We start from the raw sequence: 55,981 nt of genomic DNA, 5'->3' as shown, positions 1-55,981 counted from the left end.
GGATCACGTGGGATGATAACTTGGTGGTTGAAAGCTTGAACCAGGATTTGGTCTTCGTGACCTTCCTGGAAGATGTTGCCGACGGAATCTTCGGTGAAAGTACCGGCAGTGATCAAACCTTGTTTGGTGCCTTCGAGGGACAGATACGCGGGTGTTGGCATGAGAGCTCTCCTTGCCTAAACATGACGAACCGGGATTGATCCGTTGCCAGGGATAGAGCCAGTTCCGTGCCAGCCTGCTTTAAATCGCTATTTATCATGGACTTACAAAGATAGTGAAGGGCTCTCGACTGATGCAAGGCGGGATTTGCCCACAATCTTGCGCAAGTTGTTGCTCAGCGCTGCGCAATAAGTTGCACAGTGCTTTTCAGCCTCTTAGCCGTGCTGCTCATACTCAACTATGCACAGAGTTATCCACAGGTTGCTGTGCAATATTTTGCGCAGTGGCTTAGCCAACCAATGCGCGTAAACGCCTGCTCAGCACCCGGCAAAATTAGCTTCAGGCCCAGGCTAATTCGCACAATCGTCTCAAGGAACATCTTTAACGCTACCGCCTTGGCCCGGCTTTGGGCAGAATCAGCCCATGTCTATTAGCAACCACGATTCAGCCCACACTTCGGTCAGCGTCAGCATCACTCTTGCGGTGCTGCACGCGGCCAGCCGTTTAGGCATCGAGCGCCAGTCATTACTCACGGCCTGCGGCCTTGAAACCGAGCAACTGAGCGACCCAGACGGCCGTTTACCCTTCGCCACGCAAGAACGTTTGTGGCAGCAAATCAGCCTGATTGACCATCCAGAACCCGGCTTGGCCATTGGCCAACACCTCACTCCGGGGCTATTTAGTGTGCTCGGTTACCTGCTGCAAAGCAGCCCAACTTTAGCCGATGCCCTGGCCGCCGGCTTGCGTTATCAACGCTTGATTGGCGAAGGTGGCGAGTTGCAACTGCATGAGCAAGGCGATGAATTGCAGCTGCTGTACCGGCCCCTCAACCCACAATTGCCAGCCACCCGTACACGGGTTTTAGCCCTGCTCGCCGCGTGGGTGCAAATGATTTATCCACTGCTCAATAACGTGCGTGTGCGCCGCGTGCAATTCGCTTATCCACAGCCGGCCGACCTTGCTGCATACCAAGCCTGTTTTGCCTGTGAATTGCAATTTGATGCCACGGATTACGGCATCGTCCTGCCCAAAGCCGTAGCCAGTACGCCCCTGCTGCAAGCTAACCTGCCGCTGCAAAGCATCTTGCGCCAGCATGCCGAGGCGTTGTTAGCGCGGCTGCCCAGTGAGAGTTTGAGCGCACGGGTGGTGAGTTTATTAGGCGAACAACTGGCCCGTGGCGAACCAGACCGTGCCGAGCTGGCGCGCCGCCTCAAACTCAGCGAGCGCACTCTGCAGCGACGCCTGGCCGATGAAGGCTGCAACTATCAGCAACTGCTTAACGACACGCGCCAGCAGTTGGCTCAACAGCACCTCAGCCAAAGCGATCTGCCGGCGGCGGAGATCGCTCTGCTGCTGGGTTATTCCGAGCCCAGTGTGTTCTTCCGCGCCTTTCGCCAATGGACCGGGCTGACCCCCGGCGAATACCGCGCGCAACAGCGCCAGGCGGGCTAAGCCTCGGCCTGATGGGCAATGCCCTGCGCATCGAGAAAGGCCAAGAACGCCTGCTTGGAGTTGTAGCGCGGCGTGTAGGCGAAGTCTTGCTTGAGACGCTGATTGCTCAGCACCGGGCGGTAGCGCAAAAAGTCCACCTGCTCCGGGCCGTAGGGGCTCAGGCCGAGGGGCTTGAGCACGGCCAAGACACTGCGGATCAACCACGCAGGCAGCGCCACATAGGGCTTAGCCAGCAGCTTGGCGACTTGACGCAGCGACAGCGCGCCATCGCCGGCCAGGTTATAGATCCCGCTGCTGTGCTCACGCAGGCCCTGAATGATGATGTCGAGCACATCCTCATCCCAGATAAACACGAAGCGGCTGTCACTGCCGCGCACACCCAGCACCGCACGGTCCTTAAACAGCGCGCTGATCTGGTTGTTCACCTGCGCGCCCAAGATGGTGCCCGGACGCAGGATCAACTGCTTGAGTTGCGGATGTTGTTTGCGGGCATGCGCCAGCAGTTGCTCGACCTCACACTTATGCTTGGCATAAGCAAAGTGGGGATGACCGCGCAGCGGCTGCTGCTCATCCAGCCACAGTGCATTCTGCGGATGGTAGCCATAGGCAGCGCCAGAGCTGGTGACGATCAGCTGTTGCACGCCATGGGCCAGCGCCGCCTCGATCACGGTTTGAGTGCCGCCGACATCAATCGCGTGCAGCTGCGCCGCGCTCATTCCGGGCGGTGGCGTGACCACCGAAGCCAAATGCACAATGGCCTGCGCCTGACTCTGCGCCACGCACTGGCGCACGGCGGCGGGATTACTGATGTCCAGCTGCATGGCCTGCACATTGGCCGGCAGGCTTTGCGGCGCAAGCATTTGGATATCGGCGGCAAACAACTGCCAATGCGGCTGTTGCAGCGCCAGCTTGTGTAGCAGCTGGCGGCCGATATACCCCGCCGCGCCGGTGATTAACACACGCATGCTTAGCTCCTCGAAGGTGGCGCATTTAGACAGCAAAGGCTAAGCAGCACAGGGGCCAGATGCAGTGACGAGGTGGGCCAATCGGCATGACAAATGGCGCCATGCCCAGGCCATACGCGTTATGCTGCGCAACCACGGTGTCAGCGCCCAACTGGCGCCGTCTGCGTTGACCACGCATGCCGTGCGTGGTGCTTAATGATCCGAGTCAGAGCCCTCCTGTTATGCCGCGGTTGAAGCTATTCGTCCTCAAGTTAATTGCCCTCATGCAACGTCACCCAGGGATGGTGGCGGCATTCGGTTTCGCCTCAGGCGTGGCCAGTTTTTTATTGGTGGAGCGCAAGGCCGAGTTGGCCAAAGTGCTGGCCTTGGTGCTGTTGATCAGTTGGTTATGGCTGACCCTGGAAAACACCCTGCGCGATCGTATCGCCAAGCGTTTTGGTTTTGTCTTGCCGCCGCCGGTGGTGCGCTACGCCACCCAGATGATTCACCAGGAGAGCCTGTTCTTCGTCCTGCCGTTTTTCTTTATCACCACCACCTGGAACAGCAGCCAGCTGCTGTTTAGCGGCTTGCTGGCCATTGCCGCGCTGATTTCCATCACCGATCCGCTGTACTACCGCTGGCTCGCACCCAAGCGCTGGCTCTACCTGACGTATCACAGCCTGACCCTATTCGCGGTGCTGCTGACCGCCTTGCCGGTTATCTTCAAGCTGACCACCAAACAGAGTTACGAACTGGCACTCGTGGTGGCCATGCTGCTGTCGCTGCCATCGATGTTTGCGGTGGTTAAGGTGCGGCGCTGGTGGCGCTGGTTGTTGCTGCTGACCCTGCCACTGGCCCTGGGCGCCAGCGGTTGGTGGCTGCGTGCCTGGGTGCCGCCAGCGACCTTGTGGCTGAATGAAGTGGCGATCAGCCAACAGTTCGATAACCGCTTGCGCATGCCCGGCTCCACCCTGGAGCACCTGACCCTGGCGGAGCTGCAAAGCCAAGGCCTGTATGCCTACACCGCGATCAGTGCACCACGGGGCTTGAATGAGCGGATTTACCACGTCTGGCGCTATGAAGGCCGCGAGATAGATCGCATCGCTTTGGACATTCACGGCGGGCGCAAGGAAGGCTATCGGGCCTGGACGCACAAGCAAAAATTCCCCCAAAACGCCGTGGGCGACTGGCAAGTGCAAGTGGTGACAGAAGCCGGGCAAATGATCGGCGTCCTGCGCTTCCAAGTGGAGTAACGCCGTCTGGGGTCAGCCGGCGGCGGCTAACCCCAGACCTTACTCAGGCGAAGAACCAGTAGCACACGCTAATGGCCGCCACCACGCCGGCGAGTTCGGCCAGCAGTGCACAGCCCACGGCATGCCGCACGCGCTGGATGCCGACGGCGCCGAAGTACACCGCCAGCACATAGAAGGTGGTTTCCGTGCTGCCCTGAATGGTCGCCGCCACCAGCGCCGGGAAGCTGTCGACCCCCTGATTCTGCATAGTCTCGATCAGCATGGCGCGTGCGGCGCTACCGGAGAACGGCTTCACCAAAGCCGTAGGCAAGGCATCGACAAAGCGCGTGTCCCAGCCGAGGAATTCGATCAGCCAACGGATGCCATCCAGACCAAACTCCAAGGCTCCGGAGGCGCGCAATACGCCGACGGCGCAGAGCATGGCGACCAGATACGGCAGCAGACTCTTGGCCACGTCGAAGCCCTCTTTGGCGCCCTCGACGAACTCTTCGTAGACCTTCACCTTGCGCAAATAGCCGAGCAGCAAAAACAGCATGATGATGCCGAACAGGGTCAGGTTGCCCAGCAGCGACGACAGCGCCGTCAAAGCCGTGGCCGACAGGCTGCCCAGCAAGGCCATAAAGCCGCCCAACAGCAACGCGCCAGGCAGTAAATAGGCCAGCACCACGGGGTCCCACACGCGCAAACGCTGCATGACCGCCACCGACAACAGGCCAACCAAGGTCGAGGCGCTGGTGGCCAGCAAGATCGGCAAAAACACCATGGTCGGATCAGGTGCGCCCTGCTGCGCCCGGTACATAAAGATGGTCACCGGCAACAGGGTCAGCGAGGAGGCGTTAAGCACCAGAAATAAGATCTGCGCGTTAGTCGCGGTGTGCGGCAGCGGGTTGAGTTCTTGCAGAGCGCGCATGGCCTTCAAACCAATCGGCGTGGCGGCGTTGTCCAAACCCAGACCATTGGCGGCAAAGTTCATGGTGATCAAACCCAGCGCCGGATGGCCGCGCGGCACCTCCGGCATCAGGCGGGCAAACAACGGGCCGAGCACGCGCGCCAGCAAGTTAACCAGACCGGCCTTGTCGGCGATGCGCAACATGCCCATCCACAGGGTCAGGGTGCCGAACAGCAGCACCATCACCTCAACCGACAGCTTGGCCATGGTGAATAGACTTTCCACCATGGCGGCAAACACCGCTGGATCATCACCCAGCAACCAGCGTGACAGGCCAGCAATAGCCGCCACCAAGAAAAATCCAAACCACAAGCCGTTAAGCATGCTGCCTCTCCGCCCAATCAATCGGCGGATGATAGCGCGGCCGAGCGCTGCAGGTCGCGCACTGGCCGTTTAATCGACGATTAAGCGACTCGACCGCCCGCGGCGCTGGTTAATACCAGTTCGGATCGCTCTTCAGTTGCTCCTCAAGGATCTGCTGGACCCGCTCATCCGGCTCGCCTAACCAACGCAACGTGGCGTGTTGGCTCGGCGCGCGGTCAGTGGGTAAACCATCCGGCAGCTGTACCCACAGCGCATAGGCGTGGCTCTTGTCCCAGGTAAAGGCGACGTAGAGGCGCTGATTAAAGCAGTTGTGCTGCTCGCAGATCTGCCCGACCAGGTACTTATCGCCCTTGTCGTCGATGGCCTGGGTCGGCGTCGAGGTGCCGTCCAGATTGATCACCCAGTCAGGCAGACGCGCCTCGTCCTTGAGCACGTCGCGCCAAGCGTCTTTGTACTCGGCGTTACTCATCAGCTCCGGGACACGTAATTGGCCATCCGTATTGGCAGCCAAGGCCGCTGCACTACCGCTCAGCAACAATGCGGCGAGCAGCGTCTTGAGATAAGTCATTGCAACTCCTTACCTAGATTAGGGCTAACGGGGGCGACGGCCCATGATGAACGACACCACAAACAGCACCAGAAAGATGATGAAGAGGATCTTGGCGATCCCGGTGGCGGCCCCGGCGATGCCGCCAAAGCCCAGTACCGCAGCGATGATGGCAATGATCAGAAAGGTAATAGCCCAACTCAGCATGGTGGATCTCCTTGTACTTAACGTACTTAGCGTGATGCGCCGCAGCGCGTAGGGACTGCCGTAATGCCAAAGCAACCGGCACCGGCAAGGGTCAGCGCAAGCTACCCAGGGCGCTCCTTGCGCCACTGCTGTAACCGCACCGCAAGTTGCGGCTCAAGCCGAGCCCTAGCCCTTAATTCTAGACCGCCTAGCAGGCCTAGAAAGTTCCTGAGCTCGCCACTCGTCGCGACTTTGTAGGATTGTTCGCAATGGCCGTGCCAGCTTATTAATCTAAATATTTACTTTAATTATCAATAGCTTACCCATAATCAAAAAGCCCAACCAACGTGCAGCTTGCATGATCAGCGCTGACAAGCCGTGCAACTTGCATGACCCCACACGGACTAACCTTGTGCATTCAAACAAGGAGACAGGTATGCCGAAAAAAGCCGAGGAGCCGACTCTTGGGCGCATCCTGCTGGTGGATGACGAGCCGGCAATTTTGCGCACGTTTCGCTATTGCCTGGAGGATCAGGGCTATCAAGTCAGCTGCGCCAACGGCCCGAACCAGGCCGAAGCCCTGTTGCAGCGGCAAGTCTATGGTCTGTGCTTTTTAGACCTGCGCTTAGGCGATGACGACGGCCTTGAACTGCTGGCCAAGATGCGCGTGCAAGCCCCGTGGATGCGCGTGGTGATCATCACCGCGCTGTCGGCCATCGATACCGCCGTGGATGCCATCCAGGCCGGTGCCGCCGACTATCTGCTCAAACCATGCAGCCCAGAACAACTGCGGCAAGTGGCGGCCAAGCAACTGCAAGCCCTGCAAGTTATCGACCGCCTTGAGCGCCTGGATCACACCGCGCGCCAAGCCAGCGATGGTCTGGATTCGCAAAGCCCACACCTGATGAGCGTGCTGGAAACCGCCCGGCAAGTGGCCGGCACCGACGCCAATATTCTGATCCTTGGCGAGTCCGGCACCGGTAAAGGTGAACTGGCCCAAGCGATCCACCGCTGGAGCAAACGCGCCGCGAAATCCTGCGTCACCATCAATTGCCCGTCGCTCAGCCCCGAGCTGATGGAAAGCGAGCTGTTCGGGCATAACCGCGGCGCCTTTACCGGCGCCAGCGAGAGCACGCTGGGCCGGGTTAATCAGGCCGATGGCGGCAGCTTGTTCCTCGATGAAATCGGCGATTTTCCCCTCGCTCTGCAACCCAAGTTGTTGCGTTTTATCCAGGACAAACACTACGAGCGGGTCGGCGATGCCGTAACCCGTCAGGCCGACGTGCGCATCCTCGCCGCGACCAACCTTGATCTGGATGACATGGTCCGCCAGGGCCGCTTCCGCGAGGATTTGCTCTATCGCCTCAACGTCATCACCCTGACCTTGCCGCCGCTGCGCGAACGCCGTGAAGACATCCTCGATCTGGCCGAACGCTTTCTCGCCCGCTTTGTGCTGGAGTACGAGCGCCCGGCGCGGCAGTTCAGCGACGAGGCCAAAAGCGCCCTGCTCAACTACCCATGGCCGGGCAACATTCGCGAGCTGCGTAACGTCATCGAGCGCGCCAGCATCATTTGCAGCGATGAGCAGATCGAGCTGAGCCACCTGGGCCTGCGCGCCAACCCAGTCGGGGCGGCGCCGCAAGTCGGTCAGCAGCTGAGCCTAGAGGCGCTGGAGAAAGCCCACATCAGTGCGGTCATGGCCAACAGCAGCAGCCTCGATCAGGCGGCGAAAACCCTCGGCATCAACACCTCGACGCTGTATCGCAAACGCAAACAGCTCAGCCTGTGAGGCGCGGGTGAGCGGGGCCCGTCAATGAAGCTGCGCAGCCGTTTGTTTCTCGGCAGCAGCGCCCTGCTCACCGTGGCCTTGGCCGGCCTGCTGCTGGGCATCATCGGCGTGGTGCAACTGACCAAGGCGCAAAACCAAAGCATCGCGCGCAATTTGCAGATCCTCGATGCGGCCATGGTCATGAGCCAATCCCTCAGCCAGCAAGTGATGTTATTGCTGGCTGAGGACCTCAATCGCCCGGCGCTCCAACGCGCCAGCGGGCAATTCGATCAAGCCCTGCATAGCCTGCAACAACTGGCCCGCACTGGCGCCGAGCACCAGGCCATCGGCGATGTGGAGGCCACTTACCAAGCCTTTTCCGGGCTCTTGAGTAAGCCCTACACGCTGCGCCGCGAACTGCTCAACAACGATGCCTTTGGCTTTTCCCTCGAAGCGCTGACCAGCCGTATCAACGCCATTCAAATGCGTTGCATCAATGCCGTGGAGCGTGAAGAGGCGCGCGGCCGCGAACGCGCCTGGATGGTCGCCAGCCTGCTCTGCCTCAGTGGTTTGGCCGTGTTGGTGATTGGCTTTAGCACCGCGCACAGTTTGGCCCGGCGCTTTGCCCAGCCGATTGAGACGCTGGCCAAAGCCGCCGATCAAATTGGCCAAGGCGACTTTGACGTTATCCTGCCGCGCAGCACCGTCACCGAGCTGACCGCCCTAAGCCAGCGCTTCGGCCTGATGGCCAGCGCCCTGCGTGATGTGAAAAACAGCGATGTGCAGGCCCTGCAAACGCAACAACAACGCTTGCAGGCGGTGCTCGACAGCATCAACGACGGATTGCTGATCGTCGACCGCGACGGCTGCATCGAACACTTCAACCCCCTCGCTCAGCGCCAACTAGGCTGGAGCGAGGCACAACTCGGGCAAAGCATCAGCCAGGCCCTGCCCCATCCCAAGGTCGTCGCGCAACTGCAGCAGGTGCTACAGGCGCAGCCGCTGGACCGCAGCCCAGATGATCTGACGGTGCAGATCGACGGTGAAAAACGCCTGCTGGCGTACAGTCTCTCTGGCGTCAGCGACAAGCAAGCGCAGGTGCTGTGTGCGGTGATGGTGCTGCGTGACGTTACCGAGCAGCGCGCCTTTGAGCGGGTGCGCAGCGAGTTTGTCTTGCGCGCCTCCCACGAGCTGCGTACCCCGGTGACGGGCATGCGCATGGCCTTTGCCCTGCTTCAGGAACGCCTGCACGTAGCGGCGCAATCGCGCGAGGCCGACTTGCTCAATACCGTTGATGAAGAGATGCAGCGCCTGCTGCGCCTGATCGATGACCTGCTCAATCTGTCGCGCTACCACAACGGCCTGCAAAGCTTGGAGCGCTTGCCCTGCGCCCTCGCCCCGTTGCTCCAGCAAGCGCAGCAACGCTTTGCCAATCAGGCCGCCGAGCTGGGCTTGAAGCTCAGTTGCAACCTGCAGGAACCGCTGCCTGAGCTGCTGCTCGACCACCTGCAAATCGAACGGGTGCTGGATAACCTGCTGGCCAATGCCTTACGCCACAGCAATCGTGGCGGCGAAGTGCGCTTGCACGCGCGCACCCTCGGCGACCGCGTGCTGATCAGCGTGCTGGATAGCGGCGAGGGCATTCCTTATCAGCAGCAAGAGCGGATCTTCGAGCCCTTTATTCAGGCCAGCCGCAAGAAAGGCGGCGCCGGGTTGGGCCTGGCTTTATGCAAGGAGATTGTGCAGCTGCATGGTGGCCAGATCGGGGTGCACTCTCAGGTCGGCCAGGGGGCGCAGTTTTATATCAGCCTGCCGCTGTAGTGGCTTATCACCACGACGAATGCTGATTGTCGCCTGGTGGTGGATTATCCACTCTGGATTTTTCTCACTGCGGAGTCGCCCATGCCAAGCATCAATCCCCGCCCAGAACAGCTGGCTGCATTCACTCAGCAACTGCCCGCCGAGGCGCCGCTGCTGATGCTCAACCTGCTGCGTTATCAAGACCAGGCGCAGTACCCGCAAGGCTCCGAGCACAGCGCCTGTAGCGGCCGCGAAGCTTACCGGCGCTACAGCCAAACCGCCTTGGCCAAGGTGCAGGGCGTCGGCGGTGAGGTGCAACTCATGGCTGCCGTGCAGCTCGCCTTGATTGCTCCCGCTGATGAGCAGTGGGACGAAGTGCTGCTGGTGCGCTACCCCAATAAAGCGGCGTTTCTCAGCATGCTGGCTGACCCGCAGTACCAGGCGGCCACCGTGCATCGCAGCGCAGCGCTGGCAGACTCTCGCCTGATTGCCAGCTTGCCGCACTAACTCAGCGCGGCATCTGCCCCAGCACGGCTAGCAGCGCGGCCGTTTGAGCATCCGGCTGGCCGTCGTAGCGAGCGGGCCGGTACTTCATCTGGAAGGCGGCGACAACGTTACGCGTGGCCTTGTCCAACTCGCCACTGCGCGGCACTTCATAGCCTTGGCGCGCCAGCTGTTCTTGGAACCACGCCACGCTGGGCAGGCTGGTAGCAAATAACTGCTGCTGGCGCGCCACCTTGCCGGCATCCGGCCACGGCATCAGGCCGGCATCGGCCAGCCGTTTCCAGGGGAACAGCGGGCCGGGGTCGGACTTGCGCTGCGGGGCGATATCGCTGTGAGCGATGATGCTGCCCGGCGGCAGATGATGGCGCTGCATGATGTCCTTGAGTAGCGGAATCAACGCATCGATCTGCGCCGGAGCGAAGGGCTGCCAGAAGCGGCCCCTGGGCGTGTCGTAGAAGCCTTGGTTAACCAGCTCAATGCCAATGCTATTGCCATTGAGCCAGGTGCGGCCCTGCCACTGGCTGACGCCGGCATGCCAGGCGCGGCGGTTCTCATCGACCAAACGATAGATAGTCGCCGGCGAGTCGCCGATCAGGTAATGGCTGCTCACATCGGTTTGCGTCAACAACTGCAAGGAGCGCGCGAAGTCTGCGGAGGTGTAGTGCAGCACGATGTACTGCACGCGGCTGTTCTGCCCTTTGGCGACATAGCTGTCATCAATGCGCAGGGCATTGCTACAGCCGGCCAGCAAGAGCAGCAGAGAAGTTAAAAAGACGGCTTTCATGGGGTGATATGCAACACGCTTTGCAGGTTATCCAGCAGCATGTCGACGCTGAGCATGATCAACAACATGCCCATCAGTCGCTCCACTGCGGTTAAACCACGAGGTCCGAGAAAACGTTGCAGGAACGATGCCTGCAACAAGATAAAGGCGGTCACTGCCCAGGCCAAAATCACTGCCAGGTACAGCTCCCAGAGCTGGCCCTCGTGAGTATTGCGCAGGGTCATCAGCACCGCCAGCGCCGAAGGTCCGGCCACCGCTGGCGTGGCCAACGGCACCAACATCGGCTCGCCATCCGGCACATCGCCCAATACCCCTTGCGGGCTGGGGAAGATCAAACGCATGGCGATCACGAACAAAATGATGCCGCCGGCAATCGCCGTGGCCTCGCGTGACAAGCCCAACGCGCTGAGCACTGTGTCGCCAAAGCTGAGGAACAGCAGCAGCAGAATTAAGGCAAACACCAACTCACGGGCGGCCACCCGTAAACGGCGCTCAGGCGGTACGTTTTTCAGTGCAGTGATAAAGATGGCGATGTTGCCGAATGGATCGGTGACCAGAAAGATCAGCACCGCCAGACTAAAGATTTCCATACCCACTCCTAATCAGGGGCGCAGAGTTTAGTGCTTCTGCCCCCCGCCGGGTGCACCGCTGGGCAAATAAGCCCCTACCTAGGCGCGCTGGCTATGAGCGCAGTGCTGGAACAAAGGGCGCGAGCGCGCCTCAGGCCAGCTCGATGCGATTACGCCCAGCGCGCTTGGCGCGGTACAGCGCCTGATCGGCACGCTCAAAAAATTTCTGCGCACTCTCGCTGAGACTGTAGCTACCGAGCCCGGCGGACAAGGTGATGACGATGCGCTCACCACGGAAGTGAAACGGGCACTGCGCAATCGCCTGCAATAAGTTCTGCAGCAACTGCTCACCACCGGCCAGGGGCGTGGAGGGAATCAGCAGAACAAACTCCTCACCGCCAAAACGGGCGATAAAGTCAGTGGCGCGCACCTGTTTTTGCAACTCAGTGGCGATGATCTTCAGTACCTTGTCACCGGCCAGGTGGCCGTAGCTGTCGTTGATCCGCTTGAAGTGGTCGATGTCCAGCACCGCCAGTAACAGCGGGTCGCCATAGCGTTTGCAGCGCGCGATCTCCAGCTCGATGCGCTCGTTCCAACCGGCGCGGTTGGCAAGGCCGGTCAGCGGATCAATCAGCGAGCGCTGGCGCTGCTCCTCCAAGTGCTCACGCACGGTCTGCGCCTCGCGCTCCATTTGCGCGACCTTTTCGGTCAACCCTTGCAGGCGCACAACCAGTTGTTCGTCGCGGCCGTCGTGTTGTTGCTGATGCTCGATCAGGCTGCCGAGCAGACCATCCAAACGCGTTTCCAGCGATTGCTTAAGGCTCGGCAGATCCACCGCATCCTGGACGCTGGCTTGTAAATCACTGACCTGATTACGCAGCTCTTGGTTAAAGCTGCGGGTACTGTGCAGCACCTCGCTATAGCCCTCATGGGCCTGGCTCAGGGTGCTGAGGAAAGGCTCGAGGCGGTGGTTAAGTTGCTGCAAATAATGGGCGAACTCATTACGGCCACTGTCGCTTACCGCCAGAACCAACACCGATAACTCATCCAGCACCGCGACCAACTCGTACCAGTTGAGCCCGCCCTGCACCCGTTGGCGCAGCACTTCGCCTTGCTCGGCATGGTGCTCGGGCAGATTCAGGTCATCCAGCAGGCTCAACAGGCTCTGACCGATATGCGGTGCCACCGTGCTATAGCCCGGCTCAGGCAACTCCGGCAGCGCATAGCTCGGATCAATCACCACCAGTTTCTCAATACCCTGCACCTGGGCGACAGGCTCCGCCTCGCTACTGAGGTTTTCCTCCACCGCCTCAGCCGTGTCGCCAGCAGCCTCAGAACTGCTCGGCACTGCTGCGCTCAGTTCAGACGCAGCGGCGTTGACCGAGGCCTCGGCTAGCGCCGGGGGTGGCGTGTCCAAGGCCGCAGCTGGTGTGGCCTCAACAGGCGGTGCTGGCGGTGCTGGCGGTGCTGGCGGTGCTGGCGGTGCTGGCGCAGTAAGCGGCGCGGCGGCCACGGGGTCAAGGCGGACTTCTCGCCCAGCGGCAAAAGAGTTGGGCGCAATCGCTGCCGTGTCTGTCGGCGCCGGCTCAGCCGCTGTGCTTAAGATCGTCTGTTTGCTGCCAAACAGGCGCTGCAACAGCCCCGGGCGCAGACTCACCTCGGTGCTGAGGCTGGCTAAGGTCTGCTGCTGTAAATGACTCAGCTCACTGAGCAAGGCTGGCATTTCCCGCGACTGCTTGGCCCGCTCATCGATGCGCTTGGCAAACTGCTTGAGGGCCTTACGCACTTCGTGTGGCGGCTCCAGAGCGAGCAGTTGATTGGCCAAACTGCTGACACCGGAGATGTTTTGCTCGATCCGCCCTTGGCGGCGCTTCTCCGAATCCAGCACGGCTTTTTCCAAACGCGGAATCAGCGCGGCCAAGCCGGCGTCAATGTCGTCGCGGCGCAAGATGTCGCGCAGCTCTTCCATGCATTGATCGACCATCTTGTCGCTGCCCTCGGCGGCCAGCGAACTGCGCACCAAGCCACGGCGCAACAGGTCCAGACGGGCCTGCCATAAGCGCTCCAGGTGTTCTTGCTGCTCAAGACTTGCGAGGTATTTGCTTTTCCAGCGCTGGACGTCGAGGGACATCGTCAATATCCAAGATTCAAGATCCGATTAGCATAGGCGTACCAGGAGTCTTGAGTGAAGTAGGCAGACGAATTTGTACAGCAACTGGCAAGTGGTCAGAAATCGCCGCCTGCACCACCTCGCAGCGTTCCAGGGCTAAATCTGCGCTGAGCAAAATGTGATCCAGGCATCGTTGCGGCTGCCAGCTGGGAAAGGTGGCAGCCACTTGCGGCGCCCACAAACCTAAGTCGCGCAGCGGTGAGTGCTGCAATAAATCGGTGGCATGGGTGTTCATATCGCCCATCAGGATGTGATGCCGATAACCCTGCAACACCTCACGGATATAGGCCAACTGCCGATTGCGCGCCCGCGCGCCCAACGCCAGATGCATCGACACCACGGCAATCGCCTCACTGCCCTCCCCCAACTGCAAGAGCATGGCGCCACGGCCCCTTGGCCCCGGCAGCGGATGGTCCTCCAGCAAAGTCGGGCGCAAACGACTGAGCAGACCATTGCTGTGCTGGGCCAGGCGCCCCAGATTGCGGTTGAGCTGCTGATACCAGTAGGGAAAGTCGCCGAGATGGGCGAGGTGCTCGACCTGATTGACGTAGCCCGAACGCAAGCTGCCGCCATCGACCTCCTGCAGGGCGACCAGGTCAAAGTCGCGCAGCAGCTCACCAATGCGTTGCAGGTTCGGCGCACGGCCGGCGTGGGGCAACACATGCTGCCAACTGCGGGTCAGGTAATGGCGATAGCGCTGGGTGCTGATGCCAACCTGAATATTGAAACTGAGAAGGCGTAAGGTGCCGTCATCAGGTCGCTGCAGATGCTGGGCAGCAGGATTGATCTGGCTCTGGTCCAGATCAATCTGCTTCGCGGGGCGGCGCCTAAGCATTTAGCCGCGCTGCCTGCGGTTTACTGCGCGGCACGCTCTTTAGCGATCAAGTGGTCAGCCACTTGCAGGGCTTCCTGCGGACCACCGGAGCTGCCGATATCGAAGCGGTACTTGCCGTTAACCACCAGGGTAGGTACGCCGGTGATCTGATAGGCCTGGGCCAGTTTCTTCGCCTTCTCAACTTGGCCCTTCACCGCGAAGGAGTTGTAAGTGCTAAGGAAGGCCGCTTTATCCACACCTTCACCGGCGAGGAAGTCAGCCATTTCCTCAGGGGATGCGAGTTTTTTGCCCTGAATGTGAATGGCGTCAAAAATCGCTTTGCGTACCTTGCCCTCGACGCCCATGGCTTCCAGGGTGATAAACATCTGACCGTGGATGTTCCACATGCCACCAAACATCGCCGGGATGTGTTTGAAGTTCACATCCTCCGGCAGCTTGGCGATCCAAGGATTGATGCTCTCTTCAAACTTGTAGCAATGCCCGCAGCCGTACCAGAACAGCTCAACCACTTCGATCTTGCCTGGCTGGGATACCGGCACGGGGTTACTCAGCTCAACATATTGCTTACCTGCCTCGATTGGCTCGGCTTGAGCGGTCAAAGCAAACAGGCTGGCAGTGACCATGGCGGCACTGAGGATCAGGTTACGCATGCAAGACTCCTTGGCGATATCGGCGCTAGATAGCGAGTCGTGGTTCGACTCAGCAGGCACAGTGAGGTTCCCTCATTGTAGCGATGCCCCGCACGAAAAAGGGCGGCCAAAGCCACCCTTTTTCATGTCAAAGCTTAACGCTCAGCGAGGATCAATGCAGACCCTGGATGTAGCTGGAAACGGCTTCGATGTCTTTGTTGCTCAGCTTAGCCGCGATGGAGCGCATGATCATGCTGTCGCCATCGTTGGTGCGGTTGCCTTCACGGAAGTCAGTCAGCTGTTTGCCGATGTACTGTGCGTGTTGGCCACCCAGTTTCGGGAAGCCAGCAGCGGCCAGACCAGCGCCGTTAGGCGAGTGGCAACCGATGCAAGCCGGCATGCCTTCTGGCAGTTTGCCGCCACGGAACAGCTCAGCGCCACGCGCTACCAGTTTCGGATCAGCTGCGCCGACGCTCATTTTCTGCTTGGAGAAGTAAGCGGCGATGTCTTGCAGGTCTTGCTCAGTGAGGTTGTCGAGCAGGCCGGTCATTTCCAGCACGGTACGGTTACCGTCCTTGATGTCCTTGAGCTGCTTGAGCAAGTAACGCTCACCTTGACCAGCTAGTTTAGGAAAGTTCGGTGCTGCGCTATTGCCATCTGGGTTATGGCAGGCGCCACATACTGCAACCTTACCCTGGCCGGCTTCAGCATTGCCTGCGGCATGTGCCAGGCCGGTGATGCCCAGGGTCAACAGCAGACTCACGATTACTTTGTTCATCAGCTAATCCAATTTACGGCTAAGAGAAATAGTTTATAAGCCGGGTTTACTCACTCATCAACTTGATGACAGCGTGGTAATCCTCGGCCGAGCAGTCCGTGCACAACCCACGCGGCGGCATCGCATTAAGACCATTGGTCACGCTCAGCACAAGGCCAGCACTACCTTTGGCCAAACGCGCCGCCCATGCAGCCTTGTCGCCACGCGCCGGGGCGTTTGGCATCTGCCCTTTATGGCATGCACCGCACGCACGTGCGAACACAGCTTCCGGGTCCTGCGCAGCCTCGGTGGACAACGAAAACACCAGTAAAGTGGCTGCACTCAGCGTTTTTATCATCAGATCGCCTCAAAACTGAGGTGAACGTACTGCTTCTACGGCAGATGGTCTGTCACTTTGCGCGCCCACTTCCTCAACTGCTTAAGGAGAAAGCGCACACAAAATCTGCGTCATTATATACTGGCGTCATTGAAACGGAAACGACGCTGCTCGCTGAGCTATAGACCTACTGGCAAGCTGCGCGCTTATGTCGCAAGGGCAATCGCCTGTAATCCACCCTACGCCCGCCCACGGATACCCCAATGCAACCCAAGAACCCGATCATCGGCCTGTGCCAACAGGCCAGCTTTCTTATTAGCGCGGCCAAAGTCGAGCAATGCCCGGATGACTTCGGCCATGAGGTCGCCTTTGCCGGCCGCTCCAACGCCGGTAAATCCAGCGCCCTGAACACCCTGACCCATGCCAGCTTGGCGCGCACCTCGAAGACGCCAGGGCGCACGCAACTGCTCAACTTCTTTAAGTTGGATGACGAGCGGCGCCTGGTCGACTTGCCCGGCTATGGCTACGCCAAGGTGCCAATTCCGCTTAAACTGCACTGGCAGAAGCACCTTGAGGCCTACCTCGGCAGCCGTGAAAGCCTGCGCGGGTTGATCCTGATGATGGACATTCGCCATCCCCTGACTGAGTTCGATGAGCTGATGCTCGACTGGTCCATTGCCAGCCAGATGCCCATGCACATCCTGCTGACCAAGGCCGACAAACTGGCCTTCGGCGCGGCCAAGAACGCCCTGCTCAAAGTGCAGCAAGACATCCGCAAGCGCTGGGGCGATCACGTTTCCATCCAGCTGTTCTCCGCACCTAAGCGCATGGGCATCGAAGAAGCCCAAGGCGTGCTGGCGCAGTGGTTGCGTCTGGGTGAGTTCGCTGAGGCTGGCGAACCAGTCGACGAGGAATAACCGCGCGGGCGGTTTTGCTGCAGGCAAAAAAAACCCCGGACCTCTTATGGGGAGGGAAGTCCGGGGTTTAAGAATCTGAACCGCTAGGGCGGGGTTCAGATGTCTGCCAACACTTAACACAACAAAGGAGCATCGAAAGGCTTTGCGGGCCATTCGTAAACTCTGACCGAGCGTAGGACGATAAAGTTCATTAGAACTTTGCAATCAATTGGCGATAAGCGCCCGCTCGTCCCCTGCTAAAGCTATGTAACGCTTGACCTTTCCAGCGTTAACGCCTCTAGCTCGGGGCTTTGCTGTGGATCAGTGGGCCTCATCCCAGTTGTCACCTACACCCACCTCAACCAACAACGGCACGTCCAATTCGGCGGCGTTGCCCATCAGCGGCTTGATCTGCTCGCTGACTTGCGCGACTAAGTCCTCGCGCACCTCTAGCACCAGTTCGTCGTGCACTTGCAGGATCACCCGGGCGTCGAGGCCCGAGCTCGCCAGCCAGTTATCCACAGCCACCATGGCGCGCTTGATGATGTCGGCCGCGGTGCCTTGCATGGGTGCGTTAATCGCGGTGCGCTCGGCACCTTTACGCAGCGCCGGGTTCTTCGCGTGGATATCCGGCAGATACAGGCGCCGGCCAAACAGGGTCTCGACATAGCCCTGCTGCGAAGCTTGCTCGCGGGTGCGCTCCATATAGGCCTGCACCCCCGGATAGCGGGCGAAGTAGACATCGATATAGGCCTGCGCCTGTTTACGATCACAGCCAATTTGCTTGGCCAGACCAAAGGCGCTCATGCCGTAAATCAGGCCGAAGTTGATCGCCTTGGCGCTGCGCCGCTGGTCGCTGCTGACCTGCGCCAGAGGCACCTCGAACACCTCGGCGGCCGTGGCTTTGTGCACGTCCTCACCCTGGCGGAAGGCCTTCAGCAAGCTTTCGTCCTTGGCCAGGTGGGCCATGATGCGCAGCTCGATTTGCGAATAGTCCGCCGCCAACAGCTTGTAGCCTTTAGGCGCGACGAACGCCTGGCGAATGCGCCGGCCTTCAGCGGTGCGGATTGGGATGTTCTGCAGGTTCGGATCAGTCGAGGACAACCGACCAGTGGCCGCCACCGCTTGGTGATAGCTGGTGTGGATGCGCCCGGTGCGCGGGTTGATCTGCTCCGGCAGGCGATCGGTGTAGGTGCTCTTGAGCTTGCTCAGGCTGCGGTACTGCATCAGCACCTTGGGCAACGGATAATCCTGCTCGGCCAGTTCGGCCAACACCGCCTCAGCGGTGGACGCCTGACCTTTAGCCGTCTTGCTCAGCACCGGCAGGCCGAGTTTTTCGTAGAGAATCACCCCCAACTGCTTGGGTGAAGCCAGGTTGAACTCCTCGCCGGCGATGGCGAAGGCTTCACGCTCCAGCGCCACCAGCTTCTCGCCCAACTCCTGACTTTGCAGGCCGAGCAAGTTGGCATCAACCAGCGCACCCTGCCGCTCGATGCGCGCGAGCACCGGCACCAGCGGCATGTCGATCTCTTGCAGCACCTTGGCCAGGCTCGGCACCGCGCTGAGTTTGGCCCACAGGTGTTGATGCAGGCGCAGGGTGATATCGGCGTCTTCGGCGGCATAGGGCGCGGCCTGTTGCAGCTCGATCTGATCGAAGGTCAGCTGCTTGGCGCCTTTGCCGGCGATGTCTTCGAAGCGAATGGTGCTGTGGTCCAGGTACTTCAGCGCCAGGCTGTCCATATCGTGGCGGGTGGCGGTGGAATCGAGCACATAGCTTTCCAGCATGGTGTCGAAATCCATGCCCTGCACATAGACAGGCGTACTGGCATTGGCCAGGATGTTCATGTCGTATTTGCCGTGCTGGCCAACCTTCGGCTTATTCGGGTCTTCCAGAATCGGCTTGAGCGCCGTGAGCACCGCATCGCGGTCCAACTGCGCAGGCACGCCCATATAAGAGTGGGCAACGGGGATATACACCGCCTCGCCAGCCTTGACCGCAAACGACAGGCCGACCAACTGCGCCTGCTGCGCATCGAGGCCAGTGGTTTCGGTATCAAAGGCAATCAGTTCGGCGTTTTGCAGGGTGCTGACCCAAGCATCGAACTCGGCTTGTTCGAGAATGCAGCGGTAGTTGCCCGCATCTGGCGAAGTGGCATCAGCGCTGCTTGCCGTGCTGGCCTCATGACTCGTCGCCGAGGCGGCCGGCGCGCTGCCGGGCGCACTATGTTCTGGCCCGGCGCTCGGCGCCAGGGCGAACATATCTTCATGCACCGACTTGGCCGGCACCGCTGCCTTGGCCACTGGCTGACTGCGCAGCAACTGGTCACGCCAGCTTTTAAATTCCAACTCGGCGTACAAGTCCAGCAAGGCTGGCACGTCCTTCTCAGTCGGATGCAGGGCCTCGATCTCAATATCCAGCGGCACGTCGATTTTGATCGTCGCCAAGGCATAGGACAAATAAGCCATCTCGCGGTGTTCGGTGAGTTTGGCCGGCAGGGTTTTCGCCCCGCGAATCGGTAACTCCGGCACTTTATCCAAGTTGGCGTAGAGCACATCAAGGCCGCCGCCGACACCCACCAGCAGGCCCAACGCGGTTTTTTCACCCACGCCCGGCACGCCCGGAATGTTGTCGACCTTGTCGCCCATCAACGCCAGATAATCGATGATCAGCTCAGGACCGACACCGAATTTGGCTTTTACGCCATCGATGTCGTAGACGCTTCCTGTCATGGTGTTGACCAGCGTAACGTGCGGGCACACCAACTGCGCCATGTCCTTGTCGCCGGTGGAGATCACCACGTCACGGCCCAGTGCCGCGCACTGCCGGGCCAGGGTGCCGATAACGTCATCGGCCTCCACGCCTTCAACGCACAGCAGCGGGTAGCCCAGGGCCTTGACGCTGGCGTGCAGCGGCTCGATCTGCACCCGTAGGTCATCGGGCATGGACGGCCGGTTGGCTTTGTATTCGGCAAACATCTCATCGCGGAAGGTCCCGCCCTTGGCGTCGAACACCACCGCAAAGGGGCTGTCGGGATACTGTTTGCGCAAGCTCGTGAGCATGTTCAGCACGCCCTTCACCGCACCCGTGGGCAAGCCCTTTGAGGTGGTCAGAGGTGGCAGGGCATGGAAGGCGCGGTATAGGTAGGAAGAACCGTCCACCAGGACTAACGGTGCTTGACTCATGAGCAAGATCAACCTTTTCAGCTGAGGCGCAGCTAGAATAGCCGCACCATTGCAATCAAAGGGATAAGGGTAACATGCGCACACTCATTAGCTTGTTGTTGGCCAGCGTTCTCACCGCTGCATCGCTTAACGCTGTCGCAGAAGACCCCGTTAATGCCGATCCAGATGTAACCATCCGCCAGGACGGCGATCGCACCATCCATGAGTACCGCGTTAATGGTTTTCTCTACGCCGTTAAGGTCACCCCGAAAAATGGTAAGCCTTACTTCTTAGTACGGGCCGATGGCAGTGACGGCCAATTTGTTCGTTCGGACAGTCCGGATATGTTGATTCCGGCCTGGGAAATTTTCAGCTGGTAAGAAGGCAATTGTTGAATGTCGGTGTTTACCCCGCTTGCGCGCCCTGAGCTCGAAGCATTTCTCGCGCCCTATGGGCTGGGTCGTTTGGTTGATTTTCAAGGCATTGCCGCAGGCAGTGAAAACACCAACTTTTTTATCAGCCTGGAACAGGGTGAGTATGTCCTCACCCTGATCGAGCGGGGCCCTAGCGCCGACCTGCCGTTCTTTATCCAACTGCTCGACGTGTTGCACGACGCGGGCCTGCCAGTGCCCTATGCCATCCCCACCGGCACTGGCGAAGCGCTGCGCAGCCTGGCCGGCAAACCCGCCCTGCTGCAGCCGCGCCTAGCGGGCAAACACATCAGCAGCGCCCATGCCGAGCACTGCCGGCAAGTCGGCGAGCTGCTCGCGCATATCCATCTGGCCACCCGCGAAGCGCCGTTACCGCGCAAAAGCGATCGCGGCCTGGAGTGGATGCTCGAACAAGGACCGCTGCAAGCTGAGCACTTGGCCGCCCCCAGCGCGGCCTTGCTGCGCGCCGTACTGGGTGAAGTGCGCGCACTGCACACGGCCATCCGCGCACTGCCGCAAGCCAATCTGCATGCCGATATGTTCCGCGACAACGTGCTGTTTGATGGCAACCATCTGGCTGGGGTCATCGACTTCTATAACGCCTGCAGCGGGCCAATGCTCTATGACTTGGCCATTGCCTTAAACGACTGGTGTTCCCACCCAGACGGCAGCCTCGATACAGCGCGCGCCCAAGCCCTGCTCGGCGCCTATGCGGCGCAGCGGCCCTTTAGTCCCAGCGAAGTGGAGCTGTGGCCGGCCATGCTGCGTATTGCCTGCCTGCGCTTCTGGCTGTCGCGCTTGATCGCTGCCGAGTCGTTCGCTGGACAAGAAGTGCTGATCCACGACCCGGCAGAGTTTGAGCGGCGCCTGGCGCAGCGCCAGCAGGTCGCGCTGCACCTGCCCGTAGCGCTGTAGGGCCACTCAGAGCGAGTTGAGGCAGCCCGTCAACTCGCTCGCCAAGGTGCTGAGCATGGCCTCGTAGCCTCGCTCATCCATCTTCGCCGCACTGCCCATGGCGTCCAACTCGGCCAGTTTGACTGGCAGGCCGGCGGTCAGCGTTTCGGCCAAGCGCGGACGCAGCGGCGGCTCACTGAAGACACAGGTCGGACCTACCGCTTGCAAGCGCTCGCGCATAGCAGCCACATGCTGCGCGCCTGGCTGCACTTCACCGAGCACACTGAAGACCCCGGCGTGCTTGATGTCGTAAGCGCTCTCGAAATAGTCGTAGGCTTCATGGAAGACAAAGTACGGCTTGCCGTGCAGCGCTTGCAGTTGGCTGTGCAGACGCTGATCCAAGGCATCCAGACGCGTTGCAAAAGCCTCGGCGTTGGCCTGATAGCGGGCAGCATTCGCCGGGTCGGCTTGGGCCAGATCCGCCGCCATACGCTGGGCGATCACCCGGGCATTGGCCGGCAGTAACCACAGGTGAGCATCCAGGCTGCCGGGACGATGGTTATGGTCATGCTCATCGGCCGCGTCAGCCGGCGCCGCGTCGTGATCGTGATCGTGATCGTGATCGTGATCGGCGGCAGCCTGGCCACTGCCCTCGCCAAAGTGGCGCAGACTCATGCCTGGCAGATCCTGCACTGCCACGCTGGCCTTATCCCGCCCAGCCAGGACTCGCGGCAAGAAAGCTTCCATATCGGCCCCCACCCAATACAGCAGGTCGGCCTCGCGCACCCGCCGCACATCGGACGGTCTCAGTGCGTAGTTATGCGGCGACGCGCCAGGCGGCAGCAATACATCTGGCGTGCCCACGCCTTGCTGCACCGCAGCGGCAATCAGTTGTAATGGCTTGATGCTGGTCAGCAGTTTGACTTCGGCCTGGGCGCTGAAAGTCGCTAACAATAGGCAAACGGCGGAAAAAAGGCGCAAGACGGCAATACTCGAGCAGAGATGACGGGGTAATATAATAACGTCTCTCACCATAGCCGTCGCCGCCCATGAATCAAGCTCCCCTGGCTTCACGCCCCCACGACCACTCCCACTGCGTTTCCCACGCCCTGGCCGAGGCCGAGGCGCTGTGCGGGCGCCAAGGCCTGCGCCTGACCGCCCTGCGCAAACGCGTACTGGAGCTGGTGTGGCAGAGCCATAAGCCACTGGGCGCCTATGACATCCTCGGTGTCCTGAGTGAAGAAGACGGCCGCCGTGCCGCGCCACCGACCGTTTATCGGGCGCTGGACTTCCTCCTTGAGAACGGCCTGGTGCACCGCATCTCGTCGCTCAATGCCTTTGTGGGTTGCAGCCATCCGGAGCACGCCCACCAAGGCCAGTTCCTCATTTGCCGCAACTGCAACGCGGCAATTGAGCTGGAGCAGTCGGCCATCAGCGATGCCATCACCCGTTCGGCCAGCCAAGTCGGTTTTGCCGTGGAAGGCCAGACCGTCGAAGTGGTCGGCCTCTGCGCAGGCTGCCGGAAAGCCTCATGAGCAACGCGCTGATCGAACTTGAGCAGGTGGCCGTCAAACTGTCCGGGCAGACCGTGCTGCATGACGTCAAATTGCAGGTCAAACCCGGCGAGATCGTCACCCTGATCGGCCCCAATGGCGCCGGTAAAACCACCTTGGTCCGCGTCGTGCTCGGTCTGCTCAAGCCCGACCAAGGCCAGGTGCAGCGCAAGGCCAAACTGCGCGTCGGCTATATGCCGCAAAAACTGCATGTGGACGCCACCCTGCCGCTCTCGGTGCTGCGCTTTTTGCGCCTGGTGCCGGGGGTCAGCCGCGCCGATGTGCAAGCGGCGTTGGCCGAAGTGGGCGCGGCGAAGGTTATCGACAGCCCGCTGCAAAGCGTTTCCGGCGGAGAGCTGCAGCGCGTCCTGCTGGCCCGGGCGCTGCTGCGTAAGCCCGAGCTGCTGGTGCTGGATGAGCCGGTGCAGGGCGTCGATGTCGCCGGGCAAGCCGAGCTGTATCGCCTGATCACCCAGCTGCGTGACCGCTATGGCTGCGGCGTGCTGATGGTGTCCCACGATCTGCACTTGGTGATGAGTACGACCGATCAGGTGGTCTGCCTCAACCGTCACGTGTGCTGCTCGGGCCATCCGGAGCAAGTCAGTTTCGACCCAGCCTTTGTCGAACTGTTCGGCCAGGACGCCAAGAGCCTCGCCATCTACACCCACCACCATGACCACGCCCATGATTTGCACGGCGCGGTGGTCAACGATCCGGCTAACGGGCTGATCATCAAAGGCCCGCTTAAGCCCCATGTACACGGAGATGGCTGCAACCATGCCTGATTTTCTCCTCAACGCCCTGCTCGCCGGCTTAGCCCTGGCATTGGTAGCAGGGCCGCTGGGCTCTTTTGTGGTGTGGCGGCGCATGGCCTATTTCGGCGATACCCTGTCCCATGCCGCGCTGCTGGGTGTGGCCTTGGGGCTGATGCTGGATGTCAGCCCGACCCTGGCGGTCACCGTCGGCTGCGTACTGCTCGCGGCGTTGTTAGTCACCCTGCAAAGCCGTCAGCCACTGGCCTCCGATACCCTGCTCGGGATTCTTGCCCACAGCACCTTGTCCCTGGGCTTGGTGACCTTGAGCTTTATGAAGGATGTGCGCATCGACCTGATGGGCTATCTGTTTGGCGATTTACTGGCCGTAAGCCCTACGGATCTGGCCTGGATCATCGCCGGCAGCGCCTTGGTCCTAGTGCTGCTGGCCGTATTGTGGCGGCCCCTGCTGGCCATCACCGTGCATGAGGAACTGGCCAAGGTCGAAGGCCTGCCGGTAGCGGCCATCCGCCTGAGTCTGATGCTGCTGATTGCCGTGGTGATTGCCGTGGCGATGAAGATCGTCGGTGTGCTGCTGATCACCTCCTTGCTGATCATCCCGGCTGCGGCAGCCCAACGCCACGCTCGTACCCCCGAGCAAATGGCCCTGGGCGCCACACTCATCGGGATTATCGCGGTGTGCCTGGGCCTGAGCCTGTCGTGGTTTAAGGACACCCCGGCCGGGCCGTCGATTGTGGTCAGCGCCGCCGTGTTGTTCCTGCTCAGCTTCGCCTTGCCCAAACGCAGCGCCTGAAGCATTGGTACGGGCTGCTGACGCGGTGTAAACTTGCGCGTTTTTTGCACAACTCAACGCGCAAGTAGCCAGTTCGCGGACTTAGGCTGCCGCGTTAACGCAACAATACTGCGGCTTACAGCCCACTCTGCAAGACCGTTAGCAGCCCTGCGCCACGCTGGCTTGTCCGGCAATGCCCTGCCAGGTCCAACAGCTGACTCAGGGGCAGACTTTGCTCAATTCGCCCGCAGCGCTGGGCAAATCCCTGAATATAGAGGGCCCAGCGTTAGACCAAGGGCTGACTAGGGCCAGAGTTGCAGCGCTAACAGTGTTATTTAGCTATAAATATAGCTCTAGAAAGATTTTTGAGGCCTAAGCAGCCACGGTTAGACTAGCCGCCGCTTATGCCTATCAGGCATTCATACAAACCCAAAAGGTTTAACGCGTGATCAATTTTCAACAGGTCACTAAGGCCTATCGCCTTAATGGCCAAGACATTCCCGCTCTACAGGCGACCGACCTGGACATCGCCCGTGGCGAAGTGTTTGGCATCATCGGTCACTCCGGCGCGGGCAAAAGCACCCTGCTGCGCCTGATCAACCGCCTCGAGCAGCCTTCCGCTGGGCGCATCGTCGTCGATGGCGAAGACGTCACGGCGCTGGACGCCAATGGCCTGCGGCGTTTCCGCCAGCAAGCCGGGATGATCTTCCAGCACTTCAATCTGCTGTCGTCCAAAACCGTGGCCGAAAACGTCGCCATGCCGCTCAAGCTCGCCGGGGAAATGCCTCGCGAGCAGATCGCCCGGCGCGTCAGCGAGTTGCTGCAAAGGGTGGGCCTCAGCGCCCACGCCGATAAATACCCGGCGCAACTTTCCGGCGGCCAGAAACAGCGCGTCGGCATTGCCCGGGCGCTGTCCACCGAACCCAAAATTCTGCTGTGCGACGAAGCCACCAGCGCGCTGGACCCGCAAACCACCGCCTCGGTGCTGCAATTGCTGGCCGAGATCAACCGCGAGCTGAACCTGACCATCGTGCTGATCACCCATGAGATGGATGTGATCCGCCGCGTCTGTGACCGCGTGGCGGTGATGGACGCCGGACGTATCGTCGAGCTGGGTCCCGTGACCCAAGTGTTCTTGCATCCGCAGCACACGACCACTAAGCGCTTTGTGCAAGAAGCCGAGCAGGTCGATGAGAACGCGCAGCACGATGACTTCGCCCATGTGTCCGGGCGCATCCTGCGCCTGACCTTCCAGGGTGAGGCCACCTACGCCCCGCTGCTGGGTACCGTGGCGCGTGAGACCGGGGTGGATTACAGCATCCTCGCCGGGCGTATCGACCACATCAAAGACACCCCTTACGGCCAACTGACGCTGGCCCTGACTGGCGGCGACTTGGACGCTGCCATGGCGCGCTTTGCCGCCGCTGACGTGCATCTGGAGGTGCTGCGCTGATGGATGCCCTGATGACTCGTTTATTGCCCAACGTCGATTGGGTGGAAATCGGCTATGCCAGCCTGGACACCCTGAGCATGCTCGGCGGCGCCATGCTGTTTACCGTTTTGCTGGGCCTGCCGCTGGGGGTGCTGCTGTTCCTCACCGGACCACGGCAGATGTTCGAGCAAAAAACGCTGTACCGCGTGCTGTCGCTGCTGGTGAATATCCTGCGCTCGGTGCCCTTTGTGATTTTGCTGATCGTGATGATCCCCTTCACCGTGATCGTCGCCGGCACCTCGCTGGGCGTGGCCGGCGCCATTCCGCCGCTGGTCGTTGGGGCTACGCCGTTCTTCGCCCGCTTGGTGGAAACCGCTCTGCGTGAGGTGGATCGCGGCATCATCGAGGCGACCCAGGCCATGGGCGCGACCACCCGCCAGATCGTCACCAACGCGCTGCTGCCGGAGGCATTGCCGGGGATTATCGCGGCCATCACCGTGACCGCTATTACCTTGGTGTCCTATACCGCCATGAGCGGCCTGATTGGCGGCGGCGGTCTGGGCGACTTGGCCGTACGTTACGGTTATCAGCGCTATCAGCCCGATGTAATGGCCGTGACGGTGATCTTGTTGCTGGTGCTGGTGCAGGTTCTGCAAAGCGTCGGCGACAAGCTGGTGGTGCATTTTTCGCGTAAATAAAGCCTTCGCTGGATCAAACAAGGCCTTGCTCATATACCCATGAGCAAGGCTGACAAAAAACCAAGGAGCTCAACATGAAAAAACTAATTGCTGCGTTTGCCGCCCTGGCCGCCTTCTCCGCCCATGCTGAAAGCCTGAGCGTCGCGGCCACCGCCGTACCCCACGCGGAAATCCTCGAGTTCGTTAAACCGGCTCTGGCTAAAGAAGGCGTAGAGCTGAACATCAAGGTCTTCACCGACTACGTGCAGCCTAACGTGCAGGTGGCTGAGAAGCGCATCGACACCAACTTCTTCCAGCACCAGCCATACCTGGATGAGTTCAACAAGAGCCGTGGCACTGACCTGACCAGCGTTGCAGGTGTGCACGTGGAGCCCTTCGGTGCTTACTCGAGCAAGTTCAAAACCCTGGCTGAACTGCCAGACGGCGCCAACGTGGTGATCCCTAACGACGCCACCAACGGCGGCCGTGCCTTGCTGCTGCTGCAAAAGGCCGGGCTGATCACCCTCAAGCCAGAAGCCGGCATCCTCGCCACGCCGAAAGACATCGCTGCAAACCCTAAGAACATCAAAATTCGTGAGCTGGAAGCAGCCACCCTGCCGCGCGTGCTGACCCAGGTTGACCTGGCCCTGATCAACACCAACTACGCTCTGGAAGCCAAGCTCAACCCAAGCAAAGACGCGCTGATCATCGAAGGTGACGACTCGCCTTACGTCAACATTCTGGTTGCCCGTGGCGACAACAAAAACAGCCCGGCCGTGCAGAAACTGGCCAAGGCTCTGCACAGCGACGAAGTAAAAGCCTTTATCAACGAGAAGTACCAAGGCGCCGTGGTGCCGGCGTTCTAAGCACCGCCGCAACCTAGCCCGCAATCAACAAACCCCGCCACGTCGCGGGGTTTGTTGTTGATGGGCCTTAGACCGCGGTGCAAGCGCCTGTGCGGCGATTGCACCCTACCCGCGTGTAACCTGGGGGCAGTCCAACGGCAAATAACGCCCCGTAGGGCGGAGGACGCTTCACCCCTCCACCATTAGCCCATGCAACTTGAGCGTGTAGCCTGGATTAACCAACGCAATTGGCGTAATCCGGGGGCAACCCAACGGCAAATAACGCCCCGTAGGGTGGAGGACGCTTCATCCCTCCACCGTTAGCCCATGCAACCTGAGCCTGTAGCCTGGATTAGCCAACGCAGTTGGCATAATCCCAGGGCAACCCAACGGCAAATAACGCCCCGTAGGGTGGAGGACGCTTCATCCCTCCACCGTTAGCCCATGCAACTTGAGCGTGTAGCCTGGATTAGCCAACGCAGTTGGCGTAATCCGGGGACAACCCAACAGCAAATAATCGCCCCGTAGGGTGGAGGACGCTTCACCCCTCCACCGTTAGCCCATGCAACCTGAGCGTGTCGCCTGATTAGGGCGTAATCCGCGCACCTCGCAACAGCCATGCGGCAAGGGCGCGAGAAACAGCCCGGCGCCAGCATCAAGACTCGGCTTTAAGCAGTCCCGGCAATTGCGCGGCCAGCTTGGCGTTGTTGATCGGCGCGCGGATAAAGCCCCGCTGTTTGCCATCCGGGCCGAGCAGCACCAGGTTGCCGCTGTGATCGACGGTGTAATTCTCTTTGCTGGTATCGGCCGGAATAAACGGAATGCTCACCGCATTGGCCAGCTTCTGGATGCTTGCCTCCTCGCCAGTCAGACCGATAAAGCCGGCATCGAAATAGCCCAGGTATTTCTTTAACTGCTCAGGGGTATCGCGCGCCGGGTCGACGCTGACGAGCAACACGCGCAGATTTTTCACCACCTCAGGCGGCAGCTCGCTTTGCAGTTGACGCAGCTGGGCCAAAGTCGCCGGGCAAATATCCGGGCAGAAGGTGTAGCCGAAAAACAGCAGGCTCCACTGCCCTTGCAGTTGGTCCAGCGCCACCGCCTGACCATCCTGATTAGTCAGGCTCAGAGCGGGCAGAGTACGGCTTTGCGGCAATAGCACGATGCCTGCATCGAGCAGCGCGGCAGGGTCAGCCTGGCCCTTATTACTCAGCACCTTGTTGACGGTCAGGCCCAGCACCAAGGCAACGATGGCGACGAGAATAAATACGGTGGTATGGGTTCGACTCATGGCAGCAACGGGTCCTAATAGCCGGAAGCGATCTGCCAGCACCACCGCGCGATCAACCCACGCGGTAGAGCGGCAGCTGAGAAGCTAGATGATCAAATAATGATCGAGCAGCAGCGCGATAAACAGCAACAGAAGATACCAGATGCTGTATTTGAAGGTGTTGATCGCCGCATGGGGCTGAGTGCCTCGGTACAGCACCCAACTCCAGTGCAAGAAACGCAGGCCCAGCACCACGGCAGCCGCCAGATACAACTCGCCACTCATATGGATGGCGTACGGCAGCAGGGTCACCGCGAACATGACCAAGGTGTAAAGGATGATATGCACCTTGGTGTAGTGCTCGCCGTGGGTCACCGGCAGCATGGGAATATCGGCCTTGGCATACTCGGCCTTGCGATGAATGGCCAAGGCCCAAAAGTGCGGCGGCGTCCAAGCGAAAATGATCAGCACCAACAGCAGCGGCGGCGCGCTGATCTGCCCAGTCACCGCGACCCAACCGAGCAGCGGCGGTGCCGCGCCAGCCAGGCCGCCAATGACGATGTTTTGCGGCGTGGCGCGCTTTAAAAAACCGGTGTAAATCACCGCATAGCCGAGCAGCGAAGCGAGGGTCAGCCAGGCCGCCAGTTGATTGGTAAAGCGCAGCAGCAAGGCCATGCCAGTCACTGCTAACAACAGGGCAAAAGCCAAGGCCGCCAAGGGCGACACACGTCCGGCGGTCACTGGGCGTTTGTGGGTGCGCGCCATCAGGGCATCGATGCGCCGGTCGACCACATGGTTAACCGTCGCCGCCGCCCCGGCACACAGACCTATGCCCAGGTTGCCGAAGATCAGCACCGGCCACGCCACACCGGCACGAGTGGCCAGGTACATGCCGACCAGCGAGGTGATCAGCATCATCAACACCACTCGAGGCTTGGTCAGTTCCAGATAATCGCGCCAGCTGGCCTGGTTAAGCTGAGTACGCGCAAGAGTCGCCATGGGTTTCTCCTTGTTATTGTGCTGGGCTCGCCAGCGAGCTATGCGCCTGCACCGCAGCTGGCAGCGCGCGCGGCGCCGTGTGCACGCGGTAGTTGACCAACAGCAGCGTCAGCAACAAGCCTGCGCCGCCTAAGTTGTGTGCGACCGCCACCAACAGCGGCAAGTGCAGCAGCACGTTACTGATGCCTAGGCTCACCTGTAGCGCCAGCGCCAGCACCAGCAATAACGCCAAACGGCCCTGACCACTGCGCTTAAGGCGCCAGGCCAGGAGCAGCAAAACCGAACTGAGCACACCGGCACCTAAGCGATGGCTGAAGTGAATCGCTGTGCGCGCTTCGCTATCGAGCTGGCCGCCGAGATAATTGGGGCCGATGTGTTGGCTCAGGTGAAAGCCATTGGCGAAGTCCATCGGCGGCCACCACTGGCCGTGGCAGGTGGGCATATCCACACAGGCCACCGCCGCATAGTTGGAACTGACCCAGCCGCCTAGGGTGATCTGCCCGATCACCAGCAGCAGCGCGAGCCCCGCCAGTTGGCGAAAACCCGCTGGCAATGGCGTGGCCAGCGGCGTTAGGTGGGCCAAGCGCAGGCTCAAGAGAAACAACAAAGCCAGGGTGGCGAAGCCGCCAAGCAGGTGCGCGGTCACCACCTGCGGCCACAGTTTGAGGGTCACCGTCCACATGCCAAAGGCGGCTTGCAACACCACCAACGCCAACAGCAACAGCGGCAGTTTGAGTGGTTGTCCCGGCTGTTTACGGCGCCGTAGCGCATGCACCGCCAGGGCCAGAATCAGCAGGCCCAGAGCCCCGGCAAAGTAGCGGTGGATCATCTCGAACCAGCCCTTGGCCACCTCGACCGGCGCATCCGGAAAACGGGCGGCGGCGAGGTTCTGACTGTGCTCACTCATCGGCACGCTGATAAAGCCATAGCAACCCGGCCAGTCCGGGCAACCGAGGCCGGCATGGCTGAGCCGCGTATAGGCGCCCAAGGCCACCACCAGGACGGCCAACAGGGTGGCGAGCAAGGCTAAGGTCAAACCGGGCTTGGTCATGCTCTCTCCTTTGCGCTTAGCCAATTTGCGAGACTTTGAGCAGCAGACGCAGGTCGTCGAGGATCGCCTTACCTTGGCTGTCGGCGCCGTAGCGCAGCACCAAGTTGCCCAGCGGATCGACTATCCACAGCTGCGCGCCATCGACCTTGCCGGCGGTTTTCTCGAAGCGTTCAAGCTCTAAGGCATAACGCGCCAGCTGGGGATATTCGCGCTTGAGTTGCTCGGCATATTGCTGCGGCAATGGCTGCGCGTTGGCCAGGGCGTGGCTGGCACGGTTGGCGTCGCGGTTCAGGCCGATATGCACTTGGCGGGCGATATACACCAACTTGTGGCAGGCGGCGTCGCAGTTTTGCGGCACGGTGACCAACAGCTGCCAGTGCGGCTCGCCGCCGGCCACTGCGTCCACGCCTAAATCGCTCAAGCGCTGGCCGGTACCGATCAGTTCGCCGTGGTAGTTACGCCCTTCTGGCACCCAGAAACGCCAGTGGTACATGGCGCTTGCGAGCAACATGGGGCCTATGACCACGGCCAGAATTAACAGCAGTTGCACACGGCCGCGCAGCTTTTGCGCAGGCGTCACGTTAGGCAGGGCGATGGCTGGTGGCATGGCGAGTCTCCCGCGCGTTATGTAGACCGAAATAGATAAACAATGCGAACAATGCAGCGGCCATGGCGAACCACTGCACGGCATAGCCTTGGTGTTTTTCCACGCCCATGGCGACCACTGGCCAGTCGGTGCGCAGCGCAGCCGGGCCGGGTTCTAGGCGGATTTCATGACTAAAGCCGCCGCGCCCCAGTTGCTGCCAGAGCGCCTTGGCCTGTACCTCGCTGACCAGGCGTGGCCAGCCTTGGGCGCTGTTGGCGGCCCCCAGATGCAGCCCCCCAGACAACGCCACATAGACCCAGGCACTGAGCTGTAGCGGCCCGCTCGGGGTAGTGAAGTGCGGCGGCACACGCCGATCCGGCCAGGCTTGCCAGCCACGATTGACCAGCAGCCACAGGCCGCTGGGTTGGTCGTAAAACGGCTGCAGTACTTCCACCCCGGCGCGGCCATCACGCATGCGGTTATCCAGCAACAGGCTGTGCTGTTCATCGAAATGACCTTGCAGCTGTACGCGCCGGTAAGCGGGGTCGGCCAGTTGCTCCAGTTGGCTCAGCGCGATGGGCGCGGCGAGTTGGCGGGATTGGTAAAGCGCCAGCAACTGACGTTTTTCTTCAGCCCGGGCCAGCTGCCAGAAGCCCAGGCCGATCAGGCACGGCAGCAACAGCAACACGATCACGCTGGGCAGCACGCCCGGGCGAAAGGCGCTCACTGCCACGCTCCTGCTGAATTGGCCCAGCTGACTATACTGCAGCGCATCTGCCATCCCCCGTCCCTTGTTCAGGAGTCACGCATGCTCAAAGCCGCGATTGTCCTGTTACTACTGGCTACCCTGATCAGCCTGTTCAGCGGTCTGCTGTTTCTGGTCAAAGATCAAGGCCGCAGCTCACGGCTGGTCAATGCCTTAACCCTGCGCGTCAGCTTGACCGCCATCACGCTTGGGCTGATCACTTGGGGCTTTTTCAGCGGCCAACTGGTCAGCCATGTCACCTGGTAGAGCTACCGCTGCTAAGCCGCTATCACGCGGCTTAGCGCAGTGCCTTACAGCACATAGACAAAGACAAACAAGCCGATCCACACCACATCGACAAAGTGCCAATACCAAGCCGCGGCTTCAAAACCGAAGTGCTGCTCGGGGCTGAAGTGACCACGGATGATGCGGATCAGCATGATGCTCAGCATCAACGCGCCGAGGGTCACGTGGGCGCCGTGAAAGCCGGTGAGCATAAAGAAGGTGGCGCCGTAGATCCCCGAACCTAAGGTCAGGCCCAACTCCTGGTAGGCGTGGATATATTCCTCGACCTGGAAGCCCAGAAAGGCGATGCCCAGAATCACCGTCAGGGCCAGCCACAGGGTCAGTGGCTTACGCTGATTTTTGCGCAGCGCATGGTGGGCGAAGGTCAGGGTAAAGCTGGAGCTAACCAGCAAGATGGTATTGAGCAGCGGCAAGCCCCACGGGCTGATCACGCCTTTGGGCGCCGGATAGAGCTTAGGATCGGGGCTATTCAGCAGCGGCCAACTGTATTCAAAACTCGGCCACAGCATATGCGCCACGCCCTTGTCGCCCTCGCCGCCGAGCCACGGCCCAGCCCAGGTGCGCACATAAAACAACACGCCGAAGAAGGCCGCGAAGAACATCACTTCGGAGAAAATAAACCAGCTCATGCCCCAGCGAAACGAGCGGTCCATCTGCGCACTGTAGAGGCCGCCACGGCTCTCTTTGATCACGTTGCCGAACCAGCCAAATAGCATATAGGCGAGAAATAATGCGCCGATAAAGAAGATCAGCGGACCGTGGGACTGCTCGTGGTTGGCCTTGAGGTCGTTAAACCAAGTGCCCACGCCAAACACCGTGATCAGCAGGCCGAAAGTGGCAATGATCGGCCACTTACTTTGTGCCGGGACGTAGTAGTTGGCGTGCTCGGCAGCATTTACGTCAGAGCTGTGTTGCTGACTCATTATTGTTCTCCTTATGGAGCCGTCCGGGTTGCAGCCGCCGGGGTGAGGCTCGCTTGTGCCACCGGCGGTTTGCGCGCGGTGATATCAAACAAGGTGTAGGCCAGGGTCAGATGGTGAACATCTGCCGGCAGGTCGCGATCAACAATAAAACGCACCGGCATCTCAATACGCTCGCCGGGTTGCAGCACCTGTTGGGTAAAGCAAAAGCATTCGGTTTTATGGAAGTAAGCCGCCGCCTCAGCCGGCGCCACGCTGGGTATGGCCTGGGCCGTCATGGGTTGGTCGGTGGGGTTGTGGGCCACGAACAACATCTGCGTGGTTTGCCCGGGATGCACCACGATTTCGTCAGCCTGGGGCGCGAACTGCCAGACCATCTCGACCGAGTTGGTGGCGAGAAACTGCACCCGCACCTGGCGTGACGTATCCACAGTTTGCTGCTGCGCCTGATAGGCCCCGGCAGTTTTACCGTTGATGCCAAAGGCCTGGCACATCACGTCATACAGGGGCACCAGGGCAAAACCGAAGGCGAACATCGCCACCACCACCAGTATCAGACGGATGATCAGGCGGCGAGTCGCCAAGGCAGCATTCATGGCTCTGACCTACTTCACTTCAGGTGGCGTGCTGAAGGTGTGGTAAGGCGCGGGCGACGGCACCGTCCACTCCAGACCTTCCGCGCCATCCCAGGGTTTGGCCGCGGCCGGTTTGCCGCCACGGATGCACTTGATGACGATAAACAGGAACAGCAGCTGGGTGGCGCCGAACATAAAGGCACCAATCGAGGAGACCATGTTGAAGTTGGCGAACATCAGGTTGTAGTCCGGAATCCGCCGCGGCATGCCAGCCAGCCCCACGAAATGCATGGGGAAGAACGCCAGGTTCATGCCGATAAAACTCATCCAGAAATGCAGCTTGCCGAGGGTCTCGTCATACATGTGGCCGGTCCATTTCGGCAGCCAGTAGTAGGCCGAGGCGAAGATGCCAAAGATCGCCCCAGGCACCAGCACATAGTGGAAGTGCGCCACCACAAAGTAAGTGTCGTGGTACTGGAAGTCGGCCGGGGCGATGGCCAGCATCAACCCGGAGAAACCGCCAATGGTGAACAGAATCACGAAGGCCACGGAGAACAGCATCGGTGTCTCGAAGGTCATCGAGCCGCGCCACATCGTGCTGGCCCAGTTGAACACCTTCACCCCGGTGGGCACCGCAATCAGCATGGTGGCGTACATAAAGAACAGTTCACCCGTCAGCGGAATACCGACCACAAACATGTGGTGGGCCCAGACGATAAACGACAGGAAGGCAATCGCCGCCGTGGCGTAAACCATCGAGGTATAACCGAACAACGGCTTGCGGGCGAAGGTCGGGATAATCGCACTGACCGCGCCGAACGCCGGCAGGATCATGATGTACACCTCGGGGTGGCCGAAGAACCAGAACACGTGCTGGAACAACACCGGATCACCACCGCCAGCGGCACTGAAGAAGCTGGTGCCGAAGTGGATATCCATCAGCATCATGGTGACGCAGCCAGCCAGTACCGGCATCACCGCGATCAGCAAGAAGGCGGTGATCAGCCAGGTCCAGACGAACAGCGGCATCTTCATCAACGTCATGCCAGGGGCTCGCAGATTGAGAATGGTGGCGACCACGTTGATCGCGCCCATGATCGAGCTGATGCCCATCAGGTGAATGGCGAAGATAAAGAAGGTCACCGACTGCGGCGCGAAGGTGGTGGACAGCGGCGCGTAGAAGGTCCACCCGAAATTGGGCCCGCCGCCTTCCATAAACAAGGTGCTGAGCAACAGGCCAAAGGCGGCTGGGAGCAGCCAGAAGCTGAAGTTGTTCATCCGTGGCAGGGCCATGTCCGGCGCGCCGATCATCAGCGGAATCATCCAGTTGGCCAGGCCAACGAAGGCCGGCATCACCGCACCGAAGACCATGATCAGGCCATGCATGGTCGTCATCTGGTTGAAGAACGCCGGCTCAACGATCTGCAAGCCGGGCTGGAACAACTCGGCGCGAATCACCATGGCCATGCAGCCACCGGTCAAGAACATGCAGAAGCTGAACCACAGGTAGAGCGAACCAATATCTTTGTGGTTAGTGGTTAATACCCAGCGCATCAGACCTTTGGCTGGGCCGTGGTGGTGGTCATGTTCGGCATGACCTTGGCCAATCACTGCACTCATGTCCTTACTCCTGAGCCTGTTTTAACGCGAGGATGTCTTTAGGCGTGACCATGTCGCCGGTGGCGTTGCCCCAAGCATTGCGCTCGTAGGTGATGATCGCGGCGAGATCGACTTCCGACAGTTGCTTGCCGAAGGCGGCCATGGCGGTGCCAGGCTTGCCGAAGAACACGATGTGCTTGTGATCCTCCACCGGCCCGGTGGCAATCTTCGAGCCTTTGAGCGCCGGGAACATCGGCGGCATGCCTTCACCGCCGGCTTGGTGGCAGGCCACACAGTTGCTGTTGTAGGCCTTTTCACCGCGCGCCATAAGCTCTTCCAGCGTCCACACTTTGCTGGTCAGCTCCTTCTCGGCAGCGGCTTTTTGCTTACGCTCGGCCAGCCATTTGGCGTAGTCCTCTTTGGACTTCACCTCGACCACCACCGGCATAAAACCGTGGTCCTTGCCGCACAGCTCGGTGCACTGGCCACGGTAGATGCCGGGTTGCTCGACCTTGGTCCAGGCCTCGTTGATAAAGCCGGGGATGGCATCCTTCTTCACCGCAAAAGCCGGCACCCACCAGGAGTGGATCACATCGGCGGCGGTGATCAGAAAGCGCACTTTGCTGCCCACAGGTATCACCAAGGGCTCGTCCACTTCCAACAGGTAGTGTTCGCCTTTAGTGGCCTGGTTGCTGATTTGCTCTTTCGGAGTGGCCAGGTTGCTGAAGAACTCCACATCTTGGCCCAGGTACTTGTAGTGCCACTTCCACTGATAACCGGTGATCTGGATATCCACTTCCGACTCGCTGGTGTCGTAGATATCGATCAGGGTTTTTGTCGCCGGAATCGCCATCACCACCAGAATCAGCAAGGGCACGATGGTCCATAGCAACTCGACCGTGGTGCTCTCGTGGAAGTGCGCTGGTTCTTGGCCAGTGGAACGGCGGTGGACCAGCATCGACCAGAACATCGCGCCAAACACGATGACGCCGATCACCACACAGATCCAGAAGATGGTCATGTGTAAATCAAAGACGGAGCGGCTGACCTCGGTGGCACCTGGCGCCATGTTGACGCCCCAGCTGGCATGCGCCGAGCTGAATACCAACCACAGCAGGAGGCCCATCCATACACGTGGATGTCGCATCATTGCGGGTTCCCCTTAATTGTTCTTGTTATCCCGCCGAACCTGACAGTGGCATTTATCACCTAATTACAGGCAATCAATGCAGGTGAAAACCGCGCTTGCCAGAGCTGATTCGGAGTTCTCAGGTACTGCCTTTCGCAATCGAGTATAGACATGGCCCGACAACTGGCAATTACGTGAGCAAAAATGGTGCGCTAGTTTAAAAAAACCCTACATCCCGCACGTAACGGGGGCTGGAGTGCTAGGACGAAAGTTTGATATAACGGTCAACTATAAGCTCATCAAGAATATGCAGAATTTGTCTTAGCATGGGGCTCAGACCTTTTCGCATCGCTGGCAGTAGGTCCTCGGCTATGAATCTCAATGCGCTGCAGGATGTGATTGCGCGGGCTCAAAGCTACGAAATCGCAACATCCCAGCTAGCGATGCAATTGCGCCCACGACTGGCCACTTTGCACCGTAGTATTCGTCTGCCTGCGCAAGATGCCGAAGGCACCTTGCTGGGGTTTATCCATGGCTATATCGGCCGTGTTCCAGAGATGTTGCAGGCCATCTATGAGGTGGCGCTGGAAGCGCAAATTGACGCGCAGATCAAACCGCTGCTGCATGTCGCTGAGCAGTTTTTTCTCGCGCCGCCACAGTTCATGGCCGACGTTCAAGGGCTTGAGGCGTTACTCGATGAGGCCTACTTCGCCCACCGGATTGTGGAAGAGATCAATGATCGCTATATCCGCTTTCTCGGCGTGCCGCTGCTGCCCCTCGACACCACCGTGGCCAACTTGGTGGCGCATCAGTTGATCGGCGAAGAATTCGCTAATCAATTGGATGATGCGGTGCTAAAGACCTTGGAGCACTTGCTCAACCCGGCGAGTTTTGCCCAGCCGACGGTCGCGGTGTACCGCCAACATCTGCTCAATGGCAAAACCCATGCGGCCTGGCAGCGCTGGCCGTGCCTGTCCAGTGAGCTGGGCGTGGAGCTCCAGCTCAAGAGAGACGACGCGCAGGACTAGTCCGCCAGGTAGCGCGAACGGGGCGTGGCACGCGGCAGCGGGCCGTCCTCATCGAGGGAGCGGAACTGCCCGAGCTCGGCGTCATAGGCCTTAATCGCGCTGCTCTCGATGTCATACACCCAGCCGTGAATAAACAACTGGCCGCTGGCGATTTTCGACGCAACCGAAGGGTGGGTGCGCAAGTGATCGAGCTGCGCCACCACGTTCTCTTCGGTGAGGATGCCAAGGGTGTTGTGGTCGGTGCAGCCACAGTTTTCTGCGACCACCGTGCGCGCGACTTCGGCATGCCGCAGCCAGGCTTTAACCGTAGGCATGCGCTCCAAATCGACCGGGTTGAGCACCGCTTTCATCGCACCGCAGTCAGAGTGACCGCAAATGATGATGTGCTGCACTTTGAGCGCCATCACCGCGTATTCGATGGCCGTGGATACGCCGCCGTTCATTTGGCCATAGGGCGGCACCACGTTGCCGACGTTGCGCGTAACGAACAGATCGCCCGGCGCACTTTGCGTGATTAGTTCAGGCACGATGCGCGAGTCGGCGCAGGTGATAAACATCGCCCGTGGGGTTTGCTGGTGGGCGAGCTTTTTAAACAGCTCTTCTTGCTGCGGGAAGACCTCGTGGCGAAACCGCTTAAAACCTTCAACGATATGCTGCAAGGCTTGTTCCGCGCTCTCCACTGCGGGGCTTGGGGGCTGCTGTTGCTTGTCCATGGGGAGCCTCTTGCCGTAAGAATCAAGGATGGGCGCTAGTTTAGCTGCCCAATACAGGACTGTGAGCAGCGCGTTGAAGTCACAGCCTAGGCGCTTTAAAGCGGCCAGTTACGGTGCGAGCGATCAATGGCGCTGCCCTGAGGCTTAGGCCTACCCGGCATGGACAGTACCGGGCAGCGGTAAACGGGGGCTTAGAGCGACGTCGCGAACAAAGCCACCGCCTCGGCCGTAGCGTCCTGGATTCGCTGCCATTCGCCAGCGCGCAGCCACTGCGTATTGAGCATCCAACTGCCGCCCACGCACATCACATTGGCCTGGCTGATATAGCTCTTGAGGTTGTCCGGGTTAACCCCGCCGGTGGGGCAAAAACGGATACCCGGGAAAGGACCGGCGAAGGCTTTCAGCGCCTTGACCCCGCCACACACCTCCGCCGGGAACAGCTTAAAGCGGCGATAACCCAAGGCATGCGCGAGCATGATTTCCGACGCGCTGCTCACCCCCGGCAGCAGCGGCAGTGGGCTGGCCACGGCGGCACGCAGCAGTTCATCCGTGCAGCCGGGGCTGACCACAAACTGCGCGCCGGCCGCCTCGGCTTGCGCCAGCGTCGCCGCATCCAGCACGGTGCCAGCGCCAACGCACAAATGCGGGCGCTCCTTGCGCAGCAATTCGATGGCCGCCAACCCCAAGTCCGAGCGCAAGGTCACTTCCAAGGTCGTCAGCCCACCGCCACTCAGGGCATCGGCCAGCGGCAGGATGTGCTCTGCACGCTCAATGGTGATCACCGGCAGAATCCGCGCGGCGGCACAGAGCTGGTCGATCAGCTGGACTTTCTCGGCCATGGACGGCACTGCGGCCGGGGTCTGCGTGGCGCTCGGGGTGGATTGATTCATAACGGTTCTCAACAATCGGTTTAGGCAAATAAACGTGGGCAGATCATGGATCTACAGCAGGCGCGCATGCAGGTTAAGCACGGCGTCCTGCCCGGGCGCGAGGGTCAGGCTGTTTGCTTCGCAGGCGGCGGCCTGGATGCTGACAAAGGCCAAACTCTCACTCCAACTAACAAAATTCAGCGGCTGGCTGCCGGGGTGCCAGAGCACCGTGTTGGCATTGCCGCAGGTGTCGACCAACAGTTGCCGGGGGCTGTGCGGATCATTAAGACGCAGCGCGGCGCCCACGCTATACAGCTGATGGCAGGCATCGGCGATGCGCACGGGCGTGGCCTGCTGGCAGTCTTCCCGGCTACGCAGGTGATACCCAGGGATACCTTCCAAGCCGCTGATGCTCAACGCGTTGATATCGCTGACGCGCCAATAGGCATGCAGAGCATGGCTGAGCACGCAGGGCTCGCTGTCGCTGTGGCGGGTCCGCAGTTGCAGATGCATGGCATCGCCTAACTGCGCTTCCAACTCCACCTGCCAGTCGTGCAATTGCAGGCGCCAGCACAGCTGCACGCCCTGCGCACTGCTGCTTTTGCTGAGCAACTGCCAATCATCCAGGCGCGCCCAGCCATGGTGGGGCCAGCCGGTTTCCGTGGGATGGCGGCCAAACCAAGGCCAGCACACCGGCACCCCGCCACGGATCGCCCCGACTTGCGGCCAGCGCGCCGCGCACCACAACAATGGCCGTTCACCGCGCGGCTGAAAATGCAGCAACTGCGCACCCTGCACGCTAAACACCGCCTGGCAGAGCGGGTGGTTGATCAGCAGCAGTTCGCGGCCCTGATGGCGGCGCCAACTGAACACATCCTGTTGCGCCCCCTTAAACAGGGCCTGCAGCGGCGACTCCCACGGCTGCGTTCGCGCCGTACGTGGCTTGGCTCGGCTTAACGACACCCTAGGTCAAGCTCTGCAGATTGCGGGTAAAAGCGCTGGCGCCCTGCTCCGCACCGCTGAAGGCTTCGCGCATAAAGGCGAACAGCTCACGCCCCGTGCCGACATTGGCCGGCAAGTCGCTCAATACCGGCTCCCGGGCCGCAAACTCGGCGGCATCGATCAGCACCGTCAGCTCGCCCTTGCTGCCATCGACGCGCACCACGTCGCCATCGCGCAGCCGCGCCAACGGGCCGCCATCGATCGCTTCCGGGCTTACGTGAATCGCTGCAGGAATCTTGCCCGAGGCACCGGACATGCGCCCATCAGTGACCAAGGCCACCTTAAAGCCGCGATCCTGCAACACGCCCAAGAATGGCGTCATCTTGTGCAGCTCAGGCATGCCGTTGCTGCGCGGACCTTGGAAGCGCATCACCGCCACCAAATCACGCTCCAGCTCACCGGCCTTGAAGGCATCGGCCAGGGCCTGCTGGTCATGGAAAATGCGCACCGGCGCTTGCACCACTTGATGCTCAGGCGCCACGGCGGACACCTTCATCACGCCACGGCCGAGGTTCCCCTCCATCACCCGCAATCCGCCCTCAGGCGAGAATGGCCGGGCCAGGGGACGCAGAATGTTTTCATCCAGACTGGCCGTCGGCACATCGCGCCACTGCAGCTTGCCGTCCACCAGGAACGGCTCTTGGGCATAACGCGACAGGCCACGACCCATCACGGTGTTGACGTCTTCGTGGAGCAAGCCGCCGGCCAGCAGCTCGCGTACCAGGAAGGCCACGCCACCGGCGGCGTGGAAGTGGTTAATGTCGGCGCTGCCATTGGGGTAGACCTTGGTCAGGGTCGGTACCACTTCGGACAGGTCGGCCATGTCCTGCCAGGTCAGCTGAATCCCCGCCGCCTGAGCAATCGCCGGCATATGCAGGGTGTGGTTGGTCGAGCCGCCAGTAGCATGCAGAGCGACGATGGAGTTAACCAGCACCCGCTCATCGACGATATGCGCCAGCGCAATAAACTGCCCGCTCTGCTGCGTGAGGCGCGTCACTTGCTGCGCGGCATAAGTGGTGAGCGCCTCACGCAGCGGCGTACCCGGGTTAACGAAGGAGGCGCCGGGCAGATGCAGGCCCATCACTTCCATGAGCATCTGGTTGGTGTTGGCGGTGCCGTAAAAGGTGCAGGTACCAGGGCTGTGGTAGGCCTTGATCTCCGACTCCAGCAGCTCCTCACGGGTGGCTTTGCCTTCGGCGTAGAGCTGGCGTACGGCGGCTTTTTCTTTATTCGACAGGCCCGAGGTCATCGGCCCGGCGGGGATAAAGATTGCCGGCAGATGACCAAAGCGCAGTGCCCCCATCAGCAGGCCCGGCACGATTTTGTCGCAGATGCCGAGGAACAGCGCCGCATCAAACATGTTGTGTGACAACGCCACCGCCGTGGCCATGGCGATCACTTCGCGGCTGGCCAGAGACAGCTCCATGCCCGGCTCGCCTTGGGTCACGCCATCGCACATGGCCGGCACGCCGCCCGCGACCTGGCCGACCGAGCCGATATCACGCAGCGCCTGGCGGATCTTCTCCGGATACTGTTCATAGGGCTGATGGGCCGAAAGCATGTCGTTATAGGCGGTGACGATGGCCACGTTGGCGCTGTCGAGCAGGCGCAGCCGCTGCTTATCGCCGCTGGAACAACCGGCCAAGCCATGGGCGAAGTTGGCGCATTGCAGTTGCCCGCGCTGCGGACCCTGGCTGGCCGCGTCAGCGACCATGGCCAAATACCGTTGACGGGTGGCGCGGCTGCGCTCGACCAGACGCTCTGTCACTTCAAGAACACGGGGATGCATGCAATCCACTCCTGGATAAGGGGTTAGGCAACAACAACGACCACAGCAGTCTCAACTGCTTTCGCGCACCATCAATTCAAAGCCCATGTCTTGTACTGGCTGGGTCACCGTCTCACCGGCGATCAGGCTCAGCACCAGTTCCGCCGCGCGCTGACCAATGGCTTGGCGAGGCGTGCGGATACTGCTCAGGCGCGGCACCATAAAGGCGGAGCTGGGCAAGTCGTTAAAGCCCAGCACGGCTACTTGTTCTGGCACCTTGATGCCCAGACGCAGCGCTTCGAGCAAGGCGCCTTGGGCTAAGTCATCGTTACCAAAGAAGATGCCATCCAACTGCGGATGACTGACCAACAACTGGGTAAACAGCTCACCGCCCAAACCGACCGACGACGGCCGTGGCGTTAACAGCTCCAGACTAGGCTCATACACCCCGGCCCGTTGCAGCTCACGACGAAAGCCCTCGGCGCGCAGCAAGGTACGCTGGTCCAGCTGCGCGCCGACAAAAGCCAGGCGCTTGCGCCCGCGCTCAAGCAGATGCCGCGCCGCCGTGGCGCCGGCATCCAGCTGGGAAAAACCAACGCAGTGCAGGCCCGCACCGGGGTCCAGATCCATCATGTACACGCACGGCACGCCGCTGGCCTCGATCATCCGCCGCGCGCTCTCGGTCCGCTCAAAGCCGGTGAGCAGCAAGCCCCGCGGCTGATAGGCCAGGTAGTTGCGCAGCAGGTTCTCTTCTTCATCGCGGGAGTAATGGAAGTTACCGATCAGCACTTCCAGGCCCTTGGGCCGCATGACGTTGTGGATGGCCTCGAGGGTCTCGACAAATAACTGGTTGGCCAGCGACGGCACCAACACCACCACCGCCTGACTCTGCGCCGAAGCCAAGGCCCGCGCCGCCGGGTTGACCACATAACCCAGCTCACGGGCGGCATCACGAACTTTTTGCGCCAGCTCTTCGGCCACCGTGCTGATCCCGCGCAGCGCCCGGGAGGCGGTAATCGGGCTGACTCCGGCGCGCTTGGCCACCTCATTAAGGGTCGGCCGCCCGGTGGTGCGAGCGTTCTTTTCGTGATGGGCGGTGGGCATGGCGGCTGCTTGTCAAAGAAAAAATCTGGCATTAAGGTAGCGCTGTCTTGAAGATTCGGCAATCGCTTGCTGCATTCACATGACAGAAATCCGTCTTTTAAACGGCTATCCAGCCGTACAGCCCCATTTACTGAGTGAATCACTCGGCTTTAGCGCCGGATCATTCAGCGAGGACGGCAAAGACAGCGCTATCTCAACTGAGGTGCTTTATGTTGCAACCGGTTAATGCCCTGGTGGTGATGGGGGTCAGCGGCTGCGGGAAGTCCAGCATTGCCCAAGCCATTGCCCAGCGCAGTGGCGCCAGCCTGATTGAAGGCGATGCCTACCACCCACCCGCCAATATCGCCAAGATGCGCAGCGGCATCCCACTCACCGACCAAGATCGCGCCGGCTGGCTCAGTCAGCTCGCAGTGGAACTGCAACAAGCCCTGACTCACGGGCAGCGGGTGGTCCTCACCTGCTCGGCGCTCAAACGCAGTTACCGCGAGCAGCTGCGCGCGGCAGTCAGCGGACTCGGTTTTATCTACCTGCAGCTGACGCCCGAAGTGGCCGCTGCCCGGGTCGCACAACGGCCCGGGCACTTTATGCCGGCGAGCCTGATCGACAGCCAGTTCGCCACCCTCGAACCGCCCTTGGGCGAACCCCTGACCCTGGCCTTAGACGCCACTGAAGCCGTGCCGCAGTTGGCGGAAACCGTGCATCTCTGGTGGGTGGTGCGGACGCAGAGCTAAGCCCATTTTGCTGCACCGGAAAAAGATAGCGCTGTCTCAGGCGCACGCAGAACAATTAAAAATGAGGCACCCCCCATGTTTGGTCTGGACCACAACAGCTTTCTCCTGCTCGATGCCGTCGTCACCATCATTGGCCTAATCCTGCTGATTACCCGCTTTAAGCTGCATCCCTTTATCGCCCTGATCATCGCCGCCGGCTTTCTCGGCCTGACCTCCGGCATGCCGGTGGCACAAATCGTTAAAGCCTTCCAAGACGGCTTCGGCAGTGTGCTGGGTTTTGTCGGGGTGATTCTGGCCCTGGGCACCATGCTCGGTAAGCTACTGGCCGAGTCCGGCGGCGCCGACCAGATTGCCCGCACCCTGATCCGCTCTTTTGGCAAGGAGCGGGTGCAGTGGTCGATGATGCTGGCGGCATTTCTGGTAGGCATTCCGCTGTTCTTCGAGATCGGTTTTATCCTGCTGATCCCGCTGGTGTTTATCGTCGCCCGCCATACCGGCGTGCCGCTGGTGAAAATCGGCATTGCCCTGCTCGCCGGCCTGTCGGCGATCCACGGCCTGGTACCGCCGCACCCGGGGCCACTGCTGGCCATCGGTATCTTCGGCGCCGATATCGGCAAGACCATCCTCTACGGTTTTATCGTCGCCCTGCCGGCAGCGATTATTGCCGGGCCGCTGTACGGCAGCTGGATCGCCCGACGCATCCCCGGGCTGGCCTCGCCGGAGCTGGTCGAGCAGCTGGCGCCGAGCATTGAAAGAGACAACCTGCCCAGCTTTGCCGTGACCTTGGCGACCATATTGCTGCCGGTGTTTTTGATGCTGTTTAAATCCTTTGCTGACGTGATCCTGCCCGAAGGGCATGGCCTGCGCGCCTGGTTGGATTTGCTCGGTCACCCCATCACCGCCCTGCTCTTGGCGCTGCTGCTGGCGCTGTACACCTTCGGCTATGCCCGTGGCTTTAACGCCCAGAGCCTGGGCAAGTTGCTCGATCACAGCCTGGCACCGACGGCGGCGATTATTTTGATCATCGGCGCCGGTGGTGGCTTCAAGCAGATGCTGGTGGCCAGCGGCGTGGGCGATGTGATCGGGCATGTGGCGGTGCAGGCGCAGATCTCGCCGATTCTGCTGGCCTGGCTAGTGGCGGCGCTGATTCGTATCGCCACCGGCTCGGCCACCGTGGCCACCATCACTGGCGCCGGTATCGTGCTGCCAGTGGTGGACCTGATGCCGGGGGTTAATCGCGAACTGCTGGTGCTGGCCACCGGCGCCGGCTCGCTGATTTTGTCTCACGTCAATGACGCCGGTTTTTGGCTGGTTAAGCAGTACTTCAACATGAGTATCAGCGAGACCTTTAAAACCTGGACGGCCATGGAAACCATCCTCTCCGTGGCGGGCTTGGTGTTTATCCTGCTGCTGTCGTTGGTGGTCTAAACGAGCCACGCCGGGGGATAAATCAGCGCCTTGTCCCCCGGTGCCACTAGCTGTTTGTCCAGGCGGCTCAAGCAGCCGTAGCCAAGGCCGCCATACCTAAGGTTTAGGCTGTGCATCAGTTCTGAGACAGCCCACGGCCCCTCTGCTTCCCCTCTGCGGCAATCTAACCCCAGACCGACTGCGCCCCGTTGCGCTCAGCTGGCCTCACCTCCCCAGCGCGCGGCTCAAGCCTCCCTTGTCCAGTCAAAACTGGCCGCCGTAGCGGCTGTCGTCTCATTGGCGATACACACCTGCGCGCTTCGCTGCAACGCTCTAGAACGCCATACGTAGAACATTCAGACAGACCAGCTTGCGCCAAGGGCTGTCTCAGCGCTGACACAAACGCTCCCGGCAAAATCCCCTCTACCAATATTAACCAATTGAAAGATAAGACCTTGTACAGACATGGCACGAACCAAGCCTGTACTGCCAACTCCAGTAGGTCAGTCGATGACTACGTTTGGCAAAAAGGAACGGCACCATGCGCGGGCAGTACAAGGCGCTCATCTGGGCAGTGCTCATCGCACTCAGCGCCCCGTTAACTCAGGTCACCGCTGAGCCCGGTGACATCATCATCAGCCGCGAAGTGCAGCCCCGCACCGCCACACGTGCGCCGATGGTACCGGACCCTAATCCACTGGTTAGCAATCCTGGCGCGATCACCCACAGGGTCACCACCGGAGAACTCAGCGACGCCGACTTCGCCGCCGTGGCCACTGGCGCCGCCCTCAGCAACACCAGTGCAGGCAGCGTTCTGGGCGGCGCCAGCACTTCGACGGAGCCCATGCAGCCACAACATATGCCCGGGGTAGCATCCGATCATCGCGCGGGTAATGGCGGCAGTTCAGGGGCCAGCAGCAACCTCAGTGGCCAACTGAATAACCGAATTCAGCAAGGTCTGCGGCCACTGCAACAACTGGGCGGGCAATAACATGCGCGGCCTATGGCTAACCCCTCTGCTGCTCTGTGCGCCCCTGTTAGCCGCCGCGCCGCCGGTAGCCATGCAGGCGACGGTGCACGACAGCCTGCACGGTTTCAACGGCATTGCCAGCGTGAACCAAGCCGGCGGTGACTATCAGCAGCAAAGCCAGGTACGGGTGCTTGCCATTGGCGCGCAGCCCGCTCCCCGCGTGCGGGTTGAACAGCTGCAGCACAACTCCATCAGCCTGCCTGATGGCATCGACGCGCAAGCCCGCACCCAGGGCCAGGCCTTCAGCCACAACAACGGCATAACCGGGCTTAACCAAAGTGCCGGGATCGCCAACCAGAACCTGAACCTGTTGCGCATCACGGTGGGTGCCGTGCCGCAAAGCCTAGATGACGCCGTGCTCTCACAAAGCACAGCGCCTACTTCAACGCTGCATGACCTGCTCCCAAACCAGGGCGAGCGGGTCGTTGAAACCAGTGACAAAGCCTTCGCAGGAAGCAGTGGAGTGGTGCAGTTGAACCAGAGTGCCGGGGTTGGAAACAGAACTGCCAACAACCTAAGCATACGGGTCATGGACTGATCTGGATGGAACAAAAAAATCACAGCAATCCGTGAGGAGAGTCAACATGAAAGCGTCAATGATCTTAAGCCCGCTGGCTTTCGCAATGGCTGCAGTGCTGGCCACCAGTGCCTTTGCCGGCAAGAATCCACCAGGCAATCCACCCCCTGTCACCAGCGCCAGCGGCTCCAGCGCAACCGTGACTGACACGCAAAACAACTACGACAATGAAGTGACCAATGAAGGGACGCAAAACAACGCCCTCATTGACTCTTCGCTCAATGGTGTCAGCGGCAACGTAGGCGCCAACGTGGCTGCCGGCGACAACAACCAGCAAGCCAATGCCGCCGCCATCGCCACCGCGGATGCGGCCTTTGTCTTTGGCGCCGGCTCTGCCCAAGGCAACAGCGCCCAAGCCAGCATCACGGTGGATCAACAGGGCTATGACAACACCCTGACCAACAGTGGCAACGCCAACAATGCGGCCATCGCCAACTCCGGCTGGGGCGCCCAAGGCAACATCGGCGTGAACGCCGCAGCGGGCAATTTCAACCAGCAGAAAAACGACCTGGCCATTGCCTCGTCTGAAACGGCCTACACCGCTGGCGCGACCGTCGATGTGCTGCAGGAATCCCACGGCAATGTCACCGAGAACAGCGCCGGGGATGTTTATGAAGTGGCTGATGGTCTGGGTGTGGTCGCCGCAGGCCGGGGTGGTTCGCACAATCCACCGACCCAGCCGAACGACCCCAGCGAAGACCCAGTCGCGCAGACCCCAGTGGTCAACAACGCCACCCTGTACAGCTCGTTTAATGATGCCTCCGGCAACGTCGGCATCAATATCGCGGCCGGTGGTGGCAATCAGCAAAACAACAGCCTGGCCATCGCGGCCGGCTGCAGTGCCTGCCCATCCGGACTGTAAAGCGTCGTTGCGACCCGAGTGGGGCCGGTGCTATCGGCTCCACTCATTAACGAGACCTGTGCCATGCGAAGCCTCCCTTGGCTGCTCAGCCTCTTCCTGCTGCCGCCTGCCGTGCACGTTGCCCAGGGCGCGGAAATCCGCTTCGCCGCCCTGCCCGGCAACAACCTGGCCTACAAGCAGGTGCTGAGTATTCGCGAGCGCCGGTTTAAGGATTTGGTCGAGCAGAAGACGGATTTTTCCTGCGGGGCGGCCGCCTTGGCGACCATTTTGAACAAAGCCTATGGCTGGAACCTGCAAGAGGCAGAAGTGATCCGCGGCATGCTCGCCAACGCCGATCCCAACCTGGTGCTGACCCAAGGTTTTTCCATGCTCGACATGAAGAACTATGCCGACAAATTGGGCCTGCGCGCCCGTGGTTACCGTATCGAACAGGACAAGCTGGAAAACCTCAAAGTGCCCAGCATCGTTCTGCACGATGTACGTGGCTACAAACACTTTGTGGTGCTGCAACGGACCTTTAAGGGCTACGTCTACCTGGGCGACCCCGTGCTGGGGCACAAGAAGATGCCGCTTGAGGAGTTTGCCAAAGGCTGGAACGGCATCGTCTTCGCCCTCATCGGCCCTGGCTATGACCGCTACAACGCGCTGCTGACGCCGCCAGAACCGCTGACGGCGAGGCAACGGATTAACAGCTTCAGCCCGGTGAAAGACGCCGAGTTGATGGAGTTTGGTTTTATTCAAAGCGACTTTTTCTAAACCTATCAGGCAGGCGTGCCAAGGCAGGCTGCATGAACACTCAATTAAGTTGGCTGGTGCTGGCGCTGCTGGTAAGTGTGCCGCTACACGCCAGCGAGGCCTTCAAGGCTCTGGAGCTCAGCGACCACGAGCTGGCGCAATTGCGTGGCCGCTACGTGCTGCCCGACCGCATCGTCAGCTTCGGCATCGTCATGACCTCCACCTGGGAGAACGCCTCCGGCCAGGTCATCGGTGGTGAAATCGGCATGCACCTCAGCAGCGGCCAGGCGCAACCGGTGCTGTATGCCACCCCCATCGAAAAATCAGGCAACGGCACGGCAGTTAACCCAGGCCGCGGCCAAGTGTTGGGCGGCGCGGGGCTGGATAGCGTCCACGGCATTGCGCAGAGCGTGCGCGTGGCCGGCGATGCCAACCAAGGGGAAAACCATCTCGAGGTACGCCTCGACCACAACAATAACGCCCAAGCGCCACTGCCCAAGCCCAACGGGAATGGCGCACAGGTTTATAGCAACAGCGCCGGCACCGTGCGCATGAGCAACCAGGCCGGGGGTTTGGCCATCGCCATCCAGGCCGGCAATGGCCAGGGCAACAGCACTCAGCAGATCGGCGCGGGCGGGATGAGCCAGCACAGTGCAGTCGGCGGCGACCTGAACAATGTGCGCAACCAGACCAGCCTCGCCATCACCCTGCGTGAGCTGCCCAGCACGCTGGATATGCGCAGCTCGTTGGAGCAGTTGCGCTTGCTGTGCCCGATTCGCTGACTCATCCGCGGCCGCTTCGCTGCTCAGGAGTAAACACTTCATGCCGACCTGCAAACATCTCGCGTTGCTGCCTTTGCTTGCCACACTCAACACCGCGCTGGCCGCCACCAGCACGCCGCCTGAAGTGCAGTTGTTGCTGGATGAGTTGCGCACCCTGAAAGAGCGCTATCAGGTGCAACAGCAAGCGCTGAAGGTGTTGGAACAACGCCTGCGCCAGATCGAAGAACGCGACACCAGCGCCGTCCCCAGCCAAGTCGCCCAAGCGGGTGCAAACAAGAGCGGCAGTGGTTATGGCGCCCAGCTCAAAGAAAACGCCGAGCCGCCCAGCAGCGTCGAAAATATTTATCAGGAAGCCAGTGGTTTTTTTGGCAGCGGCACCTTCAGCATCGAACCGGGCCTGACTTACAGCCACTACGATTCACGGCAGTTATTCCTTAATGGTTTTCTCGCTCTGGATGCCATCTTTCTCGGCAACCTAGGCGTCGACCAGATCAATGCCGACACCTTCACCTTCGACCTGACCGCCCGCTATAACTGGGGCACGCGCTGGCAGGTGGACGTCAACGCACCGTGGATCTACCGCGAAACCACCTATCAATCAGCCGGTGCCGGCGGTTCGACAGCAGAAATCAGCGAGGCCAAGGTCAACGGCGATGGTCGCCTGGGTGATGTAAACGTCGGCTTGTCCTATAAATTCCTCGACGAAGGCCCCGGTAAACCCGATGCGGTGGTCAGCCTGCGGGTCAAGGCCCCCACGGGGGTCGAGCCCTATGGCATTAAGCTCGATGCGGTGCCGGGCAACAACAACCTGAACATCCCCGAAGACCTGCCTACCGGCAACGGCGTATGGTCGATCACGCCCGGCATTGCCCTGGTTAAAACCCTCGATCCAGCGGTGGTCTTTGGCAACCTGTCGTACACCTACAACATGGAAGAAAGCTTCAGCGATATCAGCCCGCAGCGTGGGGTAAAAGTGCCGGGCAAAGTGCAGCTAGGTAACTGGTTTCAGTTCGGTGCCGGGGTCGCCTTCGCCCTGAATGAACGGGCCAGCATGTCGATGTCGTTCACTGAACTGATCAGCCAAAGCAGCAAGGTCAAACCGGCCGGCCAAAGCTGGCAAACCGTGATTGGCAGCGATGCCAACGCCGCCTATTTCAATATCGGCATGACCTATGCGGTGAACAGCGACCTGACCGCCGTGCCCAACCTCTCAATCGGCCTGACCCCCGATGCGCCGGACTTCTCCTTCAGCATCAAATTCCCTTACTACTTCTAAGCGACTCAGGCGCTATGGGGAGTGTCGGCGAGCATATGGTGCTTGTGCAGCAGGCGGTACAGGGTCGCGCGGGAAACCCCAAGCATCTTCGCCGCCTGGGTGATGTGCCAGCCGTTGCGCAGCAAGGCCATATCAAGCGCTTTGCGCTCGGCGAGAAACAGGCACTCATCCAACGAGGCCGAGTGCTCCTCGATCGCGCCACTGCTTAGGCCCAGATCTTCAGGCTCAATCTGCCGCCCTTCCGCCATCACCTGCCCACGCCGCACCCGATTGGCCAGCTCACGCACATTACCCGGCCAAGGGTGCAGCAGCATCGCCGTTACCGCAGCGGCGCTAAAAGGTCTGGGCCGCCGGCCCACTTCACAGGCATAGGACTTGGAGAAGTAATCCGCCAGCAGCGGGATATCCTGCACGCGCTGGCGCAGTGGCGAGGTCTGCACCTGCAAGACATTGAGGCGGTAGTAGAGGTCCTCCCGAAAGCGCCCTTGCGCCACCGCCCGCTCCAAGTCGACATGGGTCGCCGCGAGAATGCGCACATTGACCTTAACCGCCTGGCGCCCGCCCACTCGCTCAATGCTCATCTCCTGCATAAAGCGCAGCAGGTTGGTCTGCATGTCCAGCGGCAGATCACCGATTTCATCCAAAAACAGGGTGCCGCCATCGGTCGCCTCAATGCGGCCAATCTGCCGTTGATGGGCGCCGGTAAATGCGCCCTTTTCATGGCCGAAGAGTTCCGACTGAATCAAGTTAGCGGCAATCGCGCCGCAATTAATCGCGCTAAAGGGCCCTTGGCGACGCCCCGATAGCTGGTGAATCGTGCGCGCCACCAACTCTTTGCCGGTGCCGCTCTCACCCCGGATCAACACCGGCGAGGAAGTCCGCGCCAGCTTGCCGAGCAGCACATGCAAAGCCTTGATATCCGAGCTGTTGCCGACCAGCAGCTGATTGTCTTGGGCCGGCGGCAGCGGCGCCGTAATACGCCGCATACGCGACATGCCCAGGGCACGGCCCAAGCCAAACTGCAAACGCTCAGCATCAAAGGGCAAGGTATGAAAATCAAAGAACCACTGCCCGATCAGCCCCGTGAAATCGGCGCCTTGGCGCAGGTCCGGACTCAACGCGGCAATCCACTCCGTACCGCTGGCCTGGATCAATTGTTTAATCGGCTCCTGGCTGTGCAGGTGCTTGGACTGCAGGCGTAGCAAGCCAACGTCGTAATGTGCTGCGCAACCTTCACCCAGCCCGCGCAACTCGACGCTCCAGCCGCTTGTTCTCAATATGGGTATTAACTTTTCGCATTCATTACAGGGATCAACGATCAGTAATCTGCGTTCAGTACGTGCCAAGGCTTCTAACATGGCAGCTCTCACACTCAGGCCGGTGCAGGAACGTAATATTGAGGATATGACTTTAAAGTACATTCCTGACCAGATAGCCAACCCGCACGCCTAGTGCTGTCTCGGTTTTTAGACGCCGCGCACATTCTGCCGGGCTCTCCCGGCGAACGGTTTTCGCGCAGGCATTAGCGCGTGCTCTGCCGCTCCCCTAACCAGCTCCTGCGGGCCTCAGCGTGGTGCCTGCAATCCCTGGCTTTACCTGCGGATTCAGCGTCATGGCCAAGTATCAGCGCTTGGCAACACGCCCCTAGGCCATAAGCACAATTGGTCGGCCCAACGGCGCGGTGCGCCTAGCCACTTTCGGAATATTCCCACCTGAGACACCCCGACGAAGCCCTATAACTGGCCGCACCGGCCCCTATGGGGATGAGCTGGGGCAATGCCATACCGGCCAACCAATCGGCATTGCCTGTCATGGAGGAATGCCGTGAAACCAACAATTACAAGATTAGCGACCACATTAGCCATGCTGAGCCAAGCAAGCCACGCAGCAGGTTTTATCGAAGACAGCCAGGCCACCTTGAGCCTGCGCAATCTGTACTTCAACAACGACAATCGCGAGAGCCAAAGCGAACGCGGCAAAGCGGCCTACAACGGGCAAAACGAGGAATGGGGGCAAGCCTTCCAACTCAACCTCAGCTCTGGCTTTACCCAAGGCACCGTTGGCTTTGGCGTGGACGCCCTAGGCCTGCTCGGCGTGCGTTTGGACAGCGGCGGCAAGGCGCATAAATCCTACAGCGACCGCACTCCCGGGCAACTCTTCCCGCTGGAGAGCGACGGCTCGGTAGTCAATCAATTCAGTCGCCTGGGCCTCACCGCCAAAGCCAAAGTGGCGCACAGTGAAATCCGCTATGGCACCTTGCAAACCCGCTTACCGGTATTGGTCAGCAACGACGGGCGTCTGCTGCCGCAAACCTTTGAAGGCAGCCTGATCAACTCCAAGGACATCGACAACCTGAGCCTCAACGCGGGTTTGATTGAGCGGGCCTCGGGCCGCTCCTCATCGGACCGCACAGGCTTAGCGGTCAGCGGCGCGAGCCAGGAGAGTAATCACCTATGGCTGGCCGGCGCGGATTGGACGCCCAAGCCAGGGCTGCTGGCGCAGTATTACTACGCCAACCTCGAGGACTATTACCGCCAGCACTTTCTCGGCCTCACCGAGCAGTTCACCCTCAATGACCTACACAGCCTCAAACTCGACTTGCGCTACTTTCGCACCACCGCCGATGGCGCCAACGCCTCAAGCAGCGGCCGCGCGCAAGGCTATCGCGTGGGCGGCTACAGTCACGATGGCTCCGGCGAAATCGACAACCACACCTGGAGCGCGGCGCTGACTTACAGCTATGGCGAACACGCCTTGTTAGCGGGCTATCAGCAGGTGTCGCACAACAGTGCGTTTGTCCAGGCCAACCAAGGCGGCCTAGAGGGCAATAAGGGCGCCGCCGGTGCCAGTGTCTACCTACTCACAGACCGACAAATTCACAACTTTACCCGCGCCGGTGAGCGCACCGCATTTGCCGAATACAGCTACGACTTCAGCGCCCTCGGCGCTCCCGGCTTAAAGGCCTCAGTGGCTTATCTGCGCGGCAGCAATATCCAAACCGCCAGCGCCGGGACGCAAGAGGAATGGGAGCGCGATTTTCGCCTCGACTACAGCCTACAAAGCGGCCCACTCAAAGGCCTGGGGCTGTCCTGGCGTAACGCTGCGCTACGTGGCAACGCAGTGGCAGACACCGATCAGAACCGCCTGCTGGTCAACTACGCCATCCCCCTGCTGTAACCCTTCACTGCGCAGCCGTGTGCCTTAGCACGGCTGTAGCACCACGGTGGCCCGACGCTGGGCAGGCGCTACCGTCTGTCGAATGCCGTGCATGACCAACCTGAACAACCTCGCGCCATTGGCCTGAGGCAAACAGCTTCGGCCACCCAACACGGCTTAAGCAGCGACTTAAACGCAGTACCTGGCAACGCTCAAACGCAACTAAACGGCGCGGGCATCAGACCGCCCTCGTTACGCCAATACGGTAAACTCGCCCTTTTGTGCGCCCAGCACCACCATCTAACCCGCCTGGCACGCCAGGCCTATGTCAGCTGTATATGGGGTGAATCTTGAATAAATTGTTGCGCTTGGCTTGTGCCAGCCTCTGCTTAGCCGCCAGTGCTGCCGCGCAAGCGGTGACCCTGAATGAAGACTGGAGCCTCGATCTCAACGCGGCCTTGGTCAGCGACTATCGCTTTCGCGGCATTTCCCAAACCCTCGGCGACCCTGCCCTACAAGGCGGCGCCACGCTGCAGCACAGCAGCGGCGCCTACGCCGGTATCTGGAGCTCCAACGTCGACTTCGGCAGCGGCAGCCGCACCCGCCAAGAGATCGACTACATGCTCGGCTACAACTGGGCCATCGACGACAACTTAAGCCTCGACCTCAGCTACCTGCACTACGAATACACCCACCAATCTTCACTTAAGTCCGACGAAGCCGGCTTCCAGTTCAACGCCTATGGCCTCTACGTCGGCGGCTTCTATACGCCCAACCTGAACGACAACAGCTCCTCCTACCTCTACCTCGGCTACCAAACCGAACTGCCCTACGAGCTGGGCCTCAACCTGCGCTACGGCGAAGTCGACTTCAAAGACGACGTACTGGAACGCAGCAACGGCAAACTACGCAGCCGCTACAACGAATGGGAAGTGGGCCTAAGCAAATCCCTGCTGTCCCTCGACTGGTCCCTGAGCTACGTCGCCAGCGACCTGTCGAAAAGCGAATGCTACAGCTACAACGGCTACGACGACCTCTGCGCTGCAACGGTGGTGCTGGGGGTAAGTAAGTCGTTCTAACCCTTGGAGCGGCAGGCTGCACCCGGCAACTTGCCGCTTAACAACCCACCGAACCGAATAAAACCGTTTTAGAAAGACCGCAATACAGTACTCCCCAACGCAGCACTCAATGCCGTCAATAAAAGTGACGTTCAAAGCGTTTTTACTTCAATGCAGGTGAGTTCTAGTTCTGGCGAAGATTAAAAATGGGGGGATTACCTAGGCAATGCAGCAACTTATGCTGCTGATGAGATTCGCTTCTCGCAGAATACTGTTTCGTTTAACAAGACAGATCGGATTTCTGGCACGAACTACACCTACGACGATTTAGTCCAGAGCATGAAAACCAATGGCTGGAAAGGTGATCCGGTTGATGTCGTGAAAATGCCGGATGGTAAGCTGACTAGTATGGATAACACTCGAATTGCTGCTGCCAGAGAAGCGGGGATTGACGTGAATGCTAGCGTTCGTAGATTTGACGATCCATTGACGCCTGCTATTCAAGAGGCGAGAGGGTGGCAGAATTTTGATACTTGGGGAGAGGCAATAACTGGCCGTATAAATAAACAGTCAGGGGGCTTTTCTGCTTCCAATCCTTACGGTTCAACAGAGCCACCACGTATTTCTGGAGGCGGGAAATGATGAAGCCTTTTTTGTATGAACTTCCAATTTTGCCAGATGGTTTTCAACTTCCTACGGACTATCTAAATGTGGTTTTGGCTGGTGAGATAGATATAGCGCCTTGGCGTTTTCTAACGAAAGATATGGCGCTCTCTCTCTTTTATTATGGTTCTATGCTTTTGAAGTTTCCAGGGACTGCTCTGGTTCCATTTGCAATTATTCAAGATGAGTCTGGATTGTATAATGATGGCTGGGTGGTTCTCGCTTGCTTTGATGGAGGCAAGGGAGGGGATTCAAGTGTTCGGATTTATGATTACTCAAGGCCGAAATCAAGTCCTTGGGATAGCTTTTCTTACTCTGGTTTTTCTGAATGGTTTAGTGCTGCCAAAGAAGAATCTGCTCGTTATAAGGCTGATCGGGTCGGAGACGAAGGCTATTCCTGATGTATAAAAAAATGGGGACTTGACTCGTTAACCATACGCCATTCTCAGCCTGAGAAAACTTCAAGCTCTGCTGGTACATTTGCAGGGCTTCAATTTTTAGCACTACAGGTTTTCCATATCGCTGTCCCACCGATGGGGCAGTGGCCATGTCTCGACGTCTCCCCCGATTTGAGTAGCGCTCAGCTTTAGAGTCCAATCCCAGAACCCAGGAGATTGGACATGAAGAAGCGTTTCACC

57 protein-coding genes (1 of these 57 cut by a window edge) are annotated in these 55,981 nt (G+C 60.2%); 28 read left to right on the top strand and 29 right to left on the bottom strand.

The features are described 5' to 3' along the window. Window positions 1–161, bottom strand: partial view of an Hcp family type VI secretion system effector gene (locus tag NTD81_RS15900; protein ID WP_262183628.1) — the beginning only. It extends 358 nt beyond the left edge of the window; only the first 161 of its 519 coding nucleotides appear in the window; the start codon lies at window positions 159–161; its stop codon lies off the left edge, out of view. Window positions 162–582: 421 nt separating this feature from the next. On the opposite strand from NTD81_RS15900, the gene NTD81_RS15895 reads away from it, so the two are divergent. Beyond that, complete coding sequence (locus tag NTD81_RS15895) at window positions 583–1,611, top strand: AraC family transcriptional regulator (protein ID WP_262183627.1); 1,029 nt, start codon at window positions 583–585, stop codon at window positions 1,609–1,611. On the opposite strand, the gene NTD81_RS15890 is transcribed toward NTD81_RS15895, so the two are convergent. Then, window positions 1,608–2,576, bottom strand: coding sequence for an SDR family oxidoreductase (locus NTD81_RS15890; RefSeq protein WP_262183626.1), 969 nt, complete (start codon window positions 2,574–2,576; stop codon window positions 1,608–1,610). The two genes, NTD81_RS15895 and NTD81_RS15890, sit on opposite strands and share 4 nt — an antisense overlap. Window positions 2,577–2,797: 221 nt before the next feature. Here NTD81_RS15890 and NTD81_RS15885 point away from each other — a divergent pair, with 221 nt between their 5' ends. After that, window positions 2,798–3,808 carry a DUF2914 domain-containing protein gene (locus NTD81_RS15885; RefSeq protein WP_262183625.1) on the top strand — a complete coding sequence of 337 codons (1,011 nt, stop codon included), beginning with the start codon at window positions 2,798–2,800 and terminating at the stop codon, window positions 3,806–3,808. A gap of 43 nt (window positions 3,809–3,851) precedes the next feature. Here NTD81_RS15885 and NTD81_RS15880 read toward each other — a convergent pair whose 3' ends face one another. The 3 genes from NTD81_RS15880 to NTD81_RS15870 form a co-directional block, all read right to left on the bottom strand. Continuing rightward, the gene (locus tag NTD81_RS15880) at window positions 3,852–5,081 is read right to left on the bottom strand and encodes a nucleoside recognition domain-containing protein (protein ID WP_262183624.1); all 1,230 of its coding nucleotides are present in this window, start codon (window positions 5,079–5,081) and stop codon (window positions 3,852–3,854) included. Window positions 5,082–5,190: 109 nt separating this feature from the next. Further along, window positions 5,191–5,649 (bottom strand): inhibitor of vertebrate lysozyme family protein, encoded by a 459-nt coding sequence (locus NTD81_RS15875; RefSeq protein ID WP_262183623.1) that lies wholly within the window; start codon window positions 5,647–5,649, stop codon window positions 5,191–5,193. A gap of 24 nt (window positions 5,650–5,673) precedes the next feature. After that, on the bottom strand, window positions 5,674–5,835 hold the full coding sequence (locus tag NTD81_RS15870) for a DUF1328 domain-containing protein (protein ID WP_262183622.1): 162 nt from the start codon (window positions 5,833–5,835) through the stop codon (window positions 5,674–5,676). A 415-nt stretch (window positions 5,836–6,250) separates the two neighbouring features. Here NTD81_RS15870 and NTD81_RS15865 point away from each other — a divergent pair, with 415 nt between their 5' ends. The 3 genes from NTD81_RS15865 (at window position 6,251) to NTD81_RS15855 (ending at window position 9,889) form a co-directional block, all read left to right on the top strand. Further along, window positions 6,251–7,603 (top strand): sigma-54-dependent transcriptional regulator, encoded by a 1,353-nt coding sequence (locus NTD81_RS15865; RefSeq protein WP_262183621.1) that lies wholly within the window; start codon window positions 6,251–6,253, stop codon window positions 7,601–7,603. A 24-nt stretch (window positions 7,604–7,627) separates the two neighbouring features. After that, window positions 7,628–9,403 carry an ATP-binding protein gene (locus NTD81_RS15860; RefSeq protein ID WP_262183620.1) on the top strand — a complete coding sequence of 592 codons (1,776 nt, stop codon included), beginning with the start codon at window positions 7,628–7,630 and terminating at the stop codon, window positions 9,401–9,403. Between the two features lie 81 nt (window positions 9,404–9,484). Beyond that, a complete protein-coding gene (locus NTD81_RS15855; protein WP_262183619.1) occupies window positions 9,485–9,889 on the top strand; it encodes a DUF1330 domain-containing protein in 405 nt (134 codons plus the stop codon). A gap of 1 nt (window position 9,890) precedes the next feature. On the opposite strand, the gene NTD81_RS15850 is transcribed toward NTD81_RS15855, so the two are convergent. The 7 genes from NTD81_RS15850 to NTD81_RS15820 form a co-directional block, all read right to left on the bottom strand. Further along, window positions 9,891–10,670, bottom strand: coding sequence for an N-acetylmuramoyl-L-alanine amidase (locus NTD81_RS15850; RefSeq protein ID WP_262183618.1), 780 nt, complete (start codon window positions 10,668–10,670; stop codon window positions 9,891–9,893). After that, a complete protein-coding gene (locus NTD81_RS15845; RefSeq protein WP_262183617.1) occupies window positions 10,667–11,260 on the bottom strand; it encodes a MarC family protein in 594 nt (197 codons plus the stop codon). The genes NTD81_RS15850 and NTD81_RS15845 overlap by 4 nt, the downstream gene beginning before the upstream one ends. A gap of 130 nt (window positions 11,261–11,390) precedes the next feature. Next, window positions 11,391–13,370 (bottom strand): GGDEF domain-containing protein, encoded by a 1,980-nt coding sequence (locus NTD81_RS15840; RefSeq protein ID WP_262183616.1) that lies wholly within the window; start codon window positions 13,368–13,370, stop codon window positions 11,391–11,393. A 16-nt stretch (window positions 13,371–13,386) separates the two neighbouring features. After that, the gene (locus NTD81_RS15835; protein WP_262183615.1) at window positions 13,387–14,244 is read right to left on the bottom strand and encodes an endonuclease/exonuclease/phosphatase family protein; all 858 of its coding nucleotides are present in this window, start codon (window positions 14,242–14,244) and stop codon (window positions 13,387–13,389) included. Between the two features lie 20 nt (window positions 14,245–14,264). Beyond that, window positions 14,265–14,894 carry a thiol:disulfide interchange protein DsbA/DsbL gene (locus tag NTD81_RS15830; protein WP_262183614.1) on the bottom strand — a complete coding sequence of 210 codons (630 nt, stop codon included), beginning with the start codon at window positions 14,892–14,894 and terminating at the stop codon, window positions 14,265–14,267. Window positions 14,895–15,045: 151 nt separating this feature from the next. Then, window positions 15,046–15,651, bottom strand: coding sequence for a c-type cytochrome (locus NTD81_RS15825; RefSeq protein ID WP_262183613.1), 606 nt, complete (start codon window positions 15,649–15,651; stop codon window positions 15,046–15,048). A 46-nt stretch (window positions 15,652–15,697) separates the two neighbouring features. After that, on the bottom strand, window positions 15,698–15,988 hold the full coding sequence (locus tag NTD81_RS15820; protein WP_262183612.1) for a c-type cytochrome: 291 nt from the start codon (window positions 15,986–15,988) through the stop codon (window positions 15,698–15,700). Window positions 15,989–16,230: 242 nt separating this feature from the next. On the opposite strand from NTD81_RS15820, the gene yihA reads away from it, so the two are divergent. After that, the gene (gene yihA, locus NTD81_RS15815; protein ID WP_262183611.1) at window positions 16,231–16,884 is read left to right on the top strand and encodes a ribosome biogenesis GTP-binding protein YihA/YsxC; all 654 of its coding nucleotides are present in this window, start codon (window positions 16,231–16,233) and stop codon (window positions 16,882–16,884) included. A gap of 300 nt (window positions 16,885–17,184) precedes the next feature. Here the strand turns inward: yihA and polA are convergent, their stop codons facing one another. Beyond that, a complete protein-coding gene (gene polA, locus NTD81_RS15810; RefSeq protein WP_262183610.1) occupies window positions 17,185–20,046 on the bottom strand; it encodes a DNA polymerase I in 2,862 nt (953 codons plus the stop codon). A 74-nt stretch (window positions 20,047–20,120) separates the two neighbouring features. On the opposite strand from polA, the gene NTD81_RS15805 reads away from it, so the two are divergent. After that, on the top strand, window positions 20,121–20,405 hold the full coding sequence (locus NTD81_RS15805) for a DUF2782 domain-containing protein (protein WP_262183609.1): 285 nt from the start codon (window positions 20,121–20,123) through the stop codon (window positions 20,403–20,405). Between the two features lie 15 nt (window positions 20,406–20,420). After that, window positions 20,421–21,371, top strand: coding sequence for a homoserine kinase (locus NTD81_RS15800; RefSeq protein WP_262183608.1), 951 nt, complete (start codon window positions 20,421–20,423; stop codon window positions 21,369–21,371). Window positions 21,372–21,377: 6 nt separating this feature from the next. On the opposite strand, the gene znuA is transcribed toward NTD81_RS15800, so the two are convergent. Next, window positions 21,378–22,385, bottom strand: a complete 1,008-nt coding sequence (znuA, locus tag NTD81_RS15795; RefSeq protein WP_410017169.1) for a zinc ABC transporter substrate-binding protein ZnuA — start codon at window positions 22,383–22,385, stop codon at window positions 21,378–21,380. Between the two features lie 14 nt (window positions 22,386–22,399). Here znuA and NTD81_RS15790 point away from each other — a divergent pair, with 14 nt between their 5' ends. The 6 genes from NTD81_RS15790 to NTD81_RS15765 all read left to right on the top strand — a co-directional run bounded on the left by NTD81_RS15790 (window position 22,400) and on the right by NTD81_RS15765 (window position 27,423). After that, entirely contained in the window at window positions 22,400–22,885 is a 486-nt protein-coding gene (locus NTD81_RS15790; RefSeq protein ID WP_262183606.1) for a Fur family transcriptional regulator, read from the top strand. Continuing rightward, the gene (gene znuC, locus NTD81_RS15785; RefSeq protein ID WP_262183605.1) at window positions 22,882–23,688 is read left to right on the top strand and encodes a zinc ABC transporter ATP-binding protein ZnuC; all 807 of its coding nucleotides are present in this window, start codon (window positions 22,882–22,884) and stop codon (window positions 23,686–23,688) included. The genes NTD81_RS15790 and znuC overlap by 4 nt, the downstream gene beginning before the upstream one ends. After that, on the top strand, window positions 23,681–24,469 hold the full coding sequence (znuB, locus tag NTD81_RS15780) for a zinc ABC transporter permease subunit ZnuB (protein WP_262183604.1): 789 nt from the start codon (window positions 23,681–23,683) through the stop codon (window positions 24,467–24,469). The genes znuC and znuB overlap by 8 nt, the downstream gene beginning before the upstream one ends. A gap of 424 nt (window positions 24,470–24,893) precedes the next feature. Then, window positions 24,894–25,901 carry a methionine ABC transporter ATP-binding protein gene (locus NTD81_RS15775; protein ID WP_262183603.1) on the top strand — a complete coding sequence of 336 codons (1,008 nt, stop codon included), beginning with the start codon at window positions 24,894–24,896 and terminating at the stop codon, window positions 25,899–25,901. Further along, the gene (locus NTD81_RS15770) at window positions 25,901–26,578 is read left to right on the top strand and encodes a methionine ABC transporter permease (protein WP_262183602.1); all 678 of its coding nucleotides are present in this window, start codon (window positions 25,901–25,903) and stop codon (window positions 26,576–26,578) included. The genes NTD81_RS15775 and NTD81_RS15770 overlap by 1 nt, the downstream gene beginning before the upstream one ends. Window positions 26,579–26,652: 74 nt before the next feature. After that, complete coding sequence (locus NTD81_RS15765) at window positions 26,653–27,423, top strand: MetQ/NlpA family ABC transporter substrate-binding protein (RefSeq protein WP_262183601.1); 771 nt, start codon at window positions 26,653–26,655, stop codon at window positions 27,421–27,423. A 634-nt stretch (window positions 27,424–28,057) separates the two neighbouring features. On the opposite strand, the gene NTD81_RS15760 is transcribed toward NTD81_RS15765, so the two are convergent. The 5 genes from NTD81_RS15760 to NTD81_RS15740 form a co-directional block, all read right to left on the bottom strand. Next, on the bottom strand, window positions 28,058–28,693 hold the full coding sequence (locus tag NTD81_RS15760; protein WP_262183600.1) for an SCO family protein: 636 nt from the start codon (window positions 28,691–28,693) through the stop codon (window positions 28,058–28,060). Between the two features lie 84 nt (window positions 28,694–28,777). Further along, window positions 28,778–29,671, bottom strand: a complete 894-nt coding sequence (gene cyoE, locus NTD81_RS15755) for a heme o synthase (protein ID WP_262183599.1) — start codon at window positions 29,669–29,671, stop codon at window positions 28,778–28,780. Window positions 29,672–29,684: 13 nt separating this feature from the next. After that, window positions 29,685–30,722, bottom strand: coding sequence for a COX15/CtaA family protein (locus NTD81_RS15750; RefSeq protein WP_262183598.1), 1,038 nt, complete (start codon window positions 30,720–30,722; stop codon window positions 29,685–29,687). Between the two features lie 16 nt (window positions 30,723–30,738). Continuing rightward, on the bottom strand, window positions 30,739–31,329 hold the full coding sequence (locus NTD81_RS15745) for a hypothetical protein (RefSeq protein WP_262183597.1): 591 nt from the start codon (window positions 31,327–31,329) through the stop codon (window positions 30,739–30,741). After that, window positions 31,304–32,035: an SURF1 family protein gene (locus NTD81_RS15740; RefSeq protein WP_262183596.1), complete on the bottom strand. Its 732-nt coding sequence runs from the start codon at window positions 32,033–32,035 to the stop codon at window positions 31,304–31,306. Before NTD81_RS15740 ends, NTD81_RS15745 begins: the two co-directional genes overlap by 26 nt. Before the next feature lie 81 nt (window positions 32,036–32,116). On the opposite strand from NTD81_RS15740, the gene NTD81_RS15735 reads away from it, so the two are divergent. Next, window positions 32,117–32,320, top strand: coding sequence for a twin transmembrane helix small protein (locus NTD81_RS15735; RefSeq protein WP_262183595.1), 204 nt, complete (start codon window positions 32,117–32,119; stop codon window positions 32,318–32,320). A gap of 44 nt (window positions 32,321–32,364) precedes the next feature. Here NTD81_RS15735 and NTD81_RS15730 read toward each other — a convergent pair whose 3' ends face one another. The 4 genes from NTD81_RS15730 to coxB are packed head-to-tail and all read right to left on the bottom strand — an operon-like array spanning window position 32,365 to window position 36,603. Further along, complete coding sequence (locus NTD81_RS15730; RefSeq protein WP_262183593.1) at window positions 32,365–33,282, bottom strand: cytochrome c oxidase subunit 3; 918 nt, start codon at window positions 33,280–33,282, stop codon at window positions 32,365–32,367. An 11-nt stretch (window positions 33,283–33,293) separates the two neighbouring features. Continuing rightward, a complete protein-coding gene (locus NTD81_RS15725) occupies window positions 33,294–33,875 on the bottom strand; it encodes a cytochrome c oxidase assembly protein (RefSeq protein WP_262183592.1) in 582 nt (193 codons plus the stop codon). Window positions 33,876–33,884: 9 nt separating this feature from the next. Beyond that, a complete protein-coding gene (gene ctaD / locus NTD81_RS15720; protein WP_262183590.1) occupies window positions 33,885–35,474 on the bottom strand; it encodes a cytochrome c oxidase subunit I in 1,590 nt (529 codons plus the stop codon). Between the two features lie 4 nt (window positions 35,475–35,478). Then, a complete protein-coding gene (coxB, locus tag NTD81_RS15715) occupies window positions 35,479–36,603 on the bottom strand; it encodes a cytochrome c oxidase subunit II (protein ID WP_262183589.1) in 1,125 nt (374 codons plus the stop codon). Between the two features lie 350 nt (window positions 36,604–36,953). On the opposite strand from coxB, the gene NTD81_RS15710 reads away from it, so the two are divergent. Next, entirely contained in the window at window positions 36,954–37,610 is a 657-nt protein-coding gene (locus tag NTD81_RS15710) for a hypothetical protein (protein WP_262183588.1), read from the top strand. On the opposite strand, the gene NTD81_RS15705 is transcribed toward NTD81_RS15710, so the two are convergent. The 5 genes from NTD81_RS15705 to NTD81_RS15685 form a co-directional block, all read right to left on the bottom strand. Continuing rightward, complete coding sequence (locus NTD81_RS15705) at window positions 37,607–38,323, bottom strand: carbonic anhydrase (protein WP_262183582.1); 717 nt, start codon at window positions 38,321–38,323, stop codon at window positions 37,607–37,609. The two genes, NTD81_RS15710 and NTD81_RS15705, sit on opposite strands and share 4 nt — an antisense overlap. A gap of 191 nt (window positions 38,324–38,514) precedes the next feature. Next, window positions 38,515–39,213, bottom strand: coding sequence for a bifunctional 4-hydroxy-2-oxoglutarate aldolase/2-dehydro-3-deoxy-phosphogluconate aldolase (locus NTD81_RS15700; RefSeq protein ID WP_315974699.1), 699 nt, complete (start codon window positions 39,211–39,213; stop codon window positions 38,515–38,517). Between the two features lie 51 nt (window positions 39,214–39,264). Next, the gene (locus NTD81_RS15695; RefSeq protein WP_410017168.1) at window positions 39,265–40,155 is read right to left on the bottom strand and encodes a D-hexose-6-phosphate mutarotase; all 891 of its coding nucleotides are present in this window, start codon (window positions 40,153–40,155) and stop codon (window positions 39,265–39,267) included. Between the two features lies 1 nt (window position 40,156). Beyond that, complete coding sequence (gene edd / locus NTD81_RS15690; RefSeq protein WP_262183581.1) at window positions 40,157–41,983, bottom strand: phosphogluconate dehydratase; 1,827 nt, start codon at window positions 41,981–41,983, stop codon at window positions 40,157–40,159. A gap of 51 nt (window positions 41,984–42,034) precedes the next feature. After that, a complete protein-coding gene (locus NTD81_RS15685; RefSeq protein WP_262183580.1) occupies window positions 42,035–43,066 on the bottom strand; it encodes a LacI family DNA-binding transcriptional regulator in 1,032 nt (343 codons plus the stop codon). Between the two features lie 209 nt (window positions 43,067–43,275). On the opposite strand from NTD81_RS15685, the gene NTD81_RS15680 reads away from it, so the two are divergent. The 8 genes from NTD81_RS15680 to NTD81_RS15645 all read left to right on the top strand — a co-directional run bounded on the left by NTD81_RS15680 (window position 43,276) and on the right by NTD81_RS15645 (window position 50,466). Further along, entirely contained in the window at window positions 43,276–43,797 is a 522-nt protein-coding gene (locus NTD81_RS15680; protein ID WP_262183579.1) for a gluconokinase, read from the top strand. A gap of 75 nt (window positions 43,798–43,872) precedes the next feature. Further along, a complete protein-coding gene (locus NTD81_RS15675) occupies window positions 43,873–45,225 on the top strand; it encodes a GntP family permease (protein ID WP_262183577.1) in 1,353 nt (450 codons plus the stop codon). Window positions 45,226–45,745: 520 nt separating this feature from the next. Further along, complete coding sequence (locus tag NTD81_RS15670) at window positions 45,746–46,195, top strand: hypothetical protein (protein WP_262183575.1); 450 nt, start codon at window positions 45,746–45,748, stop codon at window positions 46,193–46,195. Between the two features lies 1 nt (window position 46,196). Continuing rightward, complete coding sequence (locus NTD81_RS15665; RefSeq protein WP_262183573.1) at window positions 46,197–46,772, top strand: adhesin; 576 nt, start codon at window positions 46,197–46,199, stop codon at window positions 46,770–46,772. A 46-nt stretch (window positions 46,773–46,818) separates the two neighbouring features. Beyond that, window positions 46,819–47,673: a hypothetical protein gene (locus NTD81_RS15660; RefSeq protein WP_262183572.1), complete on the top strand. Its 855-nt coding sequence runs from the start codon at window positions 46,819–46,821 to the stop codon at window positions 47,671–47,673. Window positions 47,674–47,736: 63 nt separating this feature from the next. Then, window positions 47,737–48,429 (top strand): C39 family peptidase, encoded by a 693-nt coding sequence (locus tag NTD81_RS15655; RefSeq protein ID WP_262183571.1) that lies wholly within the window; start codon window positions 47,737–47,739, stop codon window positions 48,427–48,429. A gap of 32 nt (window positions 48,430–48,461) precedes the next feature. Beyond that, complete coding sequence (locus tag NTD81_RS15650) at window positions 48,462–49,190, top strand: hypothetical protein (protein WP_262183569.1); 729 nt, start codon at window positions 48,462–48,464, stop codon at window positions 49,188–49,190. Window positions 49,191–49,230: 40 nt separating this feature from the next. Then, a complete protein-coding gene (locus NTD81_RS15645) occupies window positions 49,231–50,466 on the top strand; it encodes a hypothetical protein (RefSeq protein WP_262183568.1) in 1,236 nt (411 codons plus the stop codon). A 5-nt stretch (window positions 50,467–50,471) separates the two neighbouring features. Here the strand turns inward: NTD81_RS15645 and NTD81_RS15640 are convergent, their stop codons facing one another. Next, window positions 50,472–51,824: a sigma-54 dependent transcriptional regulator gene (locus NTD81_RS15640; protein WP_262183567.1), complete on the bottom strand. Its 1,353-nt coding sequence runs from the start codon at window positions 51,822–51,824 to the stop codon at window positions 50,472–50,474. 466 nt (window positions 51,825–52,290) lie between these two features. On the opposite strand from NTD81_RS15640, the gene NTD81_RS15635 reads away from it, so the two are divergent. The 4 genes from NTD81_RS15635 (at window position 52,291) to NTD81_RS15620 (ending at window position 55,744) form a co-directional block, all read left to right on the top strand. Beyond that, window positions 52,291–53,643: an OprD family porin gene (locus tag NTD81_RS15635; protein WP_410017167.1), complete on the top strand. Its 1,353-nt coding sequence runs from the start codon at window positions 52,291–52,293 to the stop codon at window positions 53,641–53,643. Window positions 53,644–53,972: 329 nt separating this feature from the next. Further along, window positions 53,973–54,701 carry a TorF family putative porin gene (locus NTD81_RS15630; protein ID WP_262183566.1) on the top strand — a complete coding sequence of 243 codons (729 nt, stop codon included), beginning with the start codon at window positions 53,973–53,975 and terminating at the stop codon, window positions 54,699–54,701. A gap of 318 nt (window positions 54,702–55,019) precedes the next feature. Further along, complete coding sequence (locus tag NTD81_RS21375) at window positions 55,020–55,322, top strand: hypothetical protein (RefSeq protein ID WP_315974698.1); 303 nt, start codon at window positions 55,020–55,022, stop codon at window positions 55,320–55,322. Continuing rightward, entirely contained in the window at window positions 55,319–55,744 is a 426-nt protein-coding gene (locus NTD81_RS15620; protein WP_262183565.1) for a hypothetical protein, read from the top strand. The genes NTD81_RS21375 and NTD81_RS15620 overlap by 4 nt, the downstream gene beginning before the upstream one ends. Window positions 55,745–55,981: the final 237 nt, after the last annotated feature.

The organism is Pseudomonas sp. 5P_3.1_Bac2 (genome assembly GCF_025465995.1).
GTDB lineage: Bacteria > Pseudomonadota > Gammaproteobacteria > Pseudomonadales > Pseudomonadaceae > Aquipseudomonas.
Note: the sequence above shows the minus strand (reverse complement) of the source record. Positions and strands in the feature narration are given on the sequence as shown.

Coding starts and splice junctions, on each gene's coding strand:
- NTD81_RS15765 (WP_262183601.1), top strand. CDS start 26,653: ATGAAAAAACTAATTGCTGCGTTTGCCGCCCTGGCCGCCTTCTCCGCC.
- polA (WP_262183610.1), bottom strand. CDS start 20,046: ATGAGTCAAGCACCGTTAGTCCTGGTGGACGGTTCTTCCTACCTATAC.
- NTD81_RS15685 (WP_262183580.1), bottom strand. CDS start 43,066: ATGCCCACCGCCCATCACGAAAAGAACGCTCGCACCACCGGGCGGCCG.
- NTD81_RS15790 (WP_262183606.1), top strand. CDS start 22,400: ATGAATCAAGCTCCCCTGGCTTCACGCCCCCACGACCACTCCCACTGC.
- NTD81_RS15835 (WP_262183615.1), bottom strand. CDS start 14,244: ATGCTTAGGCGCCGCCCCGCGAAGCAGATTGATCTGGACCAGAGCCAG.
- NTD81_RS15805 (WP_262183609.1), top strand. CDS start 20,121: ATGCGCACACTCATTAGCTTGTTGTTGGCCAGCGTTCTCACCGCTGCA.
- NTD81_RS15800 (WP_262183608.1), top strand. CDS start 20,421: ATGTCGGTGTTTACCCCGCTTGCGCGCCCTGAGCTCGAAGCATTTCTC.
- NTD81_RS15760 (WP_262183600.1), bottom strand. CDS start 28,693: ATGAGTCGAACCCATACCACCGTATTTATTCTCGTCGCCATCGTTGCC.
- znuB (WP_262183604.1), top strand. CDS start 23,681: ATGCCTGATTTTCTCCTCAACGCCCTGCTCGCCGGCTTAGCCCTGGCA.
- NTD81_RS15820 (WP_262183612.1), bottom strand. CDS start 15,988: ATGATAAAAACGCTGAGTGCAGCCACTTTACTGGTGTTTTCGTTGTCC.
- NTD81_RS15855 (WP_262183619.1), top strand. CDS start 9,485: ATGCCAAGCATCAATCCCCGCCCAGAACAGCTGGCTGCATTCACTCAG.
- ctaD (WP_262183590.1), bottom strand. CDS start 35,474: ATGAGTGCAGTGATTGGCCAAGGTCATGCCGAACATGACCACCACCAC.
- NTD81_RS15875 (WP_262183623.1), bottom strand. CDS start 5,649: ATGACTTATCTCAAGACGCTGCTCGCCGCATTGTTGCTGAGCGGTAGT.
- NTD81_RS15620 (WP_262183565.1), top strand. CDS start 55,319: ATGATGAAGCCTTTTTTGTATGAACTTCCAATTTTGCCAGATGGTTTT.
- NTD81_RS15640 (WP_262183567.1), bottom strand. CDS start 51,824: ATGTTAGAAGCCTTGGCACGTACTGAACGCAGATTACTGATCGTTGAT.
- NTD81_RS15825 (WP_262183613.1), bottom strand. CDS start 15,651: ATGAACAAAGTAATCGTGAGTCTGCTGTTGACCCTGGGCATCACCGGC.
- yihA (WP_262183611.1), top strand. CDS start 16,231: ATGCAACCCAAGAACCCGATCATCGGCCTGTGCCAACAGGCCAGCTTT.
- NTD81_RS15680 (WP_262183579.1), top strand. CDS start 43,276: ATGTTGCAACCGGTTAATGCCCTGGTGGTGATGGGGGTCAGCGGCTGC.
- NTD81_RS15700 (WP_315974699.1), bottom strand. CDS start 39,213: ATGAATCAATCCACCCCGAGCGCCACGCAGACCCCGGCCGCAGTGCCG.
- NTD81_RS15860 (WP_262183620.1), top strand. CDS start 7,628: ATGAAGCTGCGCAGCCGTTTGTTTCTCGGCAGCAGCGCCCTGCTCACC.
- NTD81_RS15675 (WP_262183577.1), top strand. CDS start 43,873: ATGTTTGGTCTGGACCACAACAGCTTTCTCCTGCTCGATGCCGTCGTC.
- edd (WP_262183581.1), bottom strand. CDS start 41,983: ATGCATCCCCGTGTTCTTGAAGTGACAGAGCGTCTGGTCGAGCGCAGC.
- NTD81_RS15710 (WP_262183588.1), top strand. CDS start 36,954: ATGAATCTCAATGCGCTGCAGGATGTGATTGCGCGGGCTCAAAGCTAC.
- cyoE (WP_262183599.1), bottom strand. CDS start 29,671: ATGGCGACTCTTGCGCGTACTCAGCTTAACCAGGCCAGCTGGCGCGAT.
- coxB (WP_262183589.1), bottom strand. CDS start 36,603: ATGATGCGACATCCACGTGTATGGATGGGCCTCCTGCTGTGGTTGGTA.
- NTD81_RS15770 (WP_262183602.1), top strand. CDS start 25,901: ATGGATGCCCTGATGACTCGTTTATTGCCCAACGTCGATTGGGTGGAA.
- NTD81_RS15895 (WP_262183627.1), top strand. CDS start 583: ATGTCTATTAGCAACCACGATTCAGCCCACACTTCGGTCAGCGTCAGC.
- NTD81_RS15830 (WP_262183614.1), bottom strand. CDS start 14,894: ATGCGTAACCTGATCCTCAGTGCCGCCATGGTCACTGCCAGCCTGTTT.
- NTD81_RS21375 (WP_315974698.1), top strand. CDS start 55,020: ATGAAAACCAATGGCTGGAAAGGTGATCCGGTTGATGTCGTGAAAATG.
- NTD81_RS15845 (WP_262183617.1), bottom strand. CDS start 11,260: ATGGAAATCTTTAGTCTGGCGGTGCTGATCTTTCTGGTCACCGATCCA.
- NTD81_RS15705 (WP_262183582.1), bottom strand. CDS start 38,323: ATGGACAAGCAACAGCAGCCCCCAAGCCCCGCAGTGGAGAGCGCGGAA.
- NTD81_RS15665 (WP_262183573.1), top strand. CDS start 46,197: ATGCGCGGCCTATGGCTAACCCCTCTGCTGCTCTGTGCGCCCCTGTTA.
- NTD81_RS15725 (WP_262183592.1), bottom strand. CDS start 33,875: ATGAATGCTGCCTTGGCGACTCGCCGCCTGATCATCCGTCTGATACTG.
- NTD81_RS15645 (WP_262183568.1), top strand. CDS start 49,231: ATGCCGACCTGCAAACATCTCGCGTTGCTGCCTTTGCTTGCCACACTC.
- NTD81_RS15890 (WP_262183626.1), bottom strand. CDS start 2,576: ATGCGTGTGTTAATCACCGGCGCGGCGGGGTATATCGGCCGCCAGCTG.
- NTD81_RS15850 (WP_262183618.1), bottom strand. CDS start 10,670: ATGAAAGCCGTCTTTTTAACTTCTCTGCTGCTCTTGCTGGCCGGCTGT.
- NTD81_RS15735 (WP_262183595.1), top strand. CDS start 32,117: ATGCTCAAAGCCGCGATTGTCCTGTTACTACTGGCTACCCTGATCAGC.
- NTD81_RS15650 (WP_262183569.1), top strand. CDS start 48,462: ATGAACACTCAATTAAGTTGGCTGGTGCTGGCGCTGCTGGTAAGTGTG.
- NTD81_RS15730 (WP_262183593.1), bottom strand. CDS start 33,282: ATGAGTCAGCAACACAGCTCTGACGTAAATGCTGCCGAGCACGCCAAC.
- znuA (WP_410017169.1), bottom strand. CDS start 22,385: ATGGTGAGAGACGTTATTATATTACCCCGTCATCTCTGCTCGAGTATT.
- NTD81_RS15885 (WP_262183625.1), top strand. CDS start 2,798: ATGCCGCGGTTGAAGCTATTCGTCCTCAAGTTAATTGCCCTCATGCAA.
- NTD81_RS15670 (WP_262183575.1), top strand. CDS start 45,746: ATGCGCGGGCAGTACAAGGCGCTCATCTGGGCAGTGCTCATCGCACTC.
- NTD81_RS15880 (WP_262183624.1), bottom strand. CDS start 5,081: ATGCTTAACGGCTTGTGGTTTGGATTTTTCTTGGTGGCGGCTATTGCT.
- NTD81_RS15660 (WP_262183572.1), top strand. CDS start 46,819: ATGAAAGCGTCAATGATCTTAAGCCCGCTGGCTTTCGCAATGGCTGCA.
- NTD81_RS15870 (WP_262183622.1), bottom strand. CDS start 5,835: ATGCTGAGTTGGGCTATTACCTTTCTGATCATTGCCATCATCGCTGCG.
- znuC (WP_262183605.1), top strand. CDS start 22,882: ATGAGCAACGCGCTGATCGAACTTGAGCAGGTGGCCGTCAAACTGTCC.
- NTD81_RS15655 (WP_262183571.1), top strand. CDS start 47,737: ATGCGAAGCCTCCCTTGGCTGCTCAGCCTCTTCCTGCTGCCGCCTGCC.
- NTD81_RS15840 (WP_262183616.1), bottom strand. CDS start 13,370: ATGTCCCTCGACGTCCAGCGCTGGAAAAGCAAATACCTCGCAAGTCTT.
- NTD81_RS15750 (WP_262183598.1), bottom strand. CDS start 30,722: ATGACCAAGCCCGGTTTGACCTTAGCCTTGCTCGCCACCCTGTTGGCC.
- NTD81_RS15865 (WP_262183621.1), top strand. CDS start 6,251: ATGCCGAAAAAAGCCGAGGAGCCGACTCTTGGGCGCATCCTGCTGGTG.
- NTD81_RS15745 (WP_262183597.1), bottom strand. CDS start 31,329: ATGCCACCAGCCATCGCCCTGCCTAACGTGACGCCTGCGCAAAAGCTG.